At 72.9% G+C, this 53927-nt stretch carries 49 protein-coding genes and 2 CRISPR repeat arrays; of the genes, 24 read left to right on the top strand and 25 right to left on the bottom strand.

Annotated elements, in window-relative coordinates:
- Window positions 1-191: 191 nt before the first annotated feature.
- From AC07BF_RS02525 to AC07BF_RS02495, 7 genes are all read right to left on the bottom strand, one after another.
- Entirely contained in the window at window positions 192-950 is a 759-nt protein-coding gene (locus AC07BF_RS02525; protein WP_363583424.1) for a thioesterase II family protein, read from the bottom strand.
- 54 nt (window positions 951-1004) lie between these two features.
- Complete coding sequence (locus AC07BF_RS02520; protein ID WP_478332814.1) at window positions 1005-2240, bottom strand: cytochrome P450; 1236 nt, start codon at window positions 2238-2240, stop codon at window positions 1005-1007.
- On the bottom strand, window positions 2237-4300 hold the full coding sequence (locus AC07BF_RS02515; protein ID WP_478332813.1) for an amino acid adenylation domain-containing protein: 2064 nt from the start codon (window positions 4298-4300) through the stop codon (window positions 2237-2239). The genes AC07BF_RS02520 and AC07BF_RS02515 overlap by 4 nt, the downstream gene beginning before the upstream one ends.
- Window positions 4301-4304: 4 nt before the next feature.
- On the bottom strand, window positions 4305-4685 hold the full coding sequence (locus tag AC07BF_RS02510) for a nuclear transport factor 2 family protein (protein ID WP_363630016.1): 381 nt from the start codon (window positions 4683-4685) through the stop codon (window positions 4305-4307).
- 103 nt (window positions 4686-4788) lie between these two features.
- Window positions 4789-7935: an amino acid adenylation domain-containing protein gene (locus tag AC07BF_RS02505; protein ID WP_478332812.1), complete on the bottom strand. Its 3147-nt coding sequence runs from the start codon at window positions 7933-7935 to the stop codon at window positions 4789-4791.
- Window positions 7932-12152, bottom strand: coding sequence for a non-ribosomal peptide synthetase (locus AC07BF_RS02500; RefSeq protein ID WP_478332811.1), 4221 nt, complete (start codon window positions 12150-12152; stop codon window positions 7932-7934). The genes AC07BF_RS02505 and AC07BF_RS02500 overlap by 4 nt, the downstream gene beginning before the upstream one ends.
- The gene (locus AC07BF_RS02495) at window positions 12149-13936 is read right to left on the bottom strand and encodes a condensation domain-containing protein (protein ID WP_478332810.1); all 1788 of its coding nucleotides are present in this window, start codon (window positions 13934-13936) and stop codon (window positions 12149-12151) included. Before AC07BF_RS02495 ends, AC07BF_RS02500 begins: the two co-directional genes overlap by 4 nt.
- Before the next feature lie 437 nt (window positions 13937-14373).
- Here AC07BF_RS02495 and AC07BF_RS02490 point away from each other — a divergent pair, with 437 nt between their 5' ends.
- From AC07BF_RS02490 to AC07BF_RS02415, 16 genes are all read left to right on the top strand, one after another.
- Window positions 14374-15891, top strand: a complete 1518-nt coding sequence (locus AC07BF_RS02490) for an AMP-binding protein (RefSeq protein ID WP_478332809.1) — start codon at window positions 14374-14376, stop codon at window positions 15889-15891.
- Entirely contained in the window at window positions 15888-16157 is a 270-nt protein-coding gene (locus tag AC07BF_RS02485) for an acyl carrier protein (RefSeq protein WP_363583409.1), read from the top strand. The genes AC07BF_RS02490 and AC07BF_RS02485 overlap by 4 nt, the downstream gene beginning before the upstream one ends.
- A 2-nt stretch (window positions 16158-16159) precedes the next feature.
- Entirely contained in the window at window positions 16160-17215 is a 1056-nt protein-coding gene (locus AC07BF_RS02480; RefSeq protein ID WP_478332808.1) for an anthranilate phosphoribosyltransferase, read from the top strand.
- On the top strand, window positions 17212-18015 hold the full coding sequence (trpA, locus tag AC07BF_RS02475) for a tryptophan synthase subunit alpha (protein ID WP_363583405.1): 804 nt from the start codon (window positions 17212-17214) through the stop codon (window positions 18013-18015). Before AC07BF_RS02480 ends, trpA begins: the two co-directional genes overlap by 4 nt.
- A gap of 108 nt (window positions 18016-18123) precedes the next feature.
- Entirely contained in the window at window positions 18124-18498 is a 375-nt protein-coding gene (locus tag AC07BF_RS02470; protein WP_331744348.1) for an ectoine synthase, read from the top strand.
- A gap of 12 nt (window positions 18499-18510) precedes the next feature.
- Window positions 18511-19650, top strand: coding sequence for an acyl-CoA dehydrogenase family protein (locus AC07BF_RS02465; RefSeq protein WP_363583403.1), 1140 nt, complete (start codon window positions 18511-18513; stop codon window positions 19648-19650).
- A 6-nt stretch (window positions 19651-19656) separates the two neighbouring features.
- The gene (locus AC07BF_RS02460; protein WP_363583401.1) at window positions 19657-20331 is read left to right on the top strand and encodes a phosphoribosylanthranilate isomerase; all 675 of its coding nucleotides are present in this window, start codon (window positions 19657-19659) and stop codon (window positions 20329-20331) included.
- Complete coding sequence (locus tag AC07BF_RS02455; protein ID WP_478317216.1) at window positions 20332-21183, top strand: beta/alpha barrel domain-containing protein; 852 nt, start codon at window positions 20332-20334, stop codon at window positions 21181-21183. It abuts the gene before it with no gap.
- A gap of 4 nt (window positions 21184-21187) precedes the next feature.
- Window positions 21188-21403 carry an MbtH family protein gene (locus AC07BF_RS02450; protein WP_363629998.1) on the top strand — a complete coding sequence of 72 codons (216 nt, stop codon included), beginning with the start codon at window positions 21188-21190 and terminating at the stop codon, window positions 21401-21403.
- A 32-nt stretch (window positions 21404-21435) separates the two neighbouring features.
- A complete protein-coding gene (locus AC07BF_RS02445; protein ID WP_478332807.1) occupies window positions 21436-22578 on the top strand; it encodes a Glu/Leu/Phe/Val dehydrogenase dimerization domain-containing protein in 1143 nt (380 codons plus the stop codon).
- A gap of 117 nt (window positions 22579-22695) precedes the next feature.
- Window positions 22696-23145 carry a TIGR03618 family F420-dependent PPOX class oxidoreductase gene (locus AC07BF_RS02440; protein WP_363629994.1) on the top strand — a complete coding sequence of 150 codons (450 nt, stop codon included), beginning with the start codon at window positions 22696-22698 and terminating at the stop codon, window positions 23143-23145.
- Window positions 23146-23350: 205 nt separating this feature from the next.
- Window positions 23351-24199: a class I SAM-dependent methyltransferase gene (locus AC07BF_RS02435; protein ID WP_400808380.1), complete on the top strand. Its 849-nt coding sequence runs from the start codon at window positions 23351-23353 to the stop codon at window positions 24197-24199.
- A 441-nt stretch (window positions 24200-24640) separates the two neighbouring features.
- Complete coding sequence (locus AC07BF_RS02430; RefSeq protein WP_400808383.1) at window positions 24641-25975, top strand: TolB-like translocation protein; 1335 nt, start codon at window positions 24641-24643, stop codon at window positions 25973-25975.
- A 109-nt stretch (window positions 25976-26084) separates the two neighbouring features.
- Entirely contained in the window at window positions 26085-26615 is a 531-nt protein-coding gene (locus AC07BF_RS02425) for a GNAT family N-acetyltransferase (RefSeq protein WP_400808386.1), read from the top strand.
- On the top strand, window positions 26612-26776 hold the full coding sequence (locus tag AC07BF_RS02420; RefSeq protein WP_400335213.1) for a hypothetical protein: 165 nt from the start codon (window positions 26612-26614) through the stop codon (window positions 26774-26776). Before AC07BF_RS02425 ends, AC07BF_RS02420 begins: the two co-directional genes overlap by 4 nt.
- 66 nt (window positions 26777-26842) lie before the next feature.
- On the top strand, window positions 26843-27016 hold the full coding sequence (locus tag AC07BF_RS02415; RefSeq protein WP_400808389.1) for a hypothetical protein: 174 nt from the start codon (window positions 26843-26845) through the stop codon (window positions 27014-27016).
- On the opposite strand, the gene AC07BF_RS02410 is transcribed toward AC07BF_RS02415, so the two are convergent.
- Window positions 26991-27503 carry a GNAT family N-acetyltransferase gene (locus AC07BF_RS02410; protein ID WP_363629986.1) on the bottom strand — a complete coding sequence of 171 codons (513 nt, stop codon included), beginning with the start codon at window positions 27501-27503 and terminating at the stop codon, window positions 26991-26993. The two genes, AC07BF_RS02415 and AC07BF_RS02410, sit on opposite strands and share 26 nt — an antisense overlap.
- A 249-nt stretch (window positions 27504-27752) precedes the next feature.
- Here AC07BF_RS02410 and AC07BF_RS02405 point away from each other — a divergent pair, with 249 nt between their 5' ends.
- From AC07BF_RS02405 to AC07BF_RS02395, 3 genes are all read left to right on the top strand, one after another.
- The gene (locus AC07BF_RS02405) at window positions 27753-28085 is read left to right on the top strand and encodes a PadR family transcriptional regulator (RefSeq protein WP_079136622.1); all 333 of its coding nucleotides are present in this window, start codon (window positions 27753-27755) and stop codon (window positions 28083-28085) included.
- Window positions 28082-29047, top strand: coding sequence for a hypothetical protein (locus AC07BF_RS02400; protein ID WP_478332806.1), 966 nt, complete (start codon window positions 28082-28084; stop codon window positions 29045-29047). Before AC07BF_RS02405 ends, AC07BF_RS02400 begins: the two co-directional genes overlap by 4 nt.
- Window positions 29048-29341: 294 nt before the next feature.
- Window positions 29342-29524, top strand: coding sequence for a hypothetical protein (locus tag AC07BF_RS02395; protein WP_363629982.1), 183 nt, complete (start codon window positions 29342-29344; stop codon window positions 29522-29524).
- A gap of 85 nt (window positions 29525-29609) precedes the next feature.
- Here AC07BF_RS02395 and AC07BF_RS02390 read toward each other — a convergent pair whose 3' ends face one another.
- From AC07BF_RS02390 to AC07BF_RS02370, 5 genes are all read right to left on the bottom strand, one after another.
- Window positions 29610-30527, bottom strand: coding sequence for an NAD-dependent epimerase/dehydratase family protein (locus tag AC07BF_RS02390; RefSeq protein ID WP_478332805.1), 918 nt, complete (start codon window positions 30525-30527; stop codon window positions 29610-29612).
- Window positions 30527-31666, bottom strand: a complete 1140-nt coding sequence (locus AC07BF_RS02385; RefSeq protein ID WP_478332804.1) for a cytochrome P450 family protein — start codon at window positions 31664-31666, stop codon at window positions 30527-30529. Before AC07BF_RS02385 ends, AC07BF_RS02390 begins: the two co-directional genes overlap by 1 nt.
- Entirely contained in the window at window positions 31663-33135 is a 1473-nt protein-coding gene (locus AC07BF_RS02380) for a class I adenylate-forming enzyme family protein (RefSeq protein ID WP_363629978.1), read from the bottom strand. The genes AC07BF_RS02385 and AC07BF_RS02380 overlap by 4 nt, the downstream gene beginning before the upstream one ends.
- A 108-nt stretch (window positions 33136-33243) precedes the next feature.
- Window positions 33244-33987, bottom strand: a complete 744-nt coding sequence (locus AC07BF_RS02375) for a glycosyltransferase family 2 protein (RefSeq protein WP_363583373.1) — start codon at window positions 33985-33987, stop codon at window positions 33244-33246.
- Window positions 33984-34997: a 3-oxoacyl-ACP synthase III family protein gene (locus tag AC07BF_RS02370; RefSeq protein WP_363629976.1), complete on the bottom strand. Its 1014-nt coding sequence runs from the start codon at window positions 34995-34997 to the stop codon at window positions 33984-33986. The genes AC07BF_RS02375 and AC07BF_RS02370 overlap by 4 nt, the downstream gene beginning before the upstream one ends.
- Before the next feature lie 273 nt (window positions 34998-35270).
- Between AC07BF_RS02370 and AC07BF_RS02365 the strand changes: the two genes are divergently transcribed.
- Window positions 35271-35483, top strand: a complete 213-nt coding sequence (locus tag AC07BF_RS02365; RefSeq protein WP_363583369.1) for a cold-shock protein — start codon at window positions 35271-35273, stop codon at window positions 35481-35483.
- Between the two features lie 165 nt (window positions 35484-35648).
- Here the strand turns inward: AC07BF_RS02365 and AC07BF_RS02360 are convergent, their stop codons facing one another.
- The gene (locus AC07BF_RS02360; protein WP_363629974.1) at window positions 35649-36707 is read right to left on the bottom strand and encodes an Lrp/AsnC family transcriptional regulator; all 1059 of its coding nucleotides are present in this window, start codon (window positions 36705-36707) and stop codon (window positions 35649-35651) included.
- 214 nt (window positions 36708-36921) lie between these two features.
- On the opposite strand from AC07BF_RS02360, the gene AC07BF_RS02355 reads away from it, so the two are divergent.
- Together AC07BF_RS02355 and AC07BF_RS02350 are read left to right on the top strand one after the other, a co-directional pair.
- On the top strand, window positions 36922-38361 hold the full coding sequence (locus AC07BF_RS02355) for a UbiD family decarboxylase (RefSeq protein ID WP_363583365.1): 1440 nt from the start codon (window positions 36922-36924) through the stop codon (window positions 38359-38361).
- Window positions 38362-38445: 84 nt separating this feature from the next.
- The gene (locus AC07BF_RS02350) at window positions 38446-39066 is read left to right on the top strand and encodes a UbiX family flavin prenyltransferase (protein WP_363629972.1); all 621 of its coding nucleotides are present in this window, start codon (window positions 38446-38448) and stop codon (window positions 39064-39066) included.
- 89 nt (window positions 39067-39155) lie between these two features.
- Here AC07BF_RS02350 and AC07BF_RS02345 read toward each other — a convergent pair whose 3' ends face one another.
- The 9 genes from AC07BF_RS02345 to cas3 form a co-directional block, all read right to left on the bottom strand.
- Complete coding sequence (locus tag AC07BF_RS02345) at window positions 39156-39545, bottom strand: RidA family protein (protein WP_363629970.1); 390 nt, start codon at window positions 39543-39545, stop codon at window positions 39156-39158.
- A gap of 358 nt (window positions 39546-39903) precedes the next feature.
- Window positions 39904-40182 carry a type I-E CRISPR-associated endoribonuclease Cas2e gene (cas2e, locus tag AC07BF_RS02340; protein WP_331744407.1) on the bottom strand — a complete coding sequence of 93 codons (279 nt, stop codon included), beginning with the start codon at window positions 40180-40182 and terminating at the stop codon, window positions 39904-39906.
- Window positions 40179-41201 (bottom strand): type I-E CRISPR-associated endonuclease Cas1e, encoded by a 1023-nt coding sequence (cas1e, locus tag AC07BF_RS02335; RefSeq protein ID WP_363629968.1) that lies wholly within the window; start codon window positions 41199-41201, stop codon window positions 40179-40181. Before cas1e ends, cas2e begins: the two co-directional genes overlap by 4 nt.
- Before the next feature lie 3 nt (window positions 41202-41204).
- The gene (gene cas6e / locus AC07BF_RS02330; protein ID WP_363629966.1) at window positions 41205-41981 is read right to left on the bottom strand and encodes a type I-E CRISPR-associated protein Cas6/Cse3/CasE; all 777 of its coding nucleotides are present in this window, start codon (window positions 41979-41981) and stop codon (window positions 41205-41207) included.
- Window positions 41982-41985: 4 nt separating this feature from the next.
- On the bottom strand, window positions 41986-42882 hold the full coding sequence (gene cas5e, locus AC07BF_RS02325) for a type I-E CRISPR-associated protein Cas5/CasD (protein WP_363629964.1): 897 nt from the start codon (window positions 42880-42882) through the stop codon (window positions 41986-41988).
- Window positions 42882-44027: a type I-E CRISPR-associated protein Cas7/Cse4/CasC gene (gene cas7e / locus AC07BF_RS02320; protein WP_363629962.1), complete on the bottom strand. Its 1146-nt coding sequence runs from the start codon at window positions 44025-44027 to the stop codon at window positions 42882-42884. Before cas7e ends, cas5e begins: the two co-directional genes overlap by 1 nt.
- Before the next feature lie 51 nt (window positions 44028-44078).
- Window positions 44079-44744, bottom strand: coding sequence for a type I-E CRISPR-associated protein Cse2/CasB (gene casB / locus AC07BF_RS02315; RefSeq protein WP_363629960.1), 666 nt, complete (start codon window positions 44742-44744; stop codon window positions 44079-44081).
- Window positions 44734-46446, bottom strand: a complete 1713-nt coding sequence (gene casA / locus AC07BF_RS02310) for a type I-E CRISPR-associated protein Cse1/CasA (protein ID WP_478332803.1) — start codon at window positions 46444-46446, stop codon at window positions 44734-44736. The genes casB and casA overlap by 11 nt, the downstream gene beginning before the upstream one ends.
- A 225-nt stretch (window positions 46447-46671) precedes the next feature.
- A complete protein-coding gene (gene cas3, locus AC07BF_RS02305) occupies window positions 46672-49575 on the bottom strand; it encodes a CRISPR-associated helicase Cas3' (RefSeq protein ID WP_363629956.1) in 2904 nt (967 codons plus the stop codon).
- A 171-nt stretch (window positions 49576-49746) separates the two neighbouring features.
- Window positions 49747-50749: direct repeats of the CRISPR family, unit length 28 nt; unit sequence GTCGGCCCCGCGCTCGCGGGGGTTGCCC.
- Between the two features lie 5 nt (window positions 50750-50754).
- Between cas3 and AC07BF_RS02300 the strand changes: the two genes are divergently transcribed.
- Window positions 50755-50901, top strand: coding sequence for a helix-turn-helix domain-containing protein (locus AC07BF_RS02300; RefSeq protein ID WP_363629954.1), 147 nt, complete (start codon window positions 50755-50757; stop codon window positions 50899-50901).
- A gap of 30 nt (window positions 50902-50931) precedes the next feature.
- On the opposite strand, the gene AC07BF_RS02295 is transcribed toward AC07BF_RS02300, so the two are convergent.
- Window positions 50932-51225 carry a DUF6087 family protein gene (locus AC07BF_RS02295; protein ID WP_363629952.1) on the bottom strand — a complete coding sequence of 98 codons (294 nt, stop codon included), beginning with the start codon at window positions 51223-51225 and terminating at the stop codon, window positions 50932-50934.
- 463 nt (window positions 51226-51688) lie between these two features.
- Here AC07BF_RS02295 and AC07BF_RS02290 point away from each other — a divergent pair, with 463 nt between their 5' ends.
- Window positions 51689-52267: an NsdA family TPR-like regulatory protein gene (locus tag AC07BF_RS02290; protein WP_400808434.1), complete on the top strand. Its 579-nt coding sequence runs from the start codon at window positions 51689-51691 to the stop codon at window positions 52265-52267.
- On the opposite strand, the gene cutA is transcribed toward AC07BF_RS02290, so the two are convergent.
- A complete protein-coding gene (gene cutA / locus AC07BF_RS02285; RefSeq protein ID WP_363583343.1) occupies window positions 52215-52538 on the bottom strand; it encodes a divalent-cation tolerance protein CutA in 324 nt (107 codons plus the stop codon). The genes AC07BF_RS02290 and cutA overlap by 53 nt on opposite strands.
- A gap of 288 nt (window positions 52539-52826) precedes the next feature.
- Window positions 52827-53342: direct repeats of the CRISPR family, unit length 28 nt; unit sequence ATCGGCCCCGCGCTCGCGGGGATTGCTC.
- Window positions 53343-53927: the final 585 nt, after the last annotated feature.

Genomic DNA, 53927 nt, shown 5'->3' with positions numbered 1-53927 from the left:
CTCACCCCCCCCCCCCCCCCCCCCCCCCCCCCCCCCCCCCCCCGCCGCCCTCCCCCCCCCCCCCCCCCCCCCCCCCCCCCCCCCCCCCCCCCCCCCCCGCTGCGCATCGACGTCAGGGCGGCCGGCTCGTCCGGGTGCAGGTGTCAGAGGGTGCAGGTGTCAGAGGGTGCAGGTGTCAGGGGGTGCAGGTGTCAGGGGGTGCCGGACCGGGTGGGCGTCAGGTCCGCGACCAGGAGCGCCAGCAGGTCCGTCGGCGCCTCGATGAAGCGGTAGTGGCCTCCCTCCAGGAGTTCGAAGGTCGCTTCGCCGCACGCTGACCAGCCGGTCATCAGCGACGGCTCGATGCCCGTGTCCTCCGTCCAGCCGATGGCGGTGATCGGGCACGGCAGCCGGACCGGCTCGGCCACGTGGTACCGCTTGTTCATGTCGACGTCGTTCCGCAGGACGCCGAGGTAGAGCGCGAGCAGGCTCGGTTCCAGGGTGCCGCCCAGTTCCGCGACGAGCTGGCGCAGTTCGCCGGCCAGCTCGTCGTCGTCCATGCCGAGGAAGCGGCCGTAGGGGCCGTCCTGCGGCGCGACCTCGGCGGAGACGAACACCCGGGTCGGGGCGGGGCAGCCCCTTTCGACCAGCCGTACGGCGGTCTCGTACGCCGCCAGCGCGGAGCCGCAGTGCCCGAACAGCGCGTAGGGACGGTCCAGGTAGGGGCGCAGCGCCTCGCAGAGGTCGTCGGCCAGCGCCTCGTAGGTGGTGTGGGCGGGCTCGCGCATCCGGTTCTCCCGGCCGGGCAGCTGCACGGGGCAGACCTCGACGCCGTTGACCGAGGACGGCCACTGGCGGTACATGCTCGCTCCGCAGCCGGAGTAGGGCAGGCAGAACAGCCGTGCCGGTGCCACCGGCGACGGCTCGCGCAGGAACCACTTGTTGCGGGTACGGGCCGTCGGAGCGTTCACTGATGACCTTCCGGGTGGGGTTTCTTCTCGGGTGCGGCTGCGGTGGTGCACGCCCTAGCGGGTCCGCGCGGTGATCGGCAGGTGGGTGAAGCCCGCGATGATGTTCGAGCGCATGCGCCGCGGCGTCCCGGCGAGTTCGAAGCCGGTGAACCGGCCGAGCAGTTCGGCGAACAGGATCCGCAGGGCCACCCGTGCGACGGTGTGTCCGATGCAGTAGTGCGCGCCGACGCCGAACGCGATGTGCTTGTTGGGCCGCCGTCGGATGTCGAAGGTGTCCGGGTCGGCGAACACGGTCTCGTCGCGGTTGGCCGACCCCAGCCACACGACGACCGCGTCCCCCGCGGGGATCGGCACGCCCCGGACCTCGACGTCGCGGGTGGCGTGGCGCATGAAGTGCTGGGTGGGCGAGGCCCATCGCAGGGCTTCCTCCACGCCGCTGCCGAGCAGCTCCGGGTGTGCCGCCCAGTCGTCCAGGACCGCCGTCCCGGCCAGTTCGACCATCGCCGCGATCGGCGGCTGGGCGGTGGTGACGGTCGCACCGAGCAGCAGGCTGTAGCAGTTGGACACGATCTCGCCCGGCGACAGCCGCCGTCCGTCCAGTTCCATCGTGAGCAGCACGCTGATCAGGTCGTCACCCGGTGCGCGCCGACGCGCGGTGACGATGTCCTGGAAGTAGGCGAACAGTTCGCGGTGCGCGGTCACGAGGGTGGCCTGCGGTCCGGCGGCGAGCTGGAACTCGGGGTCGTCCGCGGCGATGCAGGCGTGGGCGAGTCGGACCAGCCGCGGCCAGTCCTGTTCCGGCAGCGCCATCATGGTGCCGATCACCGCCATCGGCAGGGTGGCCATGGCGGCGGCGAAGTCGAACGGGCCGCCGTCGGCCAACGGCCGGAGCAGTTCGACGATGACCCGGCGGATGGCCTCCCGGTCGTTCTCCACCGTCTTGATCGACAGCGCCTGTTGCAGCGGGCCGCGCAGGTGCGCGTGCCGGGGCGGGTCGGTCACGGCCATCTGCCGGCCGCCGGCGGGGTCGCCCTGGCCGAGGAGGTTGAGCAGGGTGCCCTGTTCGGAGGTGAACGTGTCGTGGTCGCGGAGCACCCGGTTGGCCTCGGCGTAGCCGACGACCGACCAGTAGCCGATGTCGCCGACCGGCTGCCAGCTCACCGGGGCGTGGCGGCGCAGCCGTCGCCACACCTCGTGCGCCCCGCCCGAGTGGTACAGGTCGGGGTCGATCAGGTCGACCAGTTGCGGGGCGAGGACCGGGCATCGCGGGGTGGGGGGAACCGCCGTCATCGGGGCTGCTCCTGCCGTGCTCCGTCGGCCTGGCCCGCCGTCGGACTGTCCGGGCGCGCCGCCGGGCCGTCCTGGCCCGCCGTCCGCATCCGGGCGGTGAGGGCCGTCGCCAGCTCGGCGACGGTCGGCGACAGGTACAGGATCTGCGCGGGGAGGTCCACGTCGAACTCGCGCTGGGTGGCGACCAGGAGGTCGGTGGCCAGCAGGGAGTGCCCGCCGAGGTCGAAGAAGTCGTCGTCGACGCCGACCGGTTCGATGCCGAGGATGTCGCCCCACAACTCGGTCAGCCGCGTCTGCACCTCGGTGACGGGCGGGACGTACTCGTTGGCCACGTTGCGCAGTACCCGGGTGGCGGTGGGCAGGGCCCGGCGGTCGATCTTGCCGTTGCGGTTCACCGGCAGCTCGGGACGGACGAGGATCGCCCAGGGGATCAGGTAGCCCGGCAGCCTGTCCCGCAGCTCGTGGCGCAGCCGCCGACCGAGGTCGGCGTTACCCGCCGGGTCGGACTGCGCGGGCACGACGTAGGCCAGGAGCCGGGTGCCGCCCGCCGGATCGGCCTGCGGCAGCACGACCGCGTGCCGCACCTCGGCGAGCCGTTCCAGCTCGACCTCGACGGCGCGCGGTTCGGCGCGGTAGCCCTGGACCTTGACCTGGTCGTCCGCGCGTCCGACGAACTCCAGCGTGCCGTCGGGCAGCCATCGCACGAGGTCGCCGGTCCGGTACATCCGGGCCCCGGGCTCGGTCCCGAACGGGTCGGGCAGGAACCGTTCGGCCGTTGCGGCCGGGCGCCCCAGGTAGCCGCGGGCCAGGCCCGCCCCGGCCACGTACAGTTCGCCGCACTCGCCGACGGGCACCGGCCTGAGGTCGCCGTCGAGCACGGCGACCCTGGTGCCGCTGATCGGGCGGCCGATCGGCACGCTGCGCTGCTCCGGGAGGGTGCTGCTGGTCCAGCAGGTCGTGTACGTGGTGTTCTCGGTCGGCCCGTAGCCGTTGGTGAAGAGCAGCTCCGGGTAGCGGGCCAGCAGGTGCTGGACGTGGCCCGGCGAGGCCACGTCACCCCCGGTGAGGACGTGCCGCACGTCGGCGAACGCCTCCAGGTGGGAGCTCACCATCTGGTGGAAGAGCCCGGTGGTCAGCAGCAGGACCGTCACGCGCTCGGCGCGGACGACGCGCGCCACGTGCTCCAGCGTGATGGCGACCGGGGGGAAGAGGACCAGTCGGCAGCCGTTGACGAGGGGGGCCCAGATCTCGAACGTGGACGCGTCGAACGCGACCGGCGCGAGGTGGAAGAAGACGTCCTCGGCGCGGACGTCCACCCAGTCCGCACCCCGGACGAGCCGGTCGATCGCCCGGTGGGGCACGCCGACGCCCTTGGGCTCGCCGGTGGAGCCCGAGGTGTAGCTGACGTAGGCGAGCCGGTCCGGGTCGCCGGGGCGGGCCGCAGCCGCCGGCCCGGCGGCCGGCTCCTGCGCCGGTCCGCCTTCCGTCACCGTGACGACGGTGCCGGGCAGCTGCTCCCCCAGGGCCTCTCCGACGATCACCATGCCCGCGCCGGCGTCCTCGAGCAGCATCGCGTGGCGGCCGGCCGGGTCGTCCGGTTCGAGTCCGAGGTACGCCCCGCCCGCGATGAGGACGGCGAGCAGGGCCACGATCAGCTCCGGCGACCGCGGCACCAGCACGCCCACGACGTCCTCCTGCGCCAGTCCGGCCGCTCGCAGCCGCCCGGCGAGCCGGTTGGCGCGGTCGTTGAGCTGCCGGTAGGTCAGGGTCCGTCCGTCGCAGGTGACGGCGGGCGCGTGCGGGGCCCGCTCCGCCTGTTCGGCGACCAGCTCGTGGATGGCCCGCGCGTCGAACGGTGGCCGTCCGCTGCCGACGAACGCCGGGATGTCGGAGGTGAGGACCGTCTTGGTCAACTGCTTCCCGCTTTCCTGTGCTGAAGTGTCCCCGTCGGGGTTGAACGCGCGACCGCGTGGGCCGTCGCCGTGGCCGTCGCCGTCGCGGTGGCCGTCGCGGTGGCCGCTGCGCAGCACGTGGTGCGCGGTGTCACCGGGTGCGTCCACCGCCTCAGACCGCCGGCACGTGGAAGAAGGTGTCCCGCGCGGCGATGCGGCCCTGCGGCGTCATCCGGAAGAAGTCCGCGAACCGCAGCTCGACCTCACCGCCGTCGTGCAGCACGCCGCGGAACAGGCCGTGCACCGCCACCTCGTCGTCGGTCGTGACCACGGTGGCCAGGGTGTGCACGCCGGTGCGGATCACCCGCTGGTCGCGGTAGAAGCGTTCCAGTTCGGCGTGCCCGACCATGGGTTGGTACCCGGGGCGGTGGTAGCGGGCGTCCGGGGTGAACAGGGCGACCAGCGCGGGCACGTCCCCGGCGTCGACGAGCTGGTAGTACCGGCGGACCTGGGACACCCCCAGCGCCGGGGCCGTCAGGGTTTCCGGGGCCATCGGGGTCTCCGGTGTTGCGGGTGTTGCCGGTGGTGCCGGCGTTTCGTCGGGATGGGAGAGGGTGTGGACCATGCCGAGGTGCTTCCTGTGATCGCTTGATCTGTCAGAGTCGTGTACGTGGTGAGAGAGCCGGTACGGCCGCGGCGTCCGGGGCGTCCTCGAGCGCTTCGACCAGGCGCGCCGGCGTGGGTGCCTGGAACAGGGCGCCGAGGGTGAGTTCACGGCCGAACCTCACCCGCACCCGGTTGACCAGCCGGGTCGCGAGCAGGGAGTTGCCGCCCAGCGCGAAGAAACCGTCGTCGACGCCCACCGCGGGCCGGCCGAGCACCTCGGCGAACAGCGCGCACATCGTCTGCTCCGCCGGGGTTCGCGGTCCGGGCCCGGACGGTGCCGGCGCGAGGTCCGGGACGGGCAGCGCGGCCCGGTCGATCTTGCCCCTGGGGGTCAGGGGGAAGGCGTCGAGCGTGAGGATCGCCGAGGGCACCATGTAGTCCGGCAGCACCGCGCAGGCGTGCTCCCGCACCGCCGCCGGGTCGAGCCCCGAGTCCCCGGCCGGGACGACGTAGCCGATCAGACGCCTGCCGGGCGAGGCGCCCGGGCCGGCGACCACGGTCGCCTGGGCGACGGCCGGGTGCCCGGCCAGCACCGCCTCGATCTCGCCCAGCTCGATGCGGAAGCCGTGGAGCTTGACCTGCTCGTCCGCGCGGCCGAGGAACTCGAGTTCCCCCTCGGCGTTCCAGCGGACGACGTCGCCCGTGCGGTACATCCGCTCACCCGGGTCGCCGAAGGGGCACGGCAGGAACTGGCCGGCCGTGCGGCGGGGGTCGTTCAGGTACCCGCGCGCCACGCCCGCACCGGCGACGTACAGCACGCCGGCCACCCCCGGCGGCACCGGCGACAGCGCCTCGTCCAGGACGTACACCCGCCTGTTGTCCACCGGTCGGCCGAGGGGGACGACGTCGGGCACGGGCCGACCGGGGCGCAGCACCCTGCGCGTGGTGAACGTGGTGGCCTCGGTCGGGCCGTACCCGGCGACCACCACGGAGTCCGGACACCGTGCCAGGACGCGCCGGACGGCATCGGCCGGCACGATGTCACCGCCGGTCCACACCTGTCCGACCCCGGCCAGCGTACCGGGTGACTCCTCGGCGAACACCCGGAACAGCCCGGCCGTCAGCCACAGCGCACCGACCCGGTGGTCGACGATGAGCCGGTGGAGGTCCGCGAGCGCCAGCTCGCCGGGCGGGGCCACGACGACCCGGCCCCCGTTGAGCAGCGGCACCCACCACTCGTAGGTCGAGGCGTCGAAGGCGTGCGGGGAGTGTGCGAGGACCCGCGGGCCGTCCTCTTCGCGCCAACAGCTTTGCGCGGTCAGGCTGATGACGTTGCGGTGGGTCAGGGCCACCCCCTTCGGCGTGCCCGTGGACCCGGAGGTGTACAGGACGCACGCCAGGTGGTCCGGGCGCAGCGGCACGACGGGGTCGGTGGCCGGCTCGTCGGCGAGTCCGGGGTCGGTGTCGACGACGACGACCGGGGTGCCGTGGGACAGTGCGTCGTCCAGGGTGGCCCGGTGGGTGAGCAGCACCGCCGCCCCGGTGTCGTCCAGGACGCGGCGCAGGCGGGCCGTCGGGGCCCGGGTGTCCAGCGGTACGTAGGCGCCGCCGGCCTTGCTGATCGCCAGGACCGACACCACCACGTCGGCGGAGCGTTCCATGAGCACGGCCACCGTGCTGTCGCAGCGGACGCCCAGGGCGATGAGCCGGTGGGCCAGCCGGTTGGCCCGGTCGTTCAACTCCGCGTAGGACAGGGTGGTTTCGCCGCACACGACGGCGGGCGCATCGGGCGTGCGCGCGGCCTCGGCCGCGAAGGCCAGCGGCACCGTCGGGTGCGGCAGCGGCTGCGTGGTGCGGTTGACGGCCACGACGGTCCGCTGCCGTTCCTCGGGGGTGAGGAGGTCGGGCCGGCCGATCGGCCGGTCCGGGTCGGCGGCCACCGCGTCCAGGAACCGGAGGAACCGCTGCTGGTGGGCGGTGAGTTCGGCCTCGGAGTAGAGCGCGGGGTTCGCGTCGACGTCGAGCCGGGGCGCGGTGCCGTCGGAGCGGTCGTAGACGGAGAACGAGAGGTCCTCGACCGGCCCGTTGGACAGGTTGTGCACGGTGGCCCGGACACCCGCGAAGTCCAGGTGGTAGTAGAAGGACATGATGTTGACGAGGGGCCCGAACAGGACCCGCTCCGACCGGGCCGGATCCAGTTCCCTGCGCAGGTCCTCGCTGCGGTGGCGCTGGTGCCCGCGCAGGGCGGCGACCTCCTCGGCCGCCTGTCGCGCGAGTGCGGACAGACCCTGTTCCGGGTGCACGCGCAGCCGCAGCGGCACCACGTTCGCCACCATGCCGGGGACGGCCTGCACGGAGGAGCTGGTGCGCCCGGTCACCGGCATGCTGAGCACGATGTCCCGTTCGCCGCTGAGGCGGTGGAGGTACGCGGCGACCGCTGCGGTGAAGGCGGTGGGCCAGCTCGCCCCGGCGGGCCGCGCGGCCCGCCGCAGCGCCGCGACGGTGGGCGCGTCGAGGGTGCTGGTACGGCGCAGGAAGCCGTCCGAGGCGGCCGCCGAGCGGCTGGCGAGGCTGACGGGATCCGGCCGGCCGGCCAGCCGGGCCGCCCAGAACGCCCGGTCCTGTCCGGGCTGTTCCGACGCGCGGTAGGCGGCGTCGTGCGCCAGCAGGAGGCTCAGCGGCCCGAAGGCCGGTCCTGCCCCTCCCCTGCCCTCGACCAGTCCGGTGTAGGTCTTGGCGACGCGGCGCGCGATGAGCGACATGCTGAAGCCGTCGACCACGATGTGGTGGACGCGCTGGTACCAGAGGAAGCGGTCCGGCGCGACGGCGAACAGGGCCTGGCGGAACAGCGGGTCCCGGGTGAGCCCGACCGGTGTGGACAGGTCGGCGCGCATCCAGCGCTCGGCCGCCCGCAGCGGATCCGGTGTCGAGGTGAGGTCGACGTGGTCCATCGACCAGTCGGGCGACGGGGTGACGACCTGCCGGGGGCCCTCGGCACCGTCGGTGAGGCAAACGCGCAGGGACTCGGTCTCGTCCACCACGCGCCGCACGGCCGTCTCGAACAGCTCCGGGTCGATCGGCCCGGGGATGTCCACGTACTCACCGGTGTTGTAGACGGGGCTGCCGGGGCGCAGGTGGTGGGCGAACCAGATGCCGGACTGCGCCGACGACAACGGCAGCTCGTGTCCGTCGCTCATCCGAGCTCCTCCAGGACGGCCGACAGCGCGTCGGCGAAGGGTGCGGCGTGGGGCGGCGACAGCATGTCGTGGTGGTTGCCGGGCACCTCGACCACGCTCAACGCCCCCTGAGTGCGGTCGCGCCACCGGGCGGGGACCACGACCGGGGCGGCGAGCACGGGGTGCGCCTCGGCACTCGTGAACAGGTGGATCGGTGTCCGCAGCCGCGCGGTCGACCGGTAGCGTCGGGCGGCGTCGCCGTTGGTGGTGAAGACCCTTACCATGCGCCGCAGTTGTTCGGTGCGCACCCGCAGGGGAAGGCGCTCGCCGGCGTGCGCGTCGTGGAGCAGCAGGGACAGGGCGTCCTGCTCGTCGAGCTCGTGGAGTTCTCCGACGGCTCCGGAGGGCAGCCCGGAGGCGAGCGCGAACCGGGCCGTCCCGTGCGCGTCGTGGCCGCCGGGCCCGTCGGTGGGCCCGTGGTCGGACTCGGTGGATCCGTCGGTGAACGCGGGCGCTCCGACGTCGATGATCCCGAGGAATCCCGGGGGGTTCCCCTCCTCCTCCAGCAGGCGGGCCATCTCGAAGGCGACCAGCCCGCCGAAGGACCAGCCGGCCAGCAGGTACGGGCCGTCGGGCAGGACGGACCGCAGCTCCCGCAGGTAGCGCTGCGCCTGCTCCTCGACGGTGGCCAGTGGCGGCTCGTCGGTGTTGTAGCCGACGGCCTCCAGGCCGTAGACGGGCCGGCCGCCGGCGAGCGGTTCGGCGGGGTGCTCGGCGGGGTGCTCGGCCAGGCGTTCGGTGAGGTGCTCGGCCAGGTGGAGGAAGGAGCACACGTCGCCGCTCTGCGGGTGCACCAGGATCAGCGGCGCCCTGCGGTGGTCTCCTTCGGCCAGCGGAACCACGAGCCGGCGCAGGGCCTGCGAGGCGTTGGGCAGTTCCGCGCACAGACCCTCGACGGTGGGATGGCGGAACACCGTGTTCAGCGGCACGGTGACCCCCCACTCCCGCCGGATCGCCTCCACGAGTTCGACCGCCCTGAGCGAATGCCCGCCCAGCGCGAAGAAGTCGTCCCGGACGCCGACCCGTGGGGTGCCCAGCACACGCTCCCAGATCCTGGTCATCAGGAGTTCCAGCAGGTCCCGCGGCGGTAGCGCACCCGCCTCGTGGCCGTGGCGGGCGGGCTCGGGCAGGGCCCCGCGGTCCACCTTGCCGTTCGTGGTCAACGGGATCCGGTCGAGTGCGGTCAGCGTCGTGGGCACCATGAACTCGGGCAGGGTCTCGCGCAGGGAGCGCCGCAGGACCGCCAGGTCACCGGGCCGGTCCTGCCACACCAGGTAGCCGGCCAGTTCGGCGTCCGTCCCGGTGCCCCGCACCGTCACCGTGGCCCTGGCGACACCGGGCTGCGCGCACAGCGCGGCCTCGATCTCGCCCAGCTCGATGCGGTAGCCCCGGATCTTCACCTGCTCGTCGGTGCGGCCCAGGAAGACCAGGCTGCCGTCCGGCAGGTACCGCGCCAGGTCGCCGGTCCGGTACAGCCGGCCGCCGTCGGCACCGAACGGATCGGGCACGAAGCGCTCGGCGGTCAGCCCCGGCCGGTTGGCGTACCCGCGGGTGACGCCGACCCCGCCGATGTGGATCTCGCCCGGTACGCCGACGGGCACCGGGGCGCCGGCCGGGTCCAGCAGGTAGATCCGGAGGTTGCCGAGCGGCCGGCCGATCGGCACGGACCCTCCCGGCCGGGCCAGGTCCCGGTCGGCGTCCACGCGCCGGGTGACGCAGCCGACGGACGCCTCGGTGGGACCGTAGCCGTTCCACAGCGTGGAGACCCGGTCGAGGAGCCTCCGGGCCAGGGCGGGCTGGAGCGGTTCGCCCACGCAGATCGCCTGGAACCGGCCGCCCTGCCATCCGCCGTCCAGCAGCAGGAGCCAGGTGGCCGGTGTGGCCATGAGCGTGGTGACGCCGAACCCGCGCATCATCTCCGTCAGGCGCGGGCCGTCGACCGCGACCTCCGACGGGGCGATCACCACGCTCGCGCCCCAGGCCAGGGGCATGAGCACCTGGGGGACGATGACGTCGAAGGAGATCGAGGCCACCGAGGCGACGACATCGTCCCCGCCGAGATCCAGCTGTCGGCCGCGGACCACCAGGTAGTTGACCACGCCCTCGTGCGGGACCAGCACGGCCTTGGGGCGGCCGGTCGAACCGGAGGTGTAGATCGAGTACGCCAGGTTGGCGGGCGTCGCGAGCGGCGGCAGCCGGTCCCCGGGCAGGGCCGCGATGAGCCCGGCCTCGTCGTCCGTCCACACCGTTGCGGCGCCGTGCCGCGGCAGCCGGTCGGCCAGGGAGCGCTGGGTGAGCAGCAGCGGCACTTCGGCGTCGGCGAGCATGAACGACATGCGCTGCGCCGGGAGGTCCGGGTCCAGCGGCAGGTAGGCGGCGCCCGACTTGAGGACGGCCAGCAGGGCCACGACCAGGTCCGCCGAGCGCGGCAGGCACACGCCGACCAGGTGTTCCGGCCGCGCTCCCCGGGCTCGCAGGTGCCGGGCCAACTGGTTGGCCCGGCGGTCGAGTTCCCGGTAGGTCAGTCGCTGGGCGCCGCAGCGGACCGCCACCGCGTCGGGGGTCAGCCGGGCCTGCTCCTCGACCAGCTCGTGGACGCAGAGGTCCGCGGGGAAGGGTTGGTCGGTGGCGTTGGCGGCCACCAGCAGCGCTTCGCGCTCGGCCTCGGTGAGCAGGTCCAGGCGCGAGACGGGACGGTCGGGATCGCCGGCCGCGGCGTCCAGCAGCCGCAGGTAGTGGCCGACCAGCCGTTCCACGCTCGCGCGGTCGAACAGATCGGTGTCGAAGGCCACGGTCCCGGTGGTGCCGGCTGCCCCGGTCGCGCCCGTCGGCCGGTCGGCTATCACCAGGCTGAGGTCGACCTTGGCCGTGCCGTTGTCGACCTCGATCTGTTCGACCTCCGTCCCCACCAGCCGGAGGGCGGCGGCCGGGTCGGACAGGCCGGCGAACATGACCTGGAACAGCGGGTTGCGGTCGAGACCGCGGGCCGGCCGCAATTCCTGCACCAGCCGTTCGAACGGCAGGTCCTGGTGCGCGTAGGCGTCCACGGCGGTGCTGCGGACCCGGTCGAGCAGTTCGGCGAAGCTCGGGTCGTCCGCGAGGTCGGTGCGGATGACCACGGTGTTGATGAACGAGCCCACCAGCGGGTCGAGTTCCGGACGGGTCCGGCCCGCGACCGGTGTGCCGACCGCCACGTCGGACTGCCCGCTGTAGCGGGCGAGCAGGGCCTGGAACGCGGCGAGCAGCGTCATGAACATCGTCGCGCCGTGCCGCCGACCCAGCAGCCGCAACCGGTCGGCCAGTTCCTCGGGCACCGTGAAGGTGATCCGCTCGCCACGGCCCGCGCGGACCGGTCCGCGCGGGCGGTCGGTGGGCAGGTCCAGCGGCGACAGCCCGGACAGCTGTGCGCTCCAGTAGTCCAGTTGGCGCCGCAGGCGGTCGCCGGAGAGCCGGGCCCGCTGCCAGTGGGCGAAGTCCGCGTACTGGATCCGCAAGGGGGGCAGCTCGTGCTCGCGGCCTTCGAGCCGGCTCCGGTACATCGCCGACAGGTCGTCCCACAGCAGCGGCATCGACCAGCCGTCGACGGCGATGTGGTGGACGACCACCACCAGGACGTGTTCGTCCTCGCCGACCCGCAGCAGTGATGCGCGCAGCAGCGGGGCGGCGGCCAGGTCGAACGGGCGCAGGATCTCGGACTGAACGAGATCGAGGGCCAGCCGCGTCCGGCGTTCCGCGGGCTCGGTCCGGAGGTCCGTGACGGGCAGGTCGAGCGGCCGGGCCGGCTCGACCGAGGGGCTGGGGAGCCCGTCCCGCTCGGGGAAGGCGGTGCGCAGGACTTCGTGGCGCCGCACCAGCTCGGTGAGGCTGTGGCCGAGGGCGTCCACGTCCAGCGGGCCGTGCAGCCGGAAGACCTCGTGGACGTTGTACATCGCGGGGCCGTCGGACAGCCGCTCGACCAGCCACATGCGTTCCTGGGTGAACGACGTCACCTGCGCACCCGCCGGACGGGGCGGGATCGCGGCCTCCGGCTCGCCCTCGACGGCCCTGCTCCGGGCCGCGCGGACGCGTTGGTCGAGCAGGGCCCGGGTGGTGGCCGGCGTGGAACCGGCCGACGGGGCGGCTCCGGGCGCGGAACCGGTCGGCCGGCCGGGCTCGGGGCGACTGTGCTGTGCCTTCACGGGTGACGGGCCTTTCCGGCGGGAAGCGGTTCCGCTTCGGCGGCGGCACCGAGGTCCGCCAGCAACGCCGCGTCGATGCCGTCGGCGAGTTCGGCGACGGTCGGGTGGTAGAAGAGCAGGGCGACAGGCAGTTCGAGGTCGAGTGCCCGGCCGAGTCGGGACATGACCTTCGAGGCGAGGAGCGAATGGCCGCCCAGCTCGAAGAAGTCGCTGTCCACGCCGTCCGGGGTGACACCGAGCACCTCGGCCCAGGTCTCCAGCACGAGGAGCTCGGTCTCGGTGGCGGGCCCGGTCTCGGTGGCGGACTCGGGTACGGCGGCGGACTCGGGTACGGCGGCGGACTCGGGTTCGGTCTCGGCGGCGGGCTCGGGTTCGGTCTCGGTGGCGGGCTCGCTGGCCGTCTCGCTCCTGGTGGCGGGAGCGGGGCGGCTCACCCGGAGGCCGGGAGGGGTCTCCCACGCCGATATCGGCCGTTCGGGGCTCTCGACGAGCTGGTCGAGCAACACCCGGAAACCCTCGGAGAGTTGCCGCACCGTGTCGCGGTCGAAGAGGTCGGCGGCGTAGCGGATGACGCCGGTGAAGCGATCGCCGCCGTCCGTCATGGAGACCTCGATGTCGAACTTCGCCACGTCGTTCGGCATCTGGTGGTCACTCACCTCGATCCCCGGAAGGCCGGACGGGAGCGCGGGCGGCTCCTCCAGCTGGAACATGACCGTGAACAGCGGGTGTTGGCCGAGGTCGCGTTCGGGCCGCAGCTCCTGTACCAGCCGCTCGAAGGGGACGTCCTGGTGGGCGTAGGCCTCAACCGCGCACCGCCGCACCCGGGCGAGCACGTCGGTGAAGCCGGGGTCGCCCGACAGGTCGGCGCGCAGGACGAGCGTGTTGACGAAGAACCCGACCAGCGGCTCCACCTCGATCCGGGTCCGCCCGGAGATCGGCGTCCCCACCGTCACGTCGGCCTGTCCCGTGCAACGCGCGAGCAGGACCTGGAAGGCGGCCAGCAGCGTCATGAACGGCGTCACCTCGTGGGCGCGCCCCAGTGTGCGTATTCGCTCGGCGAGTTCCGCCGGGATCTCGATCTCGACCTGGTCGCCCCGGCCTGACCACACCGCGGGGCGGGTTCGGTCCGTCGGGATCACCGACGGGCTCAGGTCGGCCAAGTGCTCGCGCCAGTAGGCGAGTTGGTCCAGCATCGCCGTTCCGGCCTGATGGCTCCGTTGCCAGTCGGCGAAATCGGCGTACTGGACGGGCAGGTCCGCCAGGGCGATCGGCCGGCCGTCGACGGCGGCGGCGTATCCGGCGGAGAACTCCTGCCACAGCACCAACAGCGACCAGCCGTCGCAGGCGATGTGGTGGATCACCAGGAGCAGCAGATGGTCGTCGGGGGCGATGCGGATCAGTCGGGCCCGCAGCATCGGAGCGGTCCCGAGGTCGAACGGGGTCGCCAGATCGGCGGCCACCAGCTCCCGGGCCCGCTGCCAGGCCTGCTCCGCGGGGGCGTGCGTCAGATCGGTGATCGTCGGCACGAAGGTCTCGACCGGCTCCGCGGCGTGGCGCGGGCCGTCCTCGGTGTCGACGATCCTGCCGCGCAACACCTCGTGGCGCCGCACGACTTCGGTCAGCGCCCGGGTGAGCGCCCCCTGGTCCAGTCGTCCGCGCAGGCGTACCGCGGTCGGGACGTTGTGGTCCGGCCGGCCCGGCCGCAGCCGGTCGAGGAACCACAGCCGTTGCTGGGCGAAGGACAACAGGGTCGGAGCGTGCGCGCGCCGATCGGGACCAGGCATGACGGATCCACCTTTCACGGCGATCGGGAACGCTTCAACGCCCCGGAAATCCCCTCGCCGATTCGCTACTTGGCGAACAGTACGGCGGATACTAGGTGGCTCCCGTCTCACTCCGCAAGATCGAGAACGGGGTTGCAGGCATCAAGACAATATTTACGCCAGTCCACCGGAATCCTTATGTAGATCGAACACGCTCGACGGCTAGCATCGGCGCGGCCGGCCGTGACACCCTCTCTGACGTGCCGTCATGGCTCGGATCGTGCATCCCACTTCCGTGGACGGGCACCACGTGATAATTCTTCTGTCTCCAGGGGACGGCCGGGTGGGCCCCTTTCATGCCGGGCCTTCATTGTTCCGAATAAGATCGGTGAACCCGCTGCATGAACTCATCCGTTGTATATGAACCCACCCCGTTGCATGAACTCGGAGAAGTCGTGATGCAGCAGCAGAGTCTGGTGGGTTCATTCGTCTCGCACGCCACCGGCCACCCCGGTGATCCGGCGCTGATATGGCGCGGAGAAGAGACGACCTACCGTGAACTCCACCAGCTGGCGGAGCGGGAGCGCGTCCGGATCGCCCGGCTCGCCCCGGGCGGGGACGAGCCGGTCGGCATCCCGGCCGCCAAGTCGCCCTCGACGATCGCCCTGATGCTCGCCTGCCTGCTGGAAGGGCGGCGCTTCCTGCTGCTGCCGGCGCCCACGCCGGAGGGGAGGGCGCCCCACACGTTGGTCGAGCAGGCCGGGATCCGGCACGTCCTGTCGCCGGAGAGCCCCCGGGCGCCCGGACCCGGGCCGGGCGCCCCGGACCGGCCGGCGGAACCGGAGGCGCCGCGCCGTACGGAGCCCGCCGACGTCTCCTTCATGTTCACCACCTCCGGTTCCACCGGGCGGCCGAAGATCGTGCCACTGAGCACGGGGGCGGTGGACCGCTTCACCACCTGGGCCGGCGAGCGGTTCGGCGTCCGCCGGGGAACGACGGTCCTCAACTACGCCCCGCTCACCTTCGACCTGTGCCTGCTGGACATCTGGACCACGCTCAAGTACGGCGGCCGCGTCGTCCTGGTCGATCCGGCCCGGGCCACCCAGCCGGGCTACCTGCTGGACCTCGTGTCCCGCCACGCGGTCCAACTCGTCCAGGCGGTACCGATGTTCTACCGGCTGCTGGTCGACGCGGCCGCCGGGAGCGGCCGGCGGCTCGACACGGTCGAGCACGTCGTCTTCACCGGCGACAGCATGCCCGCCCGCTGCCTGGCCGAACTCCCGCAGCTGTTCACCGGCGCGCGGTTCTACAACATCTACGGCTGTACCGAGACCAACGACAGCTTCCTGCACGAGGTCGACGGCACCGAGCCGGCGGACGGCCCGGTGCCGATCGGACGCCCGCTGCCCGGAGTCCACGCGGTGGTCGTCGGTGCCGACGGCGGGATCGTGACCGGGCCAGGGACCGGCGAGCTCCACGTCGCGACGCCGTTCCAGACCGACGGCTACCTGGACCGGGAGCAGGACGCGGACAGGTTCGCGACCCACCACCACGACGGGGAGGCGCGGCGCTACTTCCGCAGCGGCGACCTCGTGCGGCGTGACCGGGACGGCCGCATCACCCTGGAAGGCCGCAACGACCACCAGGTCAAGGTCCGCGGCGTGCGGGTCAACACCCACGAGGTCGAGCAGGTGCTGCTCGACCATCCCGACGTCGTCGAGGCGGCCGTGGTGACCGTGCCCGACCCGGTGGCCGGCCGCCTGCTGCGCAGCGTGGTCCGCCGCGCCCCGGACAGCCGGCTGAACTCGCTGGCGCTGCGCCGGCACTGCGCACAACGGCTTCCGCTCACCGCCGTCCCCTCGACCCTGCTGATCGTGGACGACCCGCTGCCCAGGACGTCCACCGGAAAGATCGACCGCACGCCCCTCCAGCCCGCCTGCTCCCCGTCCCAGCCAAACGAAGGAACGGCCACGTGAAACACGCCGCGGTAGTCACGCAGTTCATCATCGAGGAGTTCCTGCCGGACGTCGGCGCGAACGAACTGGACTCCGACTACGACCTCGTGGACGGCGGGGTCATCGACAGCCTCGGCCTGCTCAAGACGATCGCCTGGCTCGAGGACTGCTTCGACCTGCGCGTCGAGGAGATCGACCTCGACCTCGACCCGGACAGCTTCCGCTCGGTCGGCTCGATCAGCAGGTTCATCGAGCAGGCCCAGCAGCACCGGACGGACGCCCACTAGCCATGCACGAGGTGCTGCGAGCGCTGATCGACCGGGACCGCGCCGCCGTCGACCAGGAGATGTGGGGGTCCTTCTGGGACCAGCTGCGTGACGGCGCCCTCCGCTCCGGCGAGACGGTGGCGCTGCTGTCCTCGCTGTCCACCCGGATGCCCGATCGGGACACGCTGGTCGCCATGCTCCGCTCGCTGGACGAGCGCCGGCCGGCCGTCACCGCGCGGCTGGACCGCACGGCCAACATCGTCGGCACCGGAGGCGGGCCGGCCACGTTCAACATCTCCACCGCGGCGGCGTTCGTCGCCGCCGCCCTGGGCGTGCGCATCGTCAAGACGGGATCCCGCGCCTACACGAGCACCTGCGGCTCCCACGACCTGCTCGACCGCCTCGGCATCGGAACGACCACCTCCTACGAGCAGACCGACGCCCTGCTGGAACGCTTCGGCATCGCCTTCCCGGGGAACTTCGTCTACCCGCGGGAGGTGGCACTGCTGGCCCGGAGCATCGTGCCGATGGACCTGCGGATGATCGGCGGATTCATCAACTCCGTCGGCCCCTTCCTGGCCGCGGTGCCGGTCTCCGCCCAGTTCGTCGGTGTCTCGGACCATTCGCTGCTGCCGACTCTGGGCCAGGTCGCCGTCACCGTTGCCGACCGGAGGATCTGGCTGTGCTCCAACGAGCTGGGAGTCGACGAGCTCGTCAGCTCCGTCGACAACGTCGTCCTCACCAATGACGGCACCGACGCGATCCGACTGCGGGCCGAGGCTCCCGGGACTCCCGCAAGCGGCACCGACCCGATCGCCGGACTACGGCCGACCAGCGAGGGCGAGGACGTGGTCGACCACTTCCTCGGCGTGCTCTCCGGAGCCGGGACGGCTCTCGCAACGCGGACCGTCTGCCTGAACGCCGCCGCCCTGGCCGTCGCGAGCGGGCTGATCGACGGCTGGCCGGAGGCGATCAGGGCGGCCGACGACGCCCTCCGCAGCGACGCCGCCCGCGACCTCGTCGACCGCTTGCGCGCGCACCCGGCGCGCCGCGTGATCACCACGCCGCGTGCGCGGTGAGCGGGTTCTTCGCACGCCGGCCACCGGACCAGCCCGGCCTGGCGATGTTCCTCAACGCCGGAGATCCCCCGCTGCCCGTCCTGGCCGACGTCATGCGGATGCTCGACGACTGCCGCGTGGACTGCCTGGAGCTGGCGGTGCCCTTCCCCCACTCGGTCACCGACGGGCCGGTCATCCGCCGATCGGCGCAGCGGGCCCTGGCCGACGGCGTCGGACTCGACGAGGTGCTCGGACTCCTCAGCGGGATCCTGCCCCGGCTGCGCCACCTGCGGGTGGCGCTGCTGGCCGACTGGAGCCACACGGTCAGAGGCCTGACCGTGCCCGGCTTCGTCCGGCGGGTCGCCGACTCGGGCGTCGACGGCCTGCTGGTCCACGGCCTGCCGCCGCGGCTACGGGCCGGCTACCTCGAAGCGGTGCAGGAGGCGGGGCTGCCCGTGGTCGCCACCTGCTACGCCGCGTCGACGGCCGAGGTGAAGGCCGCAGCCGCCGAGTCCGCCACCGCGTACCTGTACCTGGTGGCCCACTACGGCCGCAGCGGCGGCGAGCTCACGGCCGACCGCCAGGAGCTGGCCGACGCGCTGGCCGCACTGCGCAGGACGACCGCCGTACCGATCGCCGTCGGATTCGGCGTCCGCTCCCGGGCGGACATCGACCTGCTGCACGGCCTCGGCGCCGACGCCGCGGTCGTGGGCAGCGCCGGGGTCGCCCGGATCGAGCACGCCCTCGCCGCAGGGGCCGACGTGGTCGAGGAGTTCCACACCTTCGTACAGACCGTTTCGCCGTACTCAGCAAACCGCTGATTCGGCAAGCCGCTCACTCAACAAACTGCTCATTCAGCAAACCGCTCACTCAACAAGCCGCTCATTCGGCAAACCGCTGATTCGGCAAACCGCTAGGAGGCACACCCGATGATCGTCCGACGCCTTGACGAGGTGACCACCGTGGACTGGGGCAACGGGCTCAGCCGCAGGTTCCTTCTCGAATCCGACGGCCTGGGCTACACGATGACGGACACCACCGTCCGCGCCGGCACCAAGTCGAGGCTGGAGTACCGCCGTCATCTGGAGGCCTGCTACTGCATCGAGGGAACGGGGCAGGTCGTGAACGCCGACGGCACGTCCCACCCGATCGAGCCGGGCACGCTGTACGCGCTCGACCTGCACGACGCCCACTTCCTGATCGCGGACCAGGACGCGGACCTCCGCCTGGTGTGCGTGTTCTCGCCCGCGTTGCGCGGCGACGAACGCCACAACCTGGACTCGACCGATTTCTCCGAGTACTAACAGGACTGACAGATGATCAGCTGGAACGCCGACCAGATCGCTCTGGGCGAGGGCATCGCCCAGTGGTGCGAGGAACTCAGCTCGGGCCATCTCGAAGGGGACGCGGAAGGCGCCTTCCCGTGGGACAAGTGGAAGCTGATCCAGCGGTCCGGAATCCTCGGCCTGCCGTTCGACGAGCAGTGGGGCGGGCTGGGCCAGGACCTACTCACCACCATGCACGTGCTCGAACAACTCGGCACCGGGTGCCGTGACGGCGGACTGAACTTCTCGGTCGCCACCCACCTGGTCAGCGTCGGAGTCCCGCTGCAACGGTTCGGCTCGCCGGAGCTCAAGGCGCGCCACCTGCCGGGGATCTGCTCGGGAGAGACGATCGGGGCGCACGCGATCAGCGAGACCGAGAGCGGCTCCGACGCGCTGGCGATGAGGACCACGGCCACCCGCGAGGGCGACGGCTTCGTGCTGCGGGGCGGCAAGGCCTTCATCACCAACGGCCCGGTGGCCGACGTGTTCGTGGTCTACGCGCGCACCCACCCGAAGGCCGGCCCGCTCAGCATCACCGCCTTCGTCGTGGAGCGGGACACCCCGGGGCTCGTCGTCGGGCCGCCCGTCGCCACCATGGGGCTGCGGACGGCGCCGCTGGGCGAACTGCACTTCGACGACTGCCGGATCCCCGCATCCGCCGTGATCGGCCGGGTCGGATCAGGGTTCCTGGTCCTGGACCACGTGATGAAGTGGGAGATCCTCTGCTCCTTCGTCATCAACACCGGGCAGATGCGCTACCGGCTCGACCGCTGCGTCGAGTACGCCAAGGAGCGCGTCCAGTTCGGCAGTCCGATCGGCTCGTACCAGTCGATCTCCCACAAGCTCGTGGACATGAGCATCGGCTTGGACACCGCGCGGAAGTGGCTCTACGACACGGCCGTCCGGCTGACGGAGGGCGAGAACGTCACGAGGGACATCGCCGTCAGCAAGGTCCTCGCCAGCGAGAGCAACCTCTCCTCCGCACTGGCCGCCGTGCAGATCTTCGGTGGCAGCGGGTACCTGGCCGAGTACGGACTGGAGAAGGACGTGCGCGACGCGGTCGCCGGCCCGATCTACTCGGGCACGTCGGAGATCCAACGCAACCGCATCGCCGCCATGTTGGGGTTGTGACACCTGATGCTGGTCAAGATCTGCGGAGCCGCCTCGGCCGAGGACGTGGCATCGCTCGACAGCGCCGGAGCCGACTTCGTCGGCCTGTGGCACGGCGTCCCAGGCGGCCGTGCCGACCTGACGCTCAGTCAACTCGCCTCCCTCGCCGACGCCGTACACCGAACGGCGCGCATGCATCCGGTCCTCGTGACCTTCCTCAACGACGCCGAGACGCTGCGCGCGGCGACGGCCGCGGCCCGGGTCCGGTGGGTCCAACTGCACGGCTACCAGCCGCCGGGCCTGGTCCGCGCCCTGAAGGGCACCACGGACCTCACCGTGGTCAAGGTGCTGCACCTCGGCACGGACACCCGCGCGGAGCGGTCCCTGATCGCGGCGTACGAGCGGGCCGGAACGGACCTCTTCCTGCTGGACGCGGTCGCCGGAGACGGCCGGATCGGCAGCACCGGGCAACCGGCGGACTGCGGGGCCGTCATCGAGATCGCGGACCGCCTCTCGCGGCCCTTCCTGCTGGCCGGCGGCATCTCGGCCGACAACCGGGAGGACTACCGGGCGGTGCTGGACCACCCCCTGTTCCTGGGCATCGACGTGGACACGGCGGCCAGGGACGGCGACGGACGACTGAGCGCCGACCGGGTCACGGCCGTACGGCGCGGCTGGCGTGATCCGAAAGCGAGGGCCTAGATGACGGCCGCGTTCATCGAGGCGCTGCTGGACGCCCGCCGACCGGTGATCATGGAGCTCAAACGGCAGGACGCCGCCGGGCACGACCTGTTCGGTGACAGGTCGGCCGCCCGGCTGGTCGCCGACTACCAGGACGTCGGCGCACCGTGCCTGTCCGTGGTGACCGGCCGGTGGTTCGGCGGCACCCCGGACCTGCTGCACGAGGTCGTGGCGGCAACGGACCTGCCCGTGCTGCAGAAGGACTTCATCACCCGCCGGAGCCAACTGCACCAGGCCCGCGAGAGCGGCGCGTCCGCGGTCCTGCTCACCGCCGCGCTGCTGCCGCGCGCCACCCTGGGCCATCTGGTCGAGCTCGGCCTGAGCCTGGGCCTGACGCCGTTCGTCGAGGTCACCACCGAGGAGGAGATCAGCCGCGTGCCGCGCGCCGAGGAGTGCGTGGTCGCGGTGAACAACAAGGACATCGCCACCCGCGAACGCGGCGCGGGCGACCTCGGGCGAAGCTCGTCGCTCCTGCCCGCGGTGCTGGGCAGCGGCACCCGGTGCCCGGTGAGTGCCGGGGCCATCCGCTGCCCCGATGACGCCGCCCGCCTGCTCGGTGAGGGCTTCGCAGGTGTACTCATCGGAACGGGCCTCCTGCGCGCCGCCAGCCTTCCGCAATGGCTGGACGGCCTCGACACCCACCTCGACTCCCGTCTTGGCACCCACCTCGACTCCCGTCTTGGCACCCACCTCGACTCCCGTCTTGGCACCCACCTCGACTCCCGTCTTGGCACCCGTCTCGACGCCGGCCGCGAACCGGCTCCACCCGTCCGCCGCCCGGCGGACCCCCCGACCACCGACATCTGGAGGTAACGGCATGACCAGCGAAGCATCCGAGCAGTGGAAGGTCGTCGTCAACGACGAGGAGCAGTACTCGATCTGGTCCGCCGACCGCGAGTCGCCGGCGGGCTGGCGCGAGGTCGGCGTCCGGGGCGCGAAGGACGAATGCCTCGCGCACATCGAACACGTGTGGACCGACATGCGCCCCCGCAGCCTGCGCCTGCGGTCCGTCCCGGAGGGCGGTGCGCAGTGAACCGGACGCTCGCACCGCACGGCGCACGCCCGGTGGCCGAGCCCCTGCTCTCCACCACCCTGAACCTCCCGGGGTGCCAGGCCCGGGGCTGGGTCGTCGTCGACTCCATGGTCGACGGCCTGGCCCTGGGCGGCACCAGGATGACCCGGACGGTGACCGAACAGGAGCTGACCGGGCTCGCCAGGGCGATGACCCACAAGCTGGCACTGGTCGGCCTGCCCATCGGTGGCGCCAAGGCCGGCATCGCACCCGATCCGGGCGCCACCGTCGAACGGCGGGCGGTGATGCGGGGGTTCGGCCGCGCCGCGGCCCCGCTGCTGCACGGCGGGGTGTACCTGGGGTGCGACCAGGGCACCACCTACGCCGACCGGCAGGTCGCCTTCGAGGCCGCCGGGTACGACGTCACCCGCCGCCCCGGCACCACCCGTCTCACCGTCGACTGGGCCGAACTGTGGGACCACATGGCCGACATCACCGGGTTCGGCGTGGCCGTCGCGGTGCTCGGGGCCCTACGGGCCTCCGGTGCGCGGACCCCGCAGCGCATCGCGATCCAGGGCTTCGGCACCGTCGGGCGCGCGGTGGCCGGCCACCTGGCCGCCCACGGCCACTCGGTGGTGGCCGTGGCCGACGTCCGGGGCACCATCGAGGACCAGCGCGGACTGCCCGTCGCCGAACTCGCCGCGCTCACCAGCAGCGACGGCACGATCGACCGGAGCCGCCTGCCCACCCGGGTCACCGTCCACGGGCCCGGCCAGACGTGGCTGCACGTCGACGCCGACGTGCTGGTGCTGGCGGCATCCGCCTCCGCGGTCGACGAGGAGGCGGTGCCGGCGGTCCGGGCCGGCCTGGTGGTCGAGGGCGGAAACCTGAGCTGCACCCCGCCCGCCCGCCGGTTGCTGCGCGAGGCCGGCCACACCGTCCTGCCGGACGTGGTCGTCAACGTCGGCGGAGCGGCGGCAACCGGGTGCGTGCTCGCCGGGCTGGCCCCGTCCGACCTGCCGCTCCCGCAGCTGTCCGAGTGGCTGCGCGAATGGGTCTCCAGCAGGATCGCCAGGAACTGCGAGCTGGTGCAGGAGCTGAGCGCCTCGGGCAGCGCCGATCCGGTCGCGCAGCTCCTCGGTTCGCGCGGAGCCCCGGCGGGCGCCTCCGAACCGGAGGTGCCGGCCGAGCGGTGACCCGGCGGGAGGTGTCGGCCGAACGGTGACCGGCGGGAGGACGCGCCCTCGCGGCCTCACTCGAACGTGGCTTCACTCGAAGCGAACCGCCCCCTTCGTGGTTGCTAGCCTCCCCGGATGACCGCGACATTCGACGAAGCCGTCCGCGCCCGGCTGCGGGCACCCAACATCTGGTACGTCGGCACCGTGTTCGCCGACGGAGCACCGCAGGTCAGCCCGATGTGGGTGGATCTGGAGGGCGAGGGGGAGCTGACGTTCAACACCTCGGTGGGGCGGGTGAAGGAGGAGAACCTCCGTCGCGACCCGCGCGTCTACCTCTCGCACGCGGACGCCACCGACCCCTTCGACCGCGTGCAGATCAGTGGCGTGGTGGCCCGCTTCGTCGAGGGCGAGGAGGCGCGTGACCGGATGGACCGGCTGGCCCGCAAGTACCTGGGCGTCGAACGCTTCGAGTGGACCATGCCCGGTGAGCAGCGGGTCGCGGTGATCGTGCGCCCGCTCAAGGTGCGGCACATCGTCGGGGTGGAGCGCTTCCGTCCCGGCGGGCCCGTCCCTGCCCCTGAGTAGTGCTCCTGCCGGGCGTCGTCATCGAGACCCGGCGACGGGTCGCCGTTCCGGAGGCCGGTGCGGAGGCCAGTGCAGCGACTCGTCAGCGACCGAAGCGACCGAAGCGACTCAAGGTCGGCGGTCAGTGCGCGCATGCGCGACCGGCCGCGCGTGAACCCGGCTCCCCTCATCAGGCCCCTCGGGATCGATCATCTAGGCTGGCGCGGTGACTGATGAGCAGGAGCGGGTGCAGCCGTCGGGAGTGTGGGCCACGGCGGTGGGGGTGGCCAGGGTGCGGGCGCTGGAGACCGAGCGGGTGGACGCGTTGTTCCGCGACCCGCTGGCACAGGCCTTCGCCACCGCCGGCGGCCTGTGGCCCTCCTCGCCGCCACCCGCTGACGAGTCCGCGCGCCGCCGCCGACTGACCGTGTCGTTCTCCATCGTCATCAGGACGAAGTTCCTCGACGACCTGTTGCGGCAGGCCTCCGCGTCCGGGGTCCGGCAGGTCGTACTGCTCGGCGCCGGCATGGACAGCCGCGCCTTCCGGATGGACTGGCCCGAGGGCACCCGGCTGTTCGAGGTCGACACCTCCGCGCCACTGGACTTCAAGGCCTCGGTGCTGCGCCAGGAGCGGGCCGTCGCACGCTGCGAGCGGATCACCGTCGCGGCGGATCTGCGGGAGGACTGGCCGGCCGCGCTGGCCGCCGCAGGGCACGACCCGGCCGCGCCGACCGTGTGGATCGCCGAAGGACTGCTGATCTATCTGCCCGAGGACGCGGTGGAGCTGCTGCTGGCCCGGATCAGCGCGCAGTCGGCGGCAGGCAGTCGGATGGGGCTGACGTTGGGCTCGCGCGGCGTGATCGAGCGCTTCGGCGCGGACGCCGTGCCGGGCTCGGCGGCGTCCATGTGGGTCTCGGAGATGCCCGACGACCCGGTGCGCTGGCTGGCCGGGCACGGCTGGGAGGCCGACAGCCACACCCTGCGCGAGCGCGCCGCCGCCTACGGCCGCCCGGTCAGCACCCCGGCGCAGCGCGAGGAGCAGCCCGGCGGACTGGTCTCGGCGGTCCGCCGGTAGGGCGCCTCCCGGTTCCCCGGTTCCCCGGTTCTCCGGTTCTGCGGTTCTGCGGTTCCCCGGATCATCGGTTCCAGGGGAGCCTGATCCGCCCAACAGCCGCCCGGACGCTGCCACTTCACGTGAACGAATCCAGGCCGCCGGCGGGGACGTCCCGCTGGAGGTCGCGGATGTGCGGGACCGTGGCCGCCACGTCCAGCGCGTTCCGGCAAAGGGTTCGTCAACGGTCATTCCCGAACTCCCGGATCCCGCAGGTGGCATGCCCACCGGGTCCGGCCGGACCGGCATTCGCCGTGGTCGGGAGGTGGAGGGGAGTTGGCGAAATCGTGTCCATGACCGGTCCGGCCCCGTTGACCGCCGGTACGGCCGGGCGGTTGGCTCGGCCCGAGCCGGCCGGCGGGGGCGGGAGGCGGTACGGCCCGAGGCAAGGGGAGGACGGTTCAGGTGGAACGGACGAACGCGAGGACCCGCGGCCGGTGGGCGGTACGGGCCGGCAGCGTGCTGGCAGCCGCACTCCTGGCCGCCACCACGGCCCAGGTCCAGGCCCAGGCCCAGGCCGCGCCGCTCCCGGAGGGCACCGTCACGGTGAACGTCGCCCCCGACGGCACCCCGGCCGACGACTGGTCGGAGCCGCTCGGCCTGAGCGCCGACGGCCGCTACGCCCTCTTCACCTCGCTGGCCGCCAACCTGGTGCCCGGCGACACCAACCGCCTGTACGACGTGTTCGTCCGCGACCTGTGGACCGGGCACACCGAGCGGGTGAGCGTGGCCGACGACGGCGGCCAGCTCGACGGCTCCACCAACCAGGCGGCGATCAGCGCCGACGGCCGGTACGTGGCCTTCAGCACGAACGCCGCCGACGTCGTCCCGGGGCAGCACGGCGGCGGCCGGTTCGACGTCTACGTCCGCGACCGCTGGACCGGCCGCACCGAACCGCTCAGCGCGGGCACCGGCGCCGGCAACTCGCTCGACCCGGCGATCAGCGCCGACGGCCGGTACGTCGCGTACACCTCGGACCGCTCCGACCTCGCCCCCGGCACCCAGCCCGGCGTCCAGCCCGGCGTCCAGAACATCCACCTGACGGACCGCCGGACCGGCACCACCCGTCTGGTCAGCACCGGCCGCGACGGCGCCCCCGCCGACGGCGGCTCGGTCGAGCCCTCACTCAGCGCCGACGGCCAGACCGTCGCCTTCCGCTCCAAGGCGACCAACCTGCTGCCGACCGCGCCCACGACGGCCACAACGGCCACGGCCGCCACCAAGCCCCCGCCCGCACGGCAGCTCTTCCCGCTCTACACCTACGACGCGCGCACCGGCCGGATCCAGGGCGCCAGCATCGACGCCGCCGGCACCCTGCGCGACGCCGCCAAGGCCGGACGCCTCAGCCCCGACGGCCGCTACGCCCTCTTCCGCGTCTTCGAGCGCGAGCAGGACGTCGTCCAGGTCCGCCTCTACGCCCGCGACCTGCGCACGGGCACGGTGACCACGGTCTCCGCCGTCGACTCCCAGCCCGCCGTCATGACCGCCGACGACCGCTGGGTCTACTTCGCCTCCGACTCCGCCGCCCTCGTCCCCGGCGACACCAACGGCGTCGCGGACGTCTTCCGCCGCGACCTGTGGACCGGCCGGACCGAACGCGTCAGCACGGCGGCCGACGGCAGCCAGCGCCCCGGCGCCTCCACCGCCCCCAGCGTGGACGCCCTCGGCACGACGGTCCTGTTCAGCACCCTGAACGGAACCGGCGCGGAGCTCCTGGCCCGCCGCCTGCCGCCACTCTGACTCCGGTCGAACTCCCCTCTCCGGCACTCCCGATGACGGCGACGGTGCAACGCGCCGGAGAGGGTCCAATTCGGTTGAGCGGCCGACACGGCCCTGATAACAATGTGACATGATACAAGGACTCAAGATCGCCCTCCGCGCACGCCACGAGAGCGACGTAGCCGTTCTGCAGACCGAACTGTACGACGACGTCGCCGTCCGATCCCGGGCCGACTCCCGCCCCTGGCGGCCCATCTCGCCGGGCGCGGCAGAGTCCCCCTACGCGCTGACCCCGCCCTCGGAGGAAGCGGCCTGCTTCTCCGTACTGGAGCTGGCCTCGGGGGAGTTGGCCGGGGAGGCCGTGCTCTGGGGCATCGACACCCACAACCGCACCGCCCACCTCGGGATCGCCCTGCGCCCGGGCCTGCGCGGCCGGGGCCTGGGCACGGATGTGGTCAGGGTGCTCTGCCAGTACGGCTTCGCGGTACGCGGCTTGCACCGGCTGCAACTGGAGACCCTCGCCGACAACACTCCGATGATCGCGGCCGCCCGCAGGGCCGGCTTCACCCTGGAGGGAACGCTCCGCCGCTCCGCCTGGGTGTGCGGCGAGTTCGCGGACGAGGCCGTCCTCGGGCTCCTCGCCGAAGAGTGGAGGCCGTGACCATACCTACCAACACGGAGATCATCGGCCTGGCCCTGGACCGGATCACGGCCGGGTACGTCTTCCCCCAGCGAGTCGTGGGTGTCGTGCCGGACCTCGCCACCACCTCGGGGCAGGCGCTTGCGGCGGCGCACAAGGACGCACTGCACCGCGCGGCATAGCCGCCTCAGCGCCTTCGGTGACGCCCGGAGCCTTGCAGGGACCGGGACGTCGGGGCCGCTTGCGGGGTGGCCGATCCGGTCGGCGACGGGTGGGGCGCCGTCGGCCGGGGCGAGGCTCCGGATGACGACGTTGACGTCGACCGCGGTGATGATCACACGGAACGGGATACCGCCGCCGTCGCTGATCAGGTGGTCCTTGTGGATCCGACGTTCGTCATCCTGAAGGCCGCGAAAGGGTGAACTGCTCCATCTCGGTCCCGTAGTAGCGGTCAGTCAGTCCGCGCCCGGCCATCCCCAACCGGCGGCAGACCGCCATCGAAGGATCGTTGCCCGGCCGAACGACCGCGTGGACCTCCGCCAGCCCGCTCGCGAACCCGGCCGCCACCAGAGCCTGGGCCGCCTCAGTGGCGAAACCGCTCCCCCAGCTGTCGGGATGGAAGTGCCACCCCACCTCCACCGCGCCGTCCCCGTCCGGAATCGGCGCCAGCAGCACCGTGCCTACCAGCACTGCCGTGTCCCGCCGCTCCACGGCCCAGCACCCGAACGGCGGGTTCACCGACCGTTCCCGGAAGCGCCCGATCAGCGCCTCCGCGGCCCCCTCGTCCGCCAGCACCTTCGGCTCCGCGCCCAGCCACCGGGCGACCTCCCAGCGGGAGTAGATGTCCAGCGCACGGTCGCGGTCGGCGGGCCGCCACTGGCGCAGGGTCAGGCGTTCGGTCTCGTACACGGGATCTCCGGGGTGAGGGTGGGCATGCCTGCGGGCGATCCTCCTCCTCGTGGACCACAGCAGCCACGGGATTTCCGTCGCGTGGAGTGCCGACCCCCTTGCTCGGCGAACGTCACCGCCACCCGCCGTCGACGACGCCGTCACCACCGGCTCCAGCAGCTCCTGGTGAGCCCGGATCCGTTTCACAGGGGCCTTGCCAGACACTACGGTCACCGTACTATGGTGGGGAACGTGAAGAACAAACGCTCCATGCAGGAGCCGACCTTCCTGCTCCTCACCGCGCTGGCCGACCGGCCCCGGCACGGCTACGCGCTCGGCGACGAGGTCGCCGCGATCTCCGAAGGCCGGGTACGGCTCGGCGCCGGCAGCCTGTACGGCACCCTCGACCGGCTCCTGGCCGAGGGGCTGATCCGCGTCGAGCGCGAGGAGACGGTGGACGGGCGCCCCCGGCGCGTGTTCGCCCTCACCCCGGACGGTGAACAGTCGCTCAGGAACGAGGCCGAACGCCTCCGCTCCGCACTGCGCGAGGCCGACCGGCGCCTGACGCAGACCTGGACCCGTCCCGCAGGAGGCACGGCATGACCTCGGAGCACCCCTTGAACACGCGCCTGCTGCAACGGGCCCTCCGGCTGTACCCGGCTTCCTACGGCGCCGGTGCACTCGCGGAGGTCGCCGACCTCGCCCAGCACCGGATCGCCCGCTCCGGCTCCGCGGCGGGGCTGCGCGAGGTGGCCGACGTCGCCGGGCACGGGGCCCGGCTCCGGCTGGGGATGGTCTCCCACCGGCCGCCGGGCCGGGCGTTCGCCACCGCGGCGCCGCTCGCCGCGATGCTGGCCGGAACGTACGCGGCGACCTACCTGTGGCGGAACCTGCGGCTCGCCATCAGCCCCGAGTCCCCCGGCTTCCCCGCCGGAGTCCCGGTGGGAGGCGCGCTCCTGGCGGCGACGTCGCTGCTCGTCCCCGCTGTGCTGACGGCCTGCGCGGTCGTGGCCGGCCGCTGGTCGGCCGCACGGGCCCTGGCCCTGGTGTCGCTGGTACTGGCGCCGCTGTTCTACGCCATGTGCCGCTTCGGGCTGCTCGACCTCGACTTCCGCACCGCGGCCGAACTCGGCCTCGGCCCCCGGGGGTTCGGGCTGATCGTGCTCAACACCCTCGTCCTGCTGGTCGCCCCGCCGGACCGGACCCGCAGGACCGGTGCCGGGCTCTGGCTGGTCGCCGCCACGGTCACGGCCCTGGGCATCGGCGCCACGATCACCGGCGAGTCCGCCGAGCGGATCCTCACCTCCGGCTTCGGCACCTGGGCCCCGCTCGCCACCGGTGCCGCCCTGGCCTTCACCGCCCGGACGGCCGGGAACGCGGCCCTGGCCGCGACCGTCCTGGCGGCGCCGCCCGTACTCACCCCCGTACTCCTCGGCGGCCACGCGTCGGTCGCGGCGATGCTGCCTCAGCTCCTCATCCCGTCCGCCTTCGGCTACCTGACGGCCCGAAGCGCGATCCTCCTCATCGACCGTCTCCCCCGACGGGGCCGTGTCTCCCGCCCCTGACCGGCTCCGCGCCAGGACGCCCTGGCCCTCTCCCCCGGTGAGTCCGGCCGGCCGGAGCTCGGCGAAGGCCGACGCGCCGAGGTGCCGCAACAAGGTCGGTAGGTCCGGACATCGGTCTGTCGGAACAGCCGTCGTGCTCACGGCTCCGACAGCACCGATGTCGAGGCGCCCTTGCTGGAACTGACGGCCTACCGAGAAACCACCACCCGACTCCATCCGCGACCGGGGCGACCGGACGTGGCGGCGAGTTCCGTGGGCGGTCCGCTGCTGTGGCCGTCGCGGGAGAAGGGACCCGTGCTGAGAACCACGAGCGAGCTCGTCATGTTCGACGCCGCCTACTTCGGCACCGAGGTCGGGACGCTCGCGGACAGCACCGTTCTCGATCTCGGCACCGGCCGCCACCGGGTGGACTCGGCGAGCATCGAGCCCGACCACCTCACGTGCTTCCGCGTCCACCGATTCGTCGAGCTGACCTGACCAGTCGTTGGCGCGGAGAGGGTCTGCGAGGTACGGCTCGGCGGGTCGGATGGACACGGTCGCGGCAACCGGGCCCGGCCGGGTGTCAGGGGTGGTAGTCGGTGAGGGTGTGGGTGGGGGTCCAGCCCTGGGCGCGGGCGCGGGTGAGGTCGAGGACGACGCTGCGGGTGAGGAGGTCGACGGTGTAGGGGGTGAGTCCGGGGATGCGGGTGGTGCGGGCGGCGAGGCGAGCGAGGGGTGCGGGGAGGTGGGCGATGCGGGCGGGGACCCGGTGGGCGGTGAGGACGTGGCGCAGGGCGTCGTCGCGGCGGTAGGGGGTGGCGTCGGCGATGTTGTAGGCGCCGGGCGGCCAGGGCGGGGTGCCGGTGAGGCCGAGGGCGGACAGGCAGGCGTCGGTGAGGTTGGCGACGGCGGTGAGGCTGAGCGGGATGTCGCGGCCGGGCAGCGGGAGCAGGCCGTGCCGGGCGCGGGCGAGCAGTTGGGGGACGAGGTGGGGGTCGCCGGGGCCGTAGACGGCGCGGGGGCGCAGGACGACGGCGCCGGCCGCGAGGGCGAGGCGTTCGGCGGCGGCCTTGGTGCGGCCGTAGGCGTTGAGGTGGCCGGCGGCGGTGGGGTGGTCCTCGGTGACGGCGGTGGCAGCAGGGGCGGCGGCGGGGGCGGTGCGGGCGGTGGTGCGCGGGTCGTAGACGCTGGCGCTGCTCACGTGGACGAGGGTGCGGTCGCCGGCCGCGCGCAGGACGCGTTCGGTGCCGGTGACGTTGACGGCGTGCTGGTGGGCTTCGGCGGGATCGCCCGGGGGCAGGTCGGCGACGGCGGCGGCGCAGTGGACGACGAGGTCGGCGCCGGTGAAGTCGGGCTCGCCCTCGTCTGCGTCCCAGGGGCGGTGGCGGCCGACCGGGCCGGGGCGGCGGCCGTGGCAGGAGACTTCGAGGCCCAGGGCGGCGGCGGTGCGGGCGAGGTGGGCGCCGCAGAAGCCGGTGGCGCCGGTGATGGCGAGGTGCATCAGGATCTTCCCCGTCGGACGGTGAGTTCGGCGTAGCCGGGCAGGGCGCTGCGGCGGTCGACCCGGGCGCGGGTGACGACCGGGTGGTGGGGGGCGAGCGCCAGGAGGAGGTCGGCGAGCAGGGTGCGGGCCAGTCCGGCTCCGGGGCAGGCGTGCGGGCCGGCGCCGAAGACCGCCTGGGTGGCGGCGGGATCGTCGGCCGGCCCGCGGCGGTGGGCCCGGGCGGCGTGCCGGGCGACCAGGACCAGCCGGTCGCCGGCCCGTACGGGGTGCCCGGCGAGGGTGGTGTCGGCGGCGGCGACCCGGGGCAGCAGCGGGGACGGAGCGGTCAGGCGCAGGAGTTCGGCGGCGAGGCGGGGTGCGGTCGTCTCGCTCACGGTCGGCCAGAGCCCGGCGTCGGCGCACCAGGCGACGGCCCGGGGCAGTGCGGCGACGGTGGTGTTCACGGCGGCGACGGCCACCATGGCGTCACGCGCGTCACGCGCGTCGGGCGCATCGGGCAGCAGGGCGGCGAGCCGGGCCGCGGCGGCGACCGTGGCGGCGACCGCGTCCGGGCCGCGGCGGCGGGGGCCGGGGAGGTGGTCGCGGGCCGCGTGGGCGGCGGCTTCGGCCGCGGCGTGGGCGAGGCGGTGCGGGCAGGACTGCGCGCCGGTCAGGGCGGCGGCCGTGACACCGGCCAACTCGCGCGCCAGTGAGACGAGTTCGAGCTCGCCGGCGGCAAGGTCCGGGATCCGCGTCGCGAGCACGGCCTGCCAGTGCGGGCGGATCCGTTGCTGTGCGGCGGTGTCGAGGCCGCCGGCCAGGGCGCGGCGGGCGCTTCGGTGTTCGGCGCCGTCCTGGTCGAACAGCAGTCCGCCGACGGTGAGTTCGGCCGCTGCGCCGCCGGTGGTGCCGGGTGCGGTGCGGTCCAGCGGGACCCGGGTGAGCGCTTCGCGGTAGGCCTCGGTGCCGTGCACCAGCACGGTGCGGCCGAGCCGGACCACCGGGCGGCGGCGGGTGGCGGCGAGCAGGGCGAAGAGCAGGGGGTGGCTGCGCAGGTAGACGCGGCGGTCCCGGCGGCGGGCCCGGCGGGCGGCGGCGGGTGGGGGCGGCGGCGGGGGCACCGATGCGGGCGTCGGTGCGGGCACGGGGTCGGTCACCGGTCCAGCTCCCGTGCGCAGTGCGCGGCGGCCGCCGCCCGGTCGGGCTTGCGGGAGCGGCCCGCGAGCGGGACCTCGCCGAACAGGACGGCGTCCGGCCGGGCCGCTGCCATCCGGTCGAGCGGTCGGCGCAGGGCCTCGCGCAGGCGCCGCGGGTCGGTGCCCGGCGCCGGCTGGACGAGGGCGACCAGCCGCTCGTCGCCGTCCCCGGCCGGAACGCCGACTAGGACGGCGAGTTCGACGCCCGGCAGGTGCAGCGCCGGTTCGTACAGGCCGGGGTAGATGTTCTCGGCGCGGCGCAGCACCATGTCCTTGAGGCGGCCGGCGAGGACGATCCGTCCGTCGGGGGTGAGCGCGGCGCGGTCGCCGGTGCGCACCCAGGGGTCGGGGTCCTCGCCGAGGTAGCGGTGGCGGGCGCCCGGGCCGGTGAGCAGCAGTTCACCGCCGGTGGCGATCCGGGCGCGGACGCCGGGCAGGGGGGCTCCGACCAGGTCGCCGTCCCCGTCGTGGGCGCTCTTGTCCGCCTCCTCGACGGCGGCGGCCGGGAACAGTTCGGTGAGCGCGTAGACGCTCCAGGCCTGGTGGGCGCCGGACTGCTTGACCCGGCGCAACAGGGCGGCGTCGGCCGGGGCCGAGCCCGTCCAGACCCGGCCGGTGAAGCGGGCCCCGGCGGCGAGGGCGGCGCGCAGTTGGGGTGGGGTGAGGTAGGTGTGGGCGGGGTCGAGGCGGGCGAGTTGACGGCCGAGCGCGGCGGGGCGGCGGGCGGGCAGCACCACGGCGGCGCCCGCGGCGAGGGCCGGGACGAGGACGAAGAACGTCCCGCCGAGGACGACCGTCCCGGGGCGCGGGTCGACCAGGTCGGCGACGGTGCGCAGCCCGGCGGCCAGCCCGTCCCGGGTGTGGACGACGGCGCGCGGGCGCGCGGTGGTGCCGGAGGTGAAGACGATCACCGCGTCCGTTTCCGGGCCGCCGTCAGGTCGGGCGGGCGGGGTCGCGCCGGCAGGGCGCAGGTGCGGCGCGCAGCCGGGCAGGCGGCGGCCCAGGGTGGCGACCGGCCCGAGTGCGGTGAGACGGGGCAGGGCGAGGTCGGCGCGGCGGGCGAGCGGCCCGGCCCAGCCGGCCACGGCCTGGGCGGCGGCGTCGGCGAGGACGAGATCGGGGCTGGCCAGGGTGAGCCGGGCGGCGAGCACGTCGGGCCCGGCGGTCGGGTCGAGGACGGCGATGCGCAGGCCCAGCCGGTGCGCGGCGAGCATGACGGCCAGTGCGCGCGGCCCGGGCCGGACGGCGACGCCGACGGTGTCGCCGGGGCCGAGGCCGTGGGCGTGCAGCGCGGCGGCGTAGCCGTCGGCCAGGTCGGCGAGTTCGCCGCGGCGGATCACCGGGCGGACGGTGCCCAGGCGGGTGTGGCGCAGGACGGCGGGCCGGTCGGGGTGGTCGGTGCGCAGGGCGTGGGTGAGCCGGTCGAGCATGGCGGGGTCCTTCGGCGGGCTGCGGAGTGGCGGGCTGCGGGCTGCGGGCTGCGGAGCGGAGCGGGTCCGGTCGGGAAAGGGCCGGTGAGGAGCGAGGTGCGCGGGCTGTCAGCGCACGTCGACGGCGCGCGGCCCCGCGCCGCGCTCCAGGTACCAGCGCGCGGTGCCCACCACGCCGTACGCGCGGATGCGCCGGGTGGAGTTCTGCACCACCATGTCGCGGCGGCGCACCACCGCCGTGGTGTGCCGGCGGACCCTGTTGAGGAACGCCCGGTCGGTGGGTGAGGGCCGCCGGGGCATGCCGCCGACGGCGAGGTAGAGCTCGGCGGTGATCGCCATGTTGTTGCCCGCGTGCATCCGGTACGGGGTCAGGTAGCCGTGTCGGCGGCGGTGCGCGGGCCGGATCCGGCCGAAGAAGGCGCCGAGCGCGACCAGTGCCAGGAACACCGCGCGCCCGGCCGGGCCGTGCTCGTCGTGGCGGGCGGCGACCCGGCCGCAGACCAGCCCGCCGGAGGCGACCAGCCCTGCGCGGGCCGCGGCCGTCCAGCCCGGTTCGGGCAGGCAGTCGGCGTCGGTGCGGGCGAGCAGGGTGGCGCCGTGGGCGATGGCGTACCGGAAGGCGGTGTCCACCGCGGAGCCGACGCCCTTCTCCCGCTCGACCACCACCTCGACCGGGAACGGCGCGTGGGCGGCGAAGGCCCGCACCAGGGCGACGGTGCCGTCGGTGGAGCCGTTGTCGGCGACGAGCAGGGTGAAGTTACGGTCGCGCTGGCCGGTGAGGGCGCGCAGCACGCCCTCGATCCGGGCCTCCTCCTGGTAGGCGGGGACCACCACCCACAGGTCGGTCCTCACGAAGCCTCCCAGACCATGGTCATGAGGCTGACGCCACCGCCGAGACCGATCAGCAGCACCTTCTCGCCAGGCGCCAACGTGCCGCGTATTCGGTCGAGTTGCACGCCCAGCGTGGCACTGGCCACGTTGCCGAGTTCCGGCACGGTCAGGACCAGCTTCCCGGCCGGCACCCCGGTCAGCTCGACGAAGCGTTCCAGGTAGGGGATCGTCACCTGGTGCACCAGCACCCGGGCGTAGTCGTCCCAACCGAGACCGGTGCGGGCGGCGAGCCGGGCCAGGGCAGCGGGACCGATCTCCTCGAAGATGCCGCGCAGTTCCTTGCCGCCGCCCCGGAAGTAGCTGTACTCGTCGCCGCGCGGGTGGCGGGAGCCGCCGCCGGGGATGCCGCCGGCCGGCCAGTGCTCGGAGGCCGTCTCCGTCCCGACGTCGAGGATGCCGCCCCGCTCCACGGCCTCGACGACGACGGCCGCCCCGGCGTCGCCGAAGGTGTAGCCGGCGAAGCCGTCCCGGAACTCCGCCGGGGAGGACGGCGTGCGGAGCATGGCCCGGCTGGGTGTCTCGCCGGTGACGACCAGGGCACGCCGGGCCCGGCCGGCCAGGATCATCGCGCGGGCCAGGTCGATCCCGTTGAGGAAGCTGTTGCAGGCGTTGCTGACGTCCAACGCGTGTGCACGGGTGCCGAGTTCGGCCTGCACGATGTGGGCGGTGGCGGGCTCGCACACGTCCCGGGTGGCGGAGGCGAACAGCAGCAGGTCCACGTCCTGCGGGCGCAGTGCACGGGCGGCGAGGGCGCGTCGGGCGGCGCCGACCGCCAGGGTGGAGGCGTACTCGCCGTCGGCGGCGAAGTGCCGGGTGCGGATGCCGGTCGCCTTCTCGAACATCCGCTCCGGCAGGGCGAGTCGGCCGCCGGCGGTGACCTCGTCCTGGAGCTGCTGGGAGGTGAGCCGGCGGGCCGGCAGGTGGGAGCCGACGGCGGTGATGCCGATCCTCGGTGTTGCTGCTGTGTGCATGCCCCCATGCTCCGGCGGCACGACCGGGCCGGCCTGAGTACGGGTACTCAGGCCGGCCCGCCGGGCTACCCGATCACGTCTGCGCAGATGGACGGTGGACGGTTGCCGGGACTCCGGCGCGTGCAGCACCCGTGGTGCCGTCACCGGTCCGGGTGGCTACTCGCCGCAGCGGCCGACCAACTTCGCGTTACAGCCCCGCCGAGACCCCGAGCCCTGTCATGATCGGCATGTTGCGTCTCGTAGATCCTCGATCCTCGGAAAACAGGAGTGGCTGTGGCAGAGCGGCAGAACGGCACGGTGAAGTGGTTCAACGACGAGAAGGGCTACGGCTTCATCACCCCGGAGTCCGGAGCGGACCTGTTCGTTCACTTCCGGGCGATCCAGGGAAGCGGCTTCAAGTCCCTGGTTGAGGGCCAGAAGGTGACCTTCGTGGCGGTCCAGGGCCAGAAGGGGCTCCAGGCCGACGAGGTCCAGGTGGTGGGGTAGTAGCAGTTCCTCCCCTTCCTCCCCCGGGCCCCGGTCCGAACGGGAGATGCGGGAGATGCGAGGGATCACGCCCTGGGCGGCCTCCGTTCGATCGGGGCCGCCCAAGCCGTTCTGAACGGCTGGCCGGCTCGCCGGGCGGTCAGCCGCCCGACGTCTCGACGGTCCTCAGCCGCGCCGGGTGCCGCCTGGCCGGTTGCGGTGGCGGCCGACGGTGCCGACGCGTTTGAGGGTCCGGACGATCGGGGCGGTCTCGACCGTGTCGATGCCCGGGAGGGCGCCGAGACGGGCGGTCAGGTAGTCGTACAGGTACTCGTCGTCGGGGCAGAGGACGGCGGCGAGGAGGTTGGTCCGCCCCGTGGTGGCGGCGGCGTAGGCGACTTCGGGGTGTTCCGCCAGGGCTGCGCCGACGGCGGCGAGGTGCGAGGGCCGCACCGACATCCAGATGGCGGTGGTGGTCGGGCTGCCCAGTAGCCGCTCGTCGACGTCCACGACGAAGAAGAGCGCTCCGGCCGCGCGCAGGTGGGCGATCCGGCGGCGCACCGTCGACTCGTGGCAGCGGGCCTCGGCGGCCAGCGCCGCGTACGTCGTACGGCCGTCGCGGGCCAGCGCGGCGAGCAGCGTGTGGTCGAGGTCGTTGAGCTCGGTGAGCCCGGTGGGCTCCAGCGACGGCGCCCAGGACGGCGACGACGGCCGGGCGTCGGAAGGCGGGAGCCTCGGGGGTGGGAAGGCAGGCGGCGGGAACGCGGGGGCGAGCGCGTCCCGCTGGTCCTGGTCCAGCGCGCAGGTCAGGGCGCCCCAGGTGGTCGGGCCGCCCTTGAACAGCCGCAGCACGCGCTGCGCGGTGATCGAGGTGACCCCCGGGAGCCGGTCGAGCAGTTGCACCGGCGCGTCCTGGGCGCGGTCGCGGTGCGCCACGAGATGGCAGATGATCTCGGTGGCGCCGGAGGCGAGCTGGACCCACCGCGTGTCCTCCCGCGCGGCCAGGGCCCGGGCCAGGCCGAGCGACGCGCCGGGGGCGGACTGCAGTCGCAGCGCCCACACGGTCTGCCCGACGGGCCGGGGGTTGAGCCGGCCGATGACGCGTAGCCCGGCGCTCTCGCACAGCGCGGCGTAGCGGCGGGCGACGACCTGCTCGGAGACGCCCAGCACCGAGGCGATCCGGCGCAGGGGGGCGCGCCCGTCGATCTGCAGGGCGTGGATCAGCCGGAGATTGAGGGATTCCACGGATCCAGACCCTACCCGGGGCGGTATCCGGCACCTACGTCCGGACTCGTTGCGTCCGCTCGCGGCCGATCCGGATCATCGGTGCGCAGGCCGACGCGGCGCCTGTCCGCGCGGAACTGCGATCCCCGTGACGGCCGCGCCGAGGCTCGGCCGCCACCCGCGAGGAAGAGGAGGAGGGGAGATCCGGGCACACCACCCGACTCCCCGACGGCAGATGAGCACATTTCGTGATCTTCGGCATTACATCGACCACCTGACCGAGGCCCTCGGGAAGGACGAAGTCCTCCAGATCGACGGCGCCGACCGGGACCTGGACATCGGAGGCATCACCGAACTGCTGGCGGAGCGGGAAGGCCCCGCCCTGATGTTCGACAACATTCCGGGATTCCCCACGGGGTACCGGGTGTTCACCAACTTCATGGGGACGCCCGCCCGCACCGCGGTGGCGCTCGGGCTGCCGCACGACACCCCCAAGCTCGACATCGTGCGGGCCTGGAAGGACCTCAGCAAGCGGATCGAGCCCGTTCCCCCGGTGGAGGTCGCCACCGGCCCGGTCCTGGAGAACGTCCTGGTCGGCGAGGACGTGGACCTCGGGATCTTCCCCACCCCGCGCTGGCACGACAGGGACGGCGGCCGCTACATCGGCACCGCCTGCATGGTGATCACCCGTGACCCCGACAGCGGCTGGGTCAACGTCGGCACCTACCGGGCCTGCGTCCAGGGCCGCGACCGGCTGTCGCTGTGGATGCTCGGCAACCGGCACGCCAAGGCGATCGCCGAGAAGTACTGGGCGCGCGGCCAGACCTGCCCGATCGCCGTGGTGGTGGGCCAGGACCCGATCCTGTCGACCGCCGCCGCGATCGCCGCACCGTCCGGAATGTCGGAGTACGACCTGGCGGGCGGGCTGCGCGGGGAGGGCGTCGAGGTCCTGTACGCGCCGGGCAGCGAGCTTCCGATCCCGGCGCACGCCGAGATCGTGATCGAGGGCGAACTGCCGCCGGTCGAGGAGGAGTCCGTCCTGGAGGGCCCCTTCGGGGAGTGGACCGGCTACTACACGCACTCGGGCCAGGAGACCGTCGTCCGGGTCACCCGGATCCTGCACCGCGACGACCCGATCATCCTGGGCGCCCCGCCCATGCTGCCGACCATCCCGGCCGGCGACCAGGCCGTTCCGCTCTACTCGGCGTCGCTGACCTGGGACCACCTGGAAGCGTCCGGCGTGCAGAACGTCAAGGGCGTGTGGGCCTACGCCCGGCAGCTGCTGATGGTCGTCTCCATCGAGCAGACCGGCGCGGGGGACGCCATGCACGCGCTGCTGGCGGCGGCCGGGCGCAAGCGCACCGGCGGCATGGAACGGTACTTCGTCGTGGTCGACGAGGACATCGACATCACCGACATCAACCACGTCCTGTGGGCGATGTTCACCCGCGTCCACCCGACCGAGTCCATCCAGGTCCTGCGTGCGCCCACCACCGCCATCGATCCCCGGCTCGCACCCGACAGACTCGCCACCGGCGACCTGTCGATGGGCATCGTGCTCATCGACGCGTGCAAGCCGTTCGCGTGGAAGGACCGGTACCCGGCGGCCAACCGCGTCGACCAGGCCACCCGCGAGCGACTGCGCGAACGCTGGGCGGGCGTCCTGGCGCTGTAGCCCGCCGGGGGCGGTGAGGGAGCAGCGGCGCGCCCCCTCCCTCACCCTCCCCTCCGGCCCTTCCCCCTACGCCAGGAGCACATTGTGTCCGCCACACCCCCCGCCACCCGCCTCGTCATCGGAGTCACCGGCGCCACCGGCGCCCCGATCGCCGTCCGCCTGCTACAGGTCCTGCGCGAGGTACCGCAGGTGGAGACCCACCTCGTCCTGAGCACCTGGGCCCGCTCCACCATCGAGGTGGAGACGCCCTACAGCGCCCGGCGCTTCGCCGAACTCGCCGACGTGACACACAAGTTCGGCGACCTCGGCGCCACCATCTCCTCCGGCTCCTACCCGGTCGCGGGCATGGCCATCGTCCCGTGCAGCATGAAGACGCTCGCGGCCGTCCGGCACGGCATGGCCGACAACCTCATCGCCCGCGCAGCCGACGTCACGCTCAAAGAACGGCGCCCACTGGTCCTTGTGCCCCGGGAGACACCCCTCAACGAGATCCACCTGGAGAACATGCTCGCGCTCTCCCGGATGGGCGTACGCATCGTCCCCCCGATGCCGGCCTTCTACGACATCCCGAACGGCATCGGCGACCTCGTCGACCACATCGTCATGCGCATCCTCGACCAGTTCGACCTCCCCGCAGGCACCGCCGACATCGCGGAACGCTGGCAGGGCCTGGCCGACACCCGCCGCCACCACCCCGCCTCCTAGCGCCGCGCGACACACCCCCCCCCCGCTACGAAACACCACAGCGCTGGTCGCAGCCACCCACGTGTGGCCGCGACCAGCGCTCTTCGGAATCAGTCGAGGATGGCGTCGATCTCCACTTCAACGAGCCATTCGGGATCGATGAAACGTGAAACCTCAACGACGGTGCAGACCGGACGGACCGACGCGAACCGCTCCCCGTGCGCTCGCGCGGCCTCCTTCCAGCGCGTCACATCAGTGAGCATGACACGGGTCCGCACAACGTCCCCCAACGACGCCCCCGCCTCCTTCAGCGCGGCCTCCGCAATGTCCAGACACCTGACAGTCTGGGCGTACACATCGCCCTTCCCCACCGTCGTCCCACCGTCCCCGATGGGAGCAGTCCCCGCGACTGCAACGTGTGACCCCTTGCGGACTGCCCGGGAAAAGCCGATCTGAGGTTCGAGAGGCGAGCCGGAACTGACTATCTGCCGATGATCCATCGCACCATGCTCCCAGAGCACCGCACATCTGAAAACAGGCCCTCCACCGGGCACTTCGCCCCTGAAGCAGCCCGTCCCCACGCGTGCGGGGCCGATAAGGTCGCTGGTCAGCCGGTGTCGGTATCGAACGAGCAATCCCCGCGCGTGCGGGGCCGATTCGCCGGTCTCCGGGTCGGCGGCCTTGCGGACCGAACAATCCCCGCGCGTACGGGGCCGATTCTCCGGCCTGCTCCTGCACGTACCCCTCGGGGGAGCAATCCCCGCGCGTGCGGGGCCGATCGCCTGCTGACCCTGGACGAGGTGCTGGGGGCGGAGCAATCCCCGCGCGTGCGGGGCCGATGCTTCGTGACCTGCGGGTTTATCGGCGGGAGCGGGCTGAGAGGATCAGTCCGTCGAAGTCGACGGGCTTCCAGCGGTCCTTGCCGGCGGTGCGGACGGTCCAGCCCTGTTCGTTGGTGGCGGGTTCGACGAGGACGGCTTGGCCGTCGCCGATGCGGGTGGCGAGGAGGTCCCAGAGGCGGTCGCGGATGCGGCGGCTGGGGGTGCCGACGAAGACGCCGGCGTTGACTTCGACCATCCAGCGGGTGAGGTGGCCGCGCAGGCCTTCGGGGGCGGCGATGAGGATGATGACGGTCATGGGCTGTCCGTGTTCTGGGTGAACTCCGGGCCGATGATGGCCAGGTGTTCGTCTCCCATGCCCGGGTCGGAGACTGGGGGCGTCGGTGTGCCTTCCGTCCCGGACCAGTTGACGCCGCCCTGGACCGTGCCGACGCGTTCGTCCCAGAGTTCGTTGACCTCGAGGTCCGGCATGTCGGTGCCGTCCGGGCTGAGGAGGGCCTTGACGTCGTGGACGATGCGGCCGAGCAGCTTGTCCTGGGCGATGCGGTCGCGCAGGCCGAGCCGGGCGTCGCGTTCCTCGGCGTGGCCCTGCTTGGCGAGGTCGAAGGCGAGGGGGATGGTGTATTCGGCCTTGTAGAGGTCCGCGATGTCGAGGACGAACGAGGTCGCCAGGCCGGTGTGGACGAAGCCGAGGCCGGGGCTGGCGCCCAGGCCGGTGATGACCGCGTGGCAGATCCCGTAGAGGGCCGCGTTGCCGGCCGACAGGAGGCGGTTGAGGTCGTCGCCGGCGGCGTAGGCGTCGCCCGCCTTGTAGACCCGGCCGTTCCAGGGGACGCCGGTGCGCCGGGACTCGGCCTGGTAGAGCTTGCGGATACGGGCGCCCTCGCGGCCGCGCAGTTGCTGCATGGTGGCGGCGCTGACGTCCTCGCCGGGAAAGCGCATGCGGTACATGGTCCGGGCGACGGCGAGGCGTTCCTTGGTGCGACTGACCAGCCAGGCCTGCCGGTTGAGGAGGGCCGCACCACGGCTGGGGCCGAGTCCTGCGGCGTACATCCGCACGCCCTGCTCGCCGACCCAGCACACGGTGGTGCCGGAGTCGGCGAGCAGGTTGACGGCGCCGTGGGTGATGCGGGTGCCCGGGCCGAGGAGCATCACGGCGACCATGGCGGCCGGGACCCGGACGGTCTCGCGCTTGTTGATGACGACGACGGCGTTCTCGTCGCGGTCGATGTGGCTGCGCTCGACGTAGACGCTGGAGACGCGGTCGGCGAGGCGGTGCAGGTCGTGGGGGTGGGCTTTCCACCAGATGTCGGCCATCGGTCAGTGGTGTCCGGTCGACAGCGGGGCGAGGGTGAGCAGACCGCAGCCGTAGGCCTTGGAGGGGCCGATGCCGCCGAGGAGGGCGGTCTGGAGGAGGCCTGGGTCGGTGATGCGCAGCCGGCCTTCGAAGGTGGCGGTGGTGAGGGTGACCGGGGTGCGGGTGCCGGGCTTGGTGAAGGTGCTGCGGCTGCGGTCGGTGATCCGGGCCTCCCGCGCGGGCTGCTGCGCCTCTGCGGGGGTGTCCGGGGCCGACGGTTCGAGGCCCGGTGCCGCGCTGTCGGTGCGGGCTTCGGGGATGGTGAAGCCCCAGCGCTGGGTGCGTTCGAGGAACCAGGTGAGCTGCTGGGCGGCGGTGCGGTGGGCCATGCGGTAGGAGCGGTGGTGGAGTTCGGCGGCGGTCTTGGTGCGGTGGGGGCTCGTCTTGGCGGGCTTGGAGGTGTTCTGGACGGGGCTGGCCTTGAGGCGGAAGGCGAACTCGCGGCCGACGGCGAGCTGGGCGAGCAGCGGGCTGTAGTCGCGGACCGCGTAGTGCTCGCCTTCGGCGTCGGGCCAGCCCGCCTGTTCGACGATGTGGGTCCAGTCGGGTTTGGAGGGGGTGAGGACCAGCAGCGTGGGGCGGCGCGGGTGGTCGGTGTCGAGGCGCCACAGGATCCGGTCGCCGGGGGCGATGTCGGGGACACCGGCTGTGACGGCGCCGTGCAGGGCGCGGGGGTTGGCGAGCAGGGTGCGGCTGGCGGCGCGCAGGGGGTTGATGCGGACGCGGGAGAGGTAGGTCATCTGGTCACCAGCCCAGCAGGGCGAACGGGTCGTGGCCGCCGGCCGCAGTGGCCGGTTGGGCGGTCGTGGTGGGCGGGGTGGACGCGGCAGACAGGGCGGACGGGGCGAGGCCGGTGGGGACGTTGAGCCAGGCGTGGCGGATCCGCCGGGTGGTGAAGCCGCGTTCGCGGGGCGCGAAGGAGCGCGGGACGTCCTGCGAGGTGTCGTCGCCGGCCGGGTCGTCGAAGGTCGCGGCCAGGTCGATCCGGTGCGGCGAGAACGGATCCGGACCGCGTTCGGCCCGGCGGCGGTAGGCGGCCTTGACGGCGGTGCCCGCCTGCCAGGGCTCGTCCGCCAGCACTTCCTCCAGGGCTCCGGTGCGCACGGTGCCGAGGGCGATCGGCTGGGTGGGGACGCAGGAGCGGCGGCCGAGGGCGAGCGGGAAGGCGGGGCGGCGGATCGCCTCGGCGAGCGTCGCGACGAGGCCGGCCGGGCCCTGGACGGCGGCGACGAACACCGCGTCCTGGAGGTAGTAGCGGTGGGTGACGTGGGTGTCCTTGGCCGGGGAGGTCGGCTTCTGGATGCCCTTGGCGTTGACGCCGCTCTGCGGCAGCGGGCGGCCCCGGTAGTCGCTGACGGTGTGGTAGTCGCGCAGCAGCGTGCCGGGCTGGTCGATGCGCACGCCCAGGCGCAGGCCGACCAGGCCGGTGATGTCCGCTTCGCGGGGGAGTCCGGCGGCGGCGGCGAGCAGGCCGACGACGCCGGACTTGGTCGGCTGGGGCGGGGTGTCGCGGCGGTTGAAGGCGCTGCGGTCACCCCAGGACTGGAGCGGCCCGGCCAGGCGCAGGACGAGGACCGCCTGGTCCTCCGCCTGCTCCGGGGCCGGTGCGGGGGTGGTGGTGGGGGTCGGGTCGGCGGGCATCAGTTGTCGTTCACCCGCTCGGTGAGGGCGGTGCGCAGGCCGTCGCGCAGCTCGGTGAAGGTGCGGTTCGCGCCGAAGGCCTCCGCCAGCTGCTGCGTGGGCTCGTCGACGCCGGTGTCCGCGCCGAGGGTGTGGCAGATGCCGACGTACAGCGGGCTGTCTCCCCACTGCTCGGTGGCGGTGGCGAACTCCACGGCGAGGCGGCGCGCGGACTCGGCGACGATGCCCCGGCTCGCCGGGACGGGGTTCTCGTAGGCGGACACGAGGTTCACGGGCTGGTCGGCGCGCACGACGACGGCCACCAGGCTGGGGCGGGTGCGGTGCGCGAAGGAGTTTCCGTAGCCGGTGGGCATGGACCGGGCGAAGGAGTCGACGAACAGGTCGACGGCGTCGACGGCGGCCTTGTCGTCACCGAGGTTGCCGCGCAGCTGGTGCAGGCCCACGGTCGCGTAGCGGTAGAGGGTGGCGGAGTTGAAGCCGATGGTGCCGATCATGCCGGCGCCGGTCTCGTCGGCGGTGTTCTCGTCGTCGACGGCCGTGTAGTAGTCGAATTCGAGTTCGGTGGCATGGGTGGAGATCGCGTGCGCCACCTGGGTGGCGGCGTCGACGTTCAGGCCGGGGATGTCGGCGACCATCCGGCCGAAGAGCGCGACGTCGGCCGGGTGGCCGCTCTGCAGCTGCTCTTTGACCGGCAGTGCCTTGACGGCCTCGTCGAGGGCCTTGGCGTCGAGGGCGGCGAGGTCGGCGGCGGTGTCGGCGACCAGGTCGACGATGCCGTCCAGCTGGCGGCGCCCGTAGAAGAGCAGGTAGGCGGTGTCGCCCTCCTTCTTGCCGGCGGAGATCCCGGTCGACTTGATCAGGGCGTCGGCGATCCGCTGCGCGTCCTCGGCCTCGATGCCGGTGCGCTCGGTGATGCCCTTGGCGAGCTGGGCGGCGATCCGCTTGGTGCGGGTGGCGAGGTCCTGCCGGTCGCGGCTCTCGGCGAAGTGGATGCGGGTGGCACGCTTCCAGGCCTGGGAGGAGACGCGCGAGCGGCGCTTGCCGCCGAAGTACGCCTCCTTGGGGTTGCCGTTGTCGTCCCGGTTGAGGTTGGCCGGCGGGACGGTCTGCAGGATGTGGACGTCGATGTAGAGGCGGGCGGTCATGCGCTTCTCCTCGGGGGTGGTGGTGCCGGCGACGGGTGCGGCGGGGGGTGATCAGCTGTCGGCGGGCGTCTTGTCCTTCCACGCCTGGTAGCCGATCGCCCACTTGAGGCGGACCTGCGGGCGCCGGTCGGTGCTGTGCCAGGCCTGGATGTCGGCCATCAGGTGGCTGTAGTCCAACGGCTGTGTGATGGAACGCAGTTGGGTGATCAGGCCACGTAGGTGGACCAGCAGCGCGGACACGCTGGTGGCGCCCGCGAGTTGCGCGACCCGGGTGTCGAGCGCCTCCTCGCTGACCTTGCCGCTCCGGCGCAGCACTCGCAGCGCCTCCCCGAGCTTGACGCCACGGCGGTGCATCGGCTTGGACTGGCTCTGCTGGTGCAGGCCGTAGAGGGCCAGCGCGGCGTGCTCGGCCTTCTGCTCGTCGGAGACCTCGTCGCGCAGCGCGAGGACGTCGTTGACCTCGCAGCTGTAGAGCGGCCACATCTTGGGGCTGTCCATGACGGGACGCCCGAGGCCGGAGCGCAGGGCCGCCAGGTCCTCGCCGGGCGGCCGGCGTGGTTGCTTGGTGCGGGGGTCGTACCGCCAGTTGTGGTCGGGGCCGGTGAACTCGTCCCAGTACCGGCGCCGTCGGGCGGCGGCGGCGTTCCCAGTCGCAGCGGTGTGCTCAGCGGCGGCGGTGTGCTCAGCGGCAGCCGCGGCGGTGTGCTCAGTCGTCAAAGTCCGCTCCGGGGTCGTGGTCGAGGGCGGGGCCGGTCTCGGTCGCCCGCGCGGCGGCCGCTTCCCGTAGGGCATCGGCGTACCGGGGAAGGATCTCGTCGAGCCGGCGCCGGAAGTTGGCGCCCGCGGTGCCGAGCCTGTAGGTCTGCGTCTTGCCCGCCTTGCCGCCCTGGCTGATCGTGCGGCCGCCGAAGGTGGTGGCGGGTGCGGCCAGCAGGAGCGTGTTCGCCGCGTCCCACGCCTGGCGGTGGGCGAGTTGTTCCCATGCGAGCCGGCCCCGCTCCAGAGCCTCGTCGTCTGCGCCGGCGGTGCAGACGCCGGCGAGCAGGCGGCGCACCAGGGGGTCGAGGGTGTGCAGGAGGAGTTCGCCCGGTCGCTGGCCCTTGTCCCAGGGGATGGGGTCCGTTCCGGCGGCCCGGCGCAGGTCGGCGGAGAGGTTGCTGACGGCCTGGGCGAGTCGTTCCGCCTGCTCGGCGACGTCCAGGAGGAGCAGTTGGGCCTCGCTGTCCTGCTTGAGGGCGAGCAGCGGCAGGGGGATGGCGTCGTGGATGACGTCCTCGACGATCGCGGACTGGGTGCCGTAGACCATGCCGAAGGTCTCGACCTGCAGCGGGTAGTCGGCGGGGAGTTGGTCGTCCTCTTGCAGGGCGCTGATCTGGTCGAGCAGGATGCTGGTCTCGAAGCCGCCGTCGAGGCCCTGGCGAGTGGGCGTGAGAAGGGCCTCCAGGCCGCGCCAGGCGGCCTTGCCCTGGGTGTGGCGGCGCGGCCTGCGCTCGGGCAGGGCGGAGGCGGACTTCTTGGCGGGGGCGGTGAAGGTCCAGGCGGTGTGGGGCTCCTGCTCGGGCATGGGCGTCAGCCGGTCCCCCGCGCTGATGACGACCCGGGCCACCTTCAGCTGCCCGGCCTCGTCCTGGTGCGGGATGAGGCGGATCCGCCGGGCCTGCCAGGTCCACAGGTCGAGGAGGCCTTCGGCCGCGCGGGGCTGCCAGGCGGGGCCGTGCGGGGCGCGTTTCCACTGCGGGAGGCCGAGGTTGTCGGGCGGGGTGAGCGGAAGGTTCAGCAGGAGGGTCTCGTACAGAGTGCGCCCGGTGGGGATGATGACGCCGAGCTGGCCGAGCGGGCCGGTGGGGTTCCCGGTCGTCTTGCCCGCCTTGACCTGGTCATCGCCGACGACGCCGGTCTTGATCGCCGCGGTGTCCCAGCAGTGGGCGTGCACGAGCCAGTGGGCGGCCTGCGCCGGAGTCAGGTCGAGCGGATCCGCGTCGGTACGGGTGCCGAACAGCGGGACGTTGTTGCCGCTCGCCGCGGTCGCCACCAGGGCGGCGGAGCCCTTCGTCTCGTCCTTGGCGGTGCGCAGCCCGGCGACCTGCCCGAACGGGGCGGCGGGGTCGAAGAGGTCGAACTTCGCGTGGTGATCGGAGAGGTAGGTCTCCAGGCTGCCCAGCTCGCCCTTCGTGAATCCGCCCCGGGTGAGCCGCTCACCCTTCTCCCCAGGGCTCTGGGGCGCGCCGGTGGCGTCGGCGACGACGGGCAGCAGGACCTGACGCAGGACGGCCGGCAGCTGGGTGGAGAACTCCACGACGAGGCCCTCGAACTCGTGGGCCCGGGCCAGGGCCTCAGCGATCCCCACCTGCACGGGGGGCCCGCCACCGACGGGTCGTACCGTCAGCCACGGTTCCTCGACAAGGTTGTACCCAGGCATGCGCTGATCTCCCAACTAGCCATGTTTAGCTTGTTGCTGATGCATCGTGGCACCGGCGGATGCCTGTTGTGGGGTGAATGCTTGAATTGCCCCCGGCCCCGCGGCTTCGGTGCGCGGGGATGGCCCGTGGCCGTGTTTTCCGGCCCAGGTCGGCCGCAAGTCGGCCCCGCGGTCGCGGGGTTGAGGGGGCGCGGGGTTGAGGGGGTGGGTCGACGCCTGTTCGACTCACCCCCTCGCCTTTATCGGTACTGGGGCGCGCTGGGGCCCTCCGATCACCACGAGGCCGAGCAGGTCGTCGTAGCGCAGCTGGAAGTCACCGAGGGCTGCTTCGCCGTGCTCGTCGAGTTCGAGGGCCAGGCTGTATCGCAGCCATGGATGGTCGCGCCAGCCCGACAGCGGACCGAGCGCCTGCTCGGCAGTCTTTGTCAGTTTGGCGGGCAGGCGCACCGTCCCGGAGAGCACGTCGTCCACCATCTCGGCCGCGACCGTCCCGTTGGGGCCGACCTTACGGCCCGTCATCGCGTGGAAGTCTTCCCCGGTGCGGCGCACCAGCACGACCTCCACGCTCCGGTCCCCGTCCCGGACGAGTGCCTCAAACTGTCCCTCTGTCAGCGTGCCGTGGGCTCCGTAGTGCAGACCGGCCAGAGTCTGCGAACCGTGCTCCCCGGCGCGGGTCAGGACGTACTGGGCGGCTTCCTCGCGGCGTTTGGCCTGCCGTTCCTCCCAGTCCTGCCGGGCCTGCGCCTCGGCCTCGCCCCACTCCGCCGGGACGACGGGGTCGGTACCGTAGACCCGGGCGACCAGCTCCGGCACCTGGCCGGGGATGCTCCACGCGCCTCCGTCGGCCTTCGCCGTCCGCTCGACCTCGACGGCCGTGCGCAGCAGAAGGTAGCGGCCGTAGATCCCCTCGGAGTCGCGCAGGATCTGCGGCGCGCCGTCGTCGTCGAAGTGCACGCCGGTGACGGCGACGGTGGGCCGGGACAGCCGGCGGGGGCGCTGCGCGCCGTCGTGGCGGTGGAGGCGTCCGATGCGCTGGAGGAGCAGGTCCATCGGAGCGAGGTCGGTGATCAACAGATCGGCGTCGACGTCGAAGGACTGCTCCGCGAGCTGGGTCGCGACGACGATCATCCTGCCGGGACGCCCGGATCCCTCGGCCGGCGGTCCGAGGAGTTTCAGCACCTCCTGCGTGCGGTCCGCCCGGTGGCCGGCGTGCAGGCGCCCGTGCAGGAGCCGGACATCAGCGCCGAACTCCTTGTGGAGGGCCTCGAACGCGGACTGGGCGCGGGCCACGGTGTTCCGAATGACCAGGACGCACCCGCCGTCAACCAGCCGCTCCCTCAGATAGTCGACCACGGCGGCATCCTGCGCGACTTGGGCGTCGGTCCGCGTCGGCTGCTCGTCGAGCACCTCGACCCGCACCTGAAGGTCCTCACGCCAGGACGCGGTGCCCTCCACCAGCACTTCCGGCTGCCCGGCCGGCCCCGCCCAGGCCGCCGTGACGCTCGGATAGCCCTCCGGCTCGGGAAGCTCCAGGGCTGCCGAGGCCTCCGCCGACCGCGTGCCGGCCAGGTAGGCGGCGACCAGGCGGCACCGCTGCTCCGGCGGCAGCGTCGCCGACAGCAGCACCACCGGCACGCTGGCCTGCCCGAGCCACCACAGGCCCTCCAGCAGGAACTGCGACATGTAGACGTCGGCGGCATGGACCTCGTCGAGGATCACGACCTTGCCCACCAGGCCAGCCATCCGCAGCATCACGTGCTTGGTCCGGGTCGCGGCGTACAGGAGCTGGTCGATGGTGCCGACCGCGAACGGGCTCAGCAGACCACGGCGACGCCCGAGGAACCACTCGGCGGGGGCCCTGCGCTCCCCGTCCGCGCAGCCGTCGAAGCAGTCGGTCTGCATGCCGAACTCGTCTTCTCCCACCGACGAGAAGGGGTCGTCGGCGTCCTGCCCCCACTCCCCCGCGCCCTCCAGCAGGCCGCGCCACTCCTTGTTGAACATCCGCTTGCCGTGCAGCAGCGCGACCTGGCCCTCCAGCCCATCGCCGACCTCGCGCAGCCACGACCGGACCTGGGTGAACATCGGGTCCGCCGTCGCCTGGGTCGGCATGCCCAGGAACACCCCGTCCGCACCGTGACGCGCTGCCATCAGCTCGGCCGCCGCCAGAGCCGCCTTCGTCTTCCCCTCCCCCATCGGCGCCTCGACGATCGCCAGACCGGGCCCGCCCATCCGACGCACCACGTCGAGGACCAACTCCTGCGAGGGCCTGGTCCCGTGGCCGAACCGGTCCCGAAACGTCTCCGGGCCGGGCGCCGCCAACGCTCCCCATCCACCGCGCAGTTCGAGCCTCGACCACGCCGCCGCGGCCCGCTGCCGCGCTTGAGGCATCGCCACCTTCGCCAGGTCGGACACACCCGTGAAGTGCCGCTCGTCGCTGGCGATCCAGTCCGCCATCACCACGAAGCCGGACAGCTGAAGCTGCGCCGCGCGGCTCGGCACCAGCGCCGGCTCCACCGCAGCCAGCGGCGACTTCCCCTCATAGCCGAGCTCCCGCGAGAACACCTCCACCAGCGCCGACTGCGCGAGCTTCCAGGGCTGGCTGCTGCCTTGCAGCTTTTCGTTCTTCTTCGGTGGCCTCAGCTGCCCCAGCGTCGGGATCAAACCGTGGTGGCCGGCGACCAACGGCCAGACCCAACCGACCTGTTCCTCATGCCACTTCGCGTCAGTAAGCAGCGCCCTCAGCACCCGGGCACCGGCTTTGTCATGCCGCCAAGACGCCCCCTTCACTGCGTACTTGTCCCAGGTGAGCCCCGCTTGACGGACCGCTGCCTCACCGGCGGCGTCGAGATGCTGAAACACCGGGGTGGCCTTGCCACAGTCATGAATCCCGCACAACCAGGCGAACAGACGCCGCCCCTTACCCGTGCCCCCCGCGAGAGCGTCCAGACGCCACCGCGTCACCGGCGGCAGGTAGCGGTCCCAGAGGATCTCTGCCACCGCCGCAGTGTCCAGCATGTGCGACAGCAGGAGATTGGCCGTTCCCCCGGCCCGCCCGGCCGACTTACCCCACAGCGCACCCAGCCAGCCCCTGACCTCGGGCGGGTACCACTGCCAACGGTCCTCAACCATCGCCTCAACCTCCACACGCAGGTACGCTTCGAGAGCCTAGGACACCCCACTGACAACTCACCTCGGAGCAAAGAAATATGACGGTCATACATCAGCTCCCCTCCGGGCCGCCATCCGATCGAACTGAATCAATCAGGCCCCTCGGCCGCTAATCACCGCAGGTCAGAAAGTGTCGGCCCCGCGCTCGCGGGGGTTGCCCCACGATCATCGCCGCCGAGCGGATCTCCGGTGTGTCGGCCCCGCGCTCGCGGGGGTTGCCCCCCGTCGGTCCACGGTCGGCAGTCCTGCGGCGGTCGGCCCCGCGCTCGCGGGGGTTGCCCCTGGGCGTTCAACCTCGGCGCAACGATCAGCTGGTCGGCCCCGCGCTCGCGGGGGTTGCCCCCTGCGTCACGTCCTGCGGATCGCCCGGGACGAGTCGGCCCCGCGCTCGCGGGGGTTGCCCCACCTCATCCCGGGCATCGTCCGCCGGCACCTGGTCGGCCCCGCGCTCGCGGGGGTTGCCCTGATGAGGTCTGATCCCTGGGGCCGGTCGGACTGTCGGCCCCGCGCTCGCGGGGGTTGCCCTGATGAGGTCTGATCCCTGGGGCCGGTCGGACTGTCGGCCCCGCGCTCGCGGGGGTTGCCCCGCCGCCCGGTGTCGGCCGTCGCCCCTACGATTGTCGGCCCCGCGCTCGCGGGGGTTGCCCGAGGACTACTGGCCGGAGCCGGAGCCGGAGCCGGTCGGCCCCGCGCTCGCGGGGGTTGCCCCGAGGCGGGCCCGCACCCGGTCCTCCTGGAGGTGTCGGCCCCGCGCTCGCGGGGGTTGCCCGGCGTAGCGCCGCTCGACCGCGCGGGAGTCGGAGTCGGCCCCGCGCTCGCGGGGGTTGCCCCCTGGCGTCGAGGGTCCTCGGCCGCCCCGTCGAGTCGGCCCCGCGCTCGCGGGGGTTGCCCCCTTCGCCTGGAGTGCGGGTACGAGGTTCAGCAGTCGGCCCCGCGCTCGCGGGGGTTGCCCCCCGCGCCAGGGGCAAGCCCTGCCGCCGAGGAGGTCGGCCCCGCGCTCGCGGGGGTTGCCCCTCCAGGCCGTGCGGGTAGTGGGTCGGTTCGCCGTCGGCCCCGCGCTCGCGGGGGTTGCCCGACCGCGCCGAGGACCAGGGTGGCGATCATGCTGTCGGCCCCGCACTCGCGGGGGCTCCCCCGTGTGTGCCCATAGAGACGCAGCAGGCCGGACTGGACAGGCGGACCGTCGGCCGGTTCGAGAACGGGCCCGTGCCGCCCACGCTCGACAAGTTCAGCGCGATCGCCCGTGCAATCGGGGTGCCGCTCCGGCGACTGCTCCGTGATGGATGACGCTGACCGGCCGCACCGTGGTACGGCCGGTCAGGGCTTGCGATGCTTCCCCGCCGGCTTCTTCGGAGGTTGAGCCGAAGACATCGGAATCACCTCGTCGCCGTCGATGCCGTGCAGGAGGCGCTGTGCGGCAGCGTAGTTCGGCGCGATCGTCTCCGGTACCCACTGGTAGCCGTCCCAGCAGGAGATGAGTCGAGGTGCGCCCTGGTACAGGTGGGCCGGTGCGGTCTCGTGGCCGATGGTCGCGGCCTTGAGTTCGCCGACCGGCCGACGCCGCGCGTCCCGCCGCGCTGCCCACTGCCCCAGGGGTTCGTCCTCGTCCATCTGGTCCTCCTCCGCGACGGGGCAGCCCAGAGTACCGGCAGTCAGCAGGGGAGGAGCCAGCTCGGGCCGCTCGGATCCCCGATCCAGACCCGCTGGTCCTCGCCGCTCACCATGAGGCCGAACGCGTCCTGTCCCGGGCTACCGACCTTCTCCCAGCGTTCGACAGTTCGGGGACGAGGAACACATCCCGGCTCGACTGCTCGCCGCGCACCTGTCCACGCATATCGACCACATCACTGCGGTCCTGCCGAACGCAGGCACCCACCGGGGCGCGCTCACCATCGCCGCTGGAGAGACCGCGGCTCTGGCCGGATGGACCCACTGGGACCTCGGCGACTACTCGCACGCCGGTCACTACTACCGGACGGCTCGACTCGCGGCCGACCGCGCCGGACACGGCCCGCTGCATGCCCTCGCCCTGGGCTACGCCTCGTACGGGGTGGATGCAGCGACGGCTCGGCAGATGCTCGCCGCTGCACAGGAGAATGTCCGGGGCCGAGGCCTGGAAGCGGCCCGGGCCTGGCTCGCCGCAAGGGAAGCCGAGGAGGCCGCGGCGGACGGCGACAGGGAGTCGGCACTGCGTGCACTGGACCGCGCCCGGACTGCCTTCGACTACGCGGAGCCCGACACCGCTCCGGCCTGGTTTTCCTTCTTCGGCGAAGCACGCCTCAGCTCAATGACGGTGGCGACCTACGCCAAGCTGCGACACCGAGACCTCGGCGCGGCCGCAGACCAGACCCTGGCCGACCTGGGCGAAGACGACCGGAAGATCAGGGTCGCAGTGCTCGGAGACGTCGCGGCCGGCTACCTCACGGCGGGCGCCGTCGACCAGGCCGTCGAGATCGGCCGCCGCGCCCTCGCCGCCACGCTCGAAGCCCAGACGACCATGGGTCGAGTACGGCTGTCCGCACTGGCCGACCAACTCCCGGCATCGCCGGCGGCCCAGGCCTTTCGAGACGAGATCCGGGCCTCCTTGGAGCAACTGCCGATCAGCTTCGCGTCTCTGCGGCCACCCAGTCCAGGTAGGCGGCGGATCCAGTGATCACCGGCACCCCGACGACCTCCGGCGTGTCGTAGGAGTGCAGCTCAACGATGCGCGCGGACAGCCGATCAGCCAGGCTCGCCCGGGACTTGAAGTCGATCCGCCACTCGGCGGAGTCCTGCACCCCGCCGTCCCACCAGTAGACGGACTGGACGCGGTAGACCTGCGCACACGCGGCCAGGCGGTCACGGATGACCGCCGAGGCGAGCTCACGGGCCTTCGTCTCGTCGTCATGGGTCGTCGTCACCACAACGAAGTCACCGGTCGTCATACCGTGACGGTACCCGGCATCAACCGCCGCCCCCAATCTGCCCAGCGGACTTACCCCACAGCGCGCCAGCCAGCTCCCGACCTCGGGCGGGTACCCCTGCCAACGGTCCTCAAGCATCGTCTCAACCTCCACGTACGAGTACGCTTCGAGAGCGTAGGCCACGACACCGACAACCAGCCCTGGGACAAGGAGAGATGGCAACAACGCATCGGCTGTTCGACGAGCCCTCTACCAATCGAACTGAATCAATCAGGCCCCTCGCCCGCTAATCACCGCAGGTCAGGAAGTATCGGCCCCGCGCTCGCGGGGATTGCTCCGCGATGACCTCCGGCGCCAGGGCGGCCTCACGATCGGCCCCGCGCTCGCGGGGATTGCTCCCGGCTCACCTGCCTGTAACCCGCTGACCTGACATCGGCCCCGCGCTCGCGGGGATTGCTCCCAGGTGGCTCGGCCTGGGGTAGACCATGGCTGATCGGCCCCGCGCTCGCGGGGATTGCTCGTGGTTTGAGGCCTATTCCATGGCGGCCGAGCTATCGGCCCCGCGCTCGCGGGGATTGCTCCTCAAGCTGGCGGTACTCCTCCAGTGGCAGGGCATCGGCCCCGCGCTCGCGGGGATTGCTCCGTGCCCACGCCGTTCAGCTCGGTCGAGTACTCATCGGCCCCGCGCTCGCGGGGATTGCTCCCGAACCCGGCCGAACACGCCCTCCTGGCCGTGATCGGCCCCGCGCTCGCGGGGATTGCTCGCGGGTACTCAGTTCGAGCTCCCCCGGAAACGGATCGGCCCCGCGCTCGCGGGGATTGCTCTTGGTGTGCCACTCTGGCGCCTGTTCCACGGGTAAGCCCTGGCCGGTCGCACCGCCGTACGGCCGGCCAGGGAGTCACTTCTCGGGGTTCGGCGGCGGGTCGTTCGGCGGGGGCGGGGTCTTCGGGGCGGCCGGCGGTGACTTCGGCCCACCGATCCCGCCCGAGCCACCGCTGGGGTCCTTCTGCGGGTTCATCTCGTCCTCCTCAACCTCCGGTACCGCCGGGATATCGTCCGGCGGCATGGTGGGGCGCTTGTGTACCCGGGTCGGGCCTCGGGAGCCGCGGCCCTTCTCTTGCCACCGGCCCTGTGCGTTTGGGGGTACTGTGCCGCCCATCGCGTCCTCCTCCTGCTGGGGGTCACCATCGTGACGTGGCCAGTGGCCTAGCTGCCGAACGTCCCGCCAATCCCGGTGGGACGGGCGCACGACATGCAGAGGACCCGGGAGTGCAGTACGACCCAGACCCGCATGAGGTCCTCCACCCCGCCGTACGGGGGCGGGGGGGGGGGGGGGGGGGGGGGGGGGGGGGGGGGGGGGGGGGGGGGGGGGGGGGGGGGGGGGGGGGGGGGGGGGGGGGGGGGGGGGG

This window comes from Kitasatospora sp. NPDC043950, assembly GCF_056435345.1.
The sequence above is the reverse complement of the archived record's forward strand: the minus strand, read 5'-3'. Positions and strand labels throughout refer to the sequence as shown.

Excerpts from the sequence above, each read along its gene's own strand:
- AC07BF_RS02520 (WP_478332814.1), bottom strand. The coding sequence starts at position 2,240 with ATGACGGCGGTTCCCCCCACCCCGCGATGCCCGGTCCTCGCCCCGCAA.
- AC07BF_RS02510 (WP_363630016.1), bottom strand. The coding sequence starts at position 4,685 with ATGGCCCCGGAAACCCTGACGGCCCCGGCGCTGGGGGTGTCCCAGGTC.
- AC07BF_RS02505 (WP_478332812.1), bottom strand. The coding sequence starts at position 7,935 with ATGAGCGACGGACACGAGCTGCCGTTGTCGTCGGCGCAGTCCGGCATC.
- AC07BF_RS02495 (WP_478332810.1), bottom strand. The coding sequence starts at position 13,936 with ATGCCTGGTCCCGATCGGCGCGCGCACGCTCCGACCCTGTTGTCCTTC.
- AC07BF_RS02490 (WP_478332809.1), top strand. The coding sequence starts at position 14,374 with ATGCAGCAGCAGAGTCTGGTGGGTTCATTCGTCTCGCACGCCACCGGC.
- AC07BF_RS02480 (WP_478332808.1), top strand. The coding sequence starts at position 16,160 with ATGCACGAGGTGCTGCGAGCGCTGATCGACCGGGACCGCGCCGCCGTC.
- AC07BF_RS02470 (WP_331744348.1), top strand. The coding sequence starts at position 18,124 with ATGATCGTCCGACGCCTTGACGAGGTGACCACCGTGGACTGGGGCAAC.
- AC07BF_RS02465 (WP_363583403.1), top strand. The coding sequence starts at position 18,511 with ATGATCAGCTGGAACGCCGACCAGATCGCTCTGGGCGAGGGCATCGCC.
- AC07BF_RS02460 (WP_363583401.1), top strand. The coding sequence starts at position 19,657 with ATGCTGGTCAAGATCTGCGGAGCCGCCTCGGCCGAGGACGTGGCATCG.
- AC07BF_RS02455 (WP_478317216.1), top strand. The coding sequence starts at position 20,332 with ATGACGGCCGCGTTCATCGAGGCGCTGCTGGACGCCCGCCGACCGGTG.
- AC07BF_RS02450 (WP_363629998.1), top strand. The coding sequence starts at position 21,188 with ATGACCAGCGAAGCATCCGAGCAGTGGAAGGTCGTCGTCAACGACGAG.
- AC07BF_RS02440 (WP_363629994.1), top strand. The coding sequence starts at position 22,696 with ATGACCGCGACATTCGACGAAGCCGTCCGCGCCCGGCTGCGGGCACCC.
- AC07BF_RS02425 (WP_400808386.1), top strand. The coding sequence starts at position 26,085 with ATGATACAAGGACTCAAGATCGCCCTCCGCGCACGCCACGAGAGCGAC.
- AC07BF_RS02405 (WP_079136622.1), top strand. The coding sequence starts at position 27,753 with ATGCAGGAGCCGACCTTCCTGCTCCTCACCGCGCTGGCCGACCGGCCC.
- AC07BF_RS02400 (WP_478332806.1), top strand. The coding sequence starts at position 28,082 with ATGACCTCGGAGCACCCCTTGAACACGCGCCTGCTGCAACGGGCCCTC.
- AC07BF_RS02390 (WP_478332805.1), bottom strand. The coding sequence starts at position 30,527 with ATGCACCTCGCCATCACCGGCGCCACCGGCTTCTGCGGCGCCCACCTC.
- AC07BF_RS02380 (WP_363629978.1), bottom strand. The coding sequence starts at position 33,135 with ATGCTCGACCGGCTCACCCACGCCCTGCGCACCGACCACCCCGACCGG.
- AC07BF_RS02370 (WP_363629976.1), bottom strand. The coding sequence starts at position 34,997 with ATGCACACAGCAGCAACACCGAGGATCGGCATCACCGCCGTCGGCTCC.
- AC07BF_RS02355 (WP_363583365.1), top strand. The coding sequence starts at position 36,922 with ATGAGCACATTTCGTGATCTTCGGCATTACATCGACCACCTGACCGAG.
- AC07BF_RS02345 (WP_363629970.1), bottom strand. The coding sequence starts at position 39,545 with ATGGATCATCGGCAGATAGTCAGTTCCGGCTCGCCTCTCGAACCTCAG.
- cas2e (WP_331744407.1), bottom strand. The coding sequence starts at position 40,182 with ATGACCGTCATCATCCTCATCGCCGCCCCCGAAGGCCTGCGCGGCCAC.
- cas1e (WP_363629968.1), bottom strand. The coding sequence starts at position 41,201 with ATGGCCGACATCTGGTGGAAAGCCCACCCCCACGACCTGCACCGCCTC.
- cas6e (WP_363629966.1), bottom strand. The coding sequence starts at position 41,981 with ATGACCTACCTCTCCCGCGTCCGCATCAACCCCCTGCGCGCCGCCAGC.
- cas5e (WP_363629964.1), bottom strand. The coding sequence starts at position 42,882 with ATGCCCGCCGACCCGACCCCCACCACCACCCCCGCACCGGCCCCGGAG.
- cas7e (WP_363629962.1), bottom strand. The coding sequence starts at position 44,027 with ATGACCGCCCGCCTCTACATCGACGTCCACATCCTGCAGACCGTCCCG.
- casA (WP_478332803.1), bottom strand. The coding sequence starts at position 46,446 with ATGCCTGGGTACAACCTTGTCGAGGAACCGTGGCTGACGGTACGACCC.
- cas3 (WP_363629956.1), bottom strand. The coding sequence starts at position 49,575 with ATGGTTGAGGACCGTTGGCAGTGGTACCCGCCCGAGGTCAGGGGCTGG.
- AC07BF_RS02295 (WP_363629952.1), bottom strand. The coding sequence starts at position 51,225 with ATGGACGAGGACGAACCCCTGGGGCAGTGGGCAGCGCGGCGGGACGCG.
- AC07BF_RS02290 (WP_400808434.1), top strand. The coding sequence starts at position 51,689 with ATGCTCGCCGCTGCACAGGAGAATGTCCGGGGCCGAGGCCTGGAAGCG.
- cutA (WP_363583343.1), bottom strand. The coding sequence starts at position 52,538 with ATGACGACCGGTGACTTCGTTGTGGTGACGACGACCCATGACGACGAG.